Genomic DNA, 57,671 nt, shown 5'->3' with positions numbered 1-57,671 from the left:
CAACCTTGACTCTTCCATATCTTCCACTCGGACACCACAAACCACGCCTTTGATTAAAGTCCTTGAAGGATTAAGCATAGGTGCTTCAGCAAAGAAGGTTTCATAGTCTGTCTGTTTTTCCAACTCAGCATCTAGCTCTTCCTGACTATATCCTGTTAGCCAACAAATGATTTCATCCACTTCTGCTTTAGTGCGTCCCTTTTTTTCTGCCTTAGCAACCAAAAGAGGATAGACTTTTGCTACACTCATTGTATATATATTATGTTTAGTCATAAAAAATCCTCGCTTATATAATTTTCTTTATTATATCACAAAAATAATTCATTTAAATGAAAATTATGCTTATTTTTTATGTGAATCCTATAAAATGTTCTACTTCCTATAAATTCCCTACTACCATTATAGGAGTATCCTCTCACCACTTTTATAACATTTGTAGGTGATAAATTATTTGATGCTTATATAAAATTAACGACTTTGCACAATATCCACATTTAGTATACTATGGTATAATTTACTTGTTGATTATTTGCAATAGTAACACATTATTGTAAAAATAGGAGGGTAAATTAATGAGAATTCAACTGAAAAAAACTTCACTTAAGCCCGTAGAAATTTCATCTCAGTTTCACGTAAAGAAATTACTTTTAGAAGGTATAGAACTAGAAGAAAGCCTAAAGTACTACTTATCAAAATTTATAGTAGGAATATTAGACCCAGATACTGTAGGTCAAAAACCAGATAAATTTATTAGTAATCTTCAAAAGGGGATTTTGGGTGATTTTTCTAATAGATATATCATCACTGCACATGATAATGATGAAACTATTGGTATTTTAATAGGACTACCTCAAAAAGAGCAACTACTACATATTTACTCATTACATATTTCACCAGAATATCGTTATAAAGGTGTTGGCTCTACTCTATTATCTAAATGTATAAATGATATGTGTACAAGCAATGTAACAGACCTTATTATAGATGTTCACATGGATAATACACCTGCCTATAATTTATATAAAAAGTTCAATTTTATTGAAATTACAGATAACAAGTAAAGCTAGGTGGGATTGTTCCACCTAGCTCTCAGTTAACTCATCTAAATATATATTTGTTTTCTGCAAGTTTTTTAATTATTAAGCAAAATACTGTTTTAATTCATCTAAACTCTTTATATCAAAAATCTCCGTTGCAATAACTTCTATAGTTTCCTCTGGGAGACCTTTAATTCTATTTTTGTACTCTTCAGGCACGGATTTGAATTTTTTAATTAACTGTTTAATTAACATCTCAGCTTTTCCTTCTAATTTTCCTTCTTCTTTACCGTCTTCCCTTAACATTCTACCAATTTCAGTCAACTTAAACACCTCCATAAACTTTTTCTTACTTTCCTTATCTCCAAATTTTTCAAAGAGCGCGTAGAGTAAGGACATGCATTTTAACTTTTCATTACTTTCCGGTATCTTACTTGCAAGTTCAATACTTTCTAAAGCTCTTTCTGACTTACTCATTTTTGTTTTCATTAATGGTATAAAAGTTAAATTTAAAATATCTTCATCTGTTAAATGTTCTTTATTATTAATTTTATTCCTCAAGTATTCAATCTTTTCATCGCCATCTAAATTTTTCATATAAAATGCTTCAATTGAATACTTTATAGTTCCGATATCTATCTCAGTTTGCACTTCTTCAATATCTGCTGAGTATATTACCATAGTTCTCACTCTTTTATTCTCTCTGTAATATAGTGAGGCATCATAATACAAAAACCTCTTCAAATCATCCTTTTTATCTGTGGTTTGAAATTCAAAATGCAGCAGTTCACCATTTTCAGTGTGGAATAAATAATCAATACTATTATTCTTAATATCGATGGTTTTTATTTCTGTTTCTGCGGATGCAACAACTTTGGTACTAATTCCAAAGAATTTAACTGCATTATCCTTAAAAAATTCCATAGCCTTTTTCATAACTGTGTCTTCAATTTTATTATAATCCATATGTAAACTCCTTTCTAGTATAGTATTTATATTATTGACATAATAGGAGTTTTATAAACATATGTTCGTATTAATTTTAAAACTATATATCTTTCTATATAAGTTTTAGCAATATTTATCCATTACTTAATAAATTTAAATCAACTTAGGTATGGTGAAAAAAATCAATTATCTTACTCGCCTATTTTGCGTAATGTTACCTCCACAGAACCCGTTAATAGCCAAACCATAAGTAAAACCTGCGTCCTTGGTTTGTGCAAAATATATTTGTATTCATGTATCTACTGTGTTTCTGGTTATAATAAGCTAAACATGATAAAATTACAATATACTAATGATATTATTAAAATTACAGTGGATATGGGGTAAAGGGTATGGATAATATAGCTAGCAAGATATTTGCTCAGGAGATTTTAGAGAATAAACCTTTAATTGTAGAGCCAAAGGGTATTGAAAATAACTCTTACTTAGTTAATAACAAGCTCATTGTAAACTCTGAAAGCGGCAATCTATTAAATGAGCTTAAAAAATGTCTTAGAGAATGTGAAAGGTTTTATTTTTGTGTGGCTTTTATAATTTTAGTGGCCTTCAGCTACTTCTAGATACTTTTAAGGATTTAGAGGATGCTGGAGTTAAGGGGAAAATTATTACCTCTACCTATTTAAATTTTACGGAGCCTAAAGCTTTGGAGAAAATTAACACCTTTGATAATATTGATTTAAAAATTTTTGTGGCTTCAAAGGAAAGTGGGCTTCATACTAAGGCTTATATTTTTGAAAATAAGGATGAGTATAAAATCATCATTGGTTCTTCTAATATTACTCAAAAGGCTCTTAAGAGTAATGTGGAATGGAATGTTAAGGTTATTTCTAAGAAGGATAATGAGTTTACCCATGATGTGCTAAAAGAGTATGAGAGCCTCTGGAATTGCACTGATATTGTTGATGACACCTTTTTAGAAACTTATAAAAACTTTATTAAAGAAATTAAAGCTATTGACTCAAGAAAAACAGTGGAGTTTGATAATTTTAAAATTATAAAGCCCAATGCTATGCAGGTTCGGGCAACAGAAAACTTACATAGACTGAGATTACATGGAGAAAATAAGGCCTTAGTTATTGCAGCAACAGGTACTGGTAAAACCTATATGTCTGCCTTTGATGTGATTAATTATAAGCCTGAAAAGATGCTTTTTGTGGTTCATAGAGAAGAGATTTTAAAAAGTGCTGCTAATACCTTTGAAAGACTTAGCAAGAATAAAACAAAAACTATTGGACTTTTAACAGGTACTAAAAAAGAAAAGGGAGCAGATTATCTCTTTGCTTCAACTATGTCCCTATGCAATAGCTTAGAAGAATTTGATCCTCATGAGTTTGAGTATTTAATCATAGACGAAGCTCACCATGCTTCAAGTCCAACCTATAAGAAAATATTAGATTATTTTAAGCCAAAGTTTCTCCTTGGAATGACTGCTACTCCTGAGAGAAGTGATAGTGATGATGTATTTGGAATCTTTGATAATAACGTGGCTTTAGAGGTTAGACTTCATGAGGCACTAGATTTAAACTTAGTAATCCCTTTTCACTACTTTGGAATCACCGATGTGGAAGGGGTAGATCTTAGCGGAGTTAGCCTTGATAATATTACTGAAATTACTAAGAGACTGAAGGTTAATGAAAGAGTGGATTTTATCATTGATAAGATGAATTTTTATGGTCACGATGGAGATTCCCTAAAATGTGTAGGCTTTTGCGCTAGTATTGAACATGCAGAATTTATGGCTGTGGAGTTTAATAAAAGAGGAATAAACAGTGTATGTCTAACTGGAGATGATAAACCAGGAGAAAGACAAAAATACATAGATAAGCTTCAGGATGATGGAGATGACTTAAAGGTAATCTTCACTGTGGATATATTTAACGAAGGGGTGGATATTCCCTCTATAAATACAGTTTTAATGCTAAGACCCACTGATTCCCCTATTGTTTTTATACAACAATTAGGTAGAGGACTAAGAAAGCATCAGGATAAAAGCTTTTTAACGGTTTTGGACTTTATAGGAAATCACAATAAGGCTTTCTTAATTGCCATCGCCTTAAATGGATCTAGATTCTACGACAAGGATAGTTTAAAGGTTGCAGTTGCCACTGAGTTTGCCAGTGTTCCTGGGTGCACTCATATCCAAATGGATAGAATCTCCCAAGAAAGAATACTTCAGCAGCTTAATAATGAAAACTTTAACTCTATGAAGTATTTAAAAGAGGAATATCAGGAATTTAAGAGGATGCGTAATGGCAAAGTTCCCTATTCCTTAATGGATTATATTAAATATGAAGGAGCTCCTGATCCTAATAAATTCATTAAAAGAGAAAAAACTTACTTAGGATTTCTAGCTAAAATGGAAAAGGATGAAGAATTAGAAGGTTTACTTTATACAAGTGATTTCTTTAAGCTATTAAAGGAACTTTCTAGTAAGCTTCCTTTAAAAAGAGTCTATGAATTTGCCATAATTAAATATTGCTTAAATCATCACAATCTTTCACTAGAACAAGGCAGAAATGAAATCTTAAAGTACATTTCAACTGTGACGGATGAGGACATTTTGCACAGCTTTAGATTCTTAAATGGAGAGTTTTATGATTCCTCTCAGCTTAAAAGCAATATTAAATCCTTTAATCTTATAGATGGTATTTTACATACTACAGAGGAATTTAAGACTATAATTTCAGTGGATAAGTTTAGGTTTTACATTGAGGATGTACTTAATTATGGCATAGTAAGGTATGAAAAAGAATTTGGCACTGACTACCATGGTATGCCCTTCTTTAAACTTTACGAACAATATCAAATGGTGGATGCGGCTCTACTTTCTAATTATACTAAAATTCATAGTTCCTTCAGAGGTAGCGGTCTTATAACCAATGGTAATAATTATTTCCTTTATATTGACCTTCATAAAGAAGAAGATATAAAGGAAAGCATCAATTATCAAGATAAGTTCCTCAGCAGAAGAGTTTTTCAGTGGCAAACACCAAACAATACCTCCCAAGGTTCTGAAAGAGGTAAAAATATCATCTTTAATAGGGATAGAAACATTAATCTTCATCTTTTCATAAGAAAGTATAAAGAAATCGATGGAAGTGTGGAACCTTATATTTATATCGGTAAAGGTGATACCTTTGAATTTAGTGGTGAAAAACCAATTACTGTGCACCTAAAACTAGAACATGAAATTCCTCAAAGCTTATATAATGAATTTGTAAAAAAGGTATAGTATGATTTTCAAAAGCTCCCTTTATGGTGCACAGTGTTATTGATTAAACTGTATACCACAAAGGGAGCTCTGTATTACTGTAGCTATAGCTTTTTTATAGCATTTCCTTAACTAAAAGCTCAACAGCTGGCACATCTGCTGGAGCCCAGCTAAGGGATTTTAAGTTTTCCTTCTTAAGCCATATAAGCTTATCATGCTCCGATGCTACAGGCTCACCTTCTACAATACGGCACTTAACCGTAATTAAATTAACAATAAAGTTATCGTACTCATGAGTATTATCATGAAAAACTTCTTTAAATTCAATGTGACAGCCTAGTTCTTCTCTAATTTCTCTAACTATAGTGTCACTAACTTCCTCGCCCTGCTCAACCTTGCCACCTGGAAATTCCCACTGGTTTGGGATAGACATTTTTGTGGACCTTAAAGCACATAAAACCTCTGAGTTTTTATTTTCAATAATTGCACCTACAACTTTAACTAGTTTTTTCATTTGAAACACCTCGGCAATAGTTTAACATATTGGGTGGGAGTTTTGAATATCTTCAATTGTAAATTGTATTACGATTATTAAAGTACTTAATTAAAAAACTCAGAAACTCTAATTATTTCTCCTGAAGGAGTAATTGTTGCTTCTGCAATGCTCCTTTTACTCTTTGCTAAATATTCCTTAACTAAGTGGTACCCGATGGTGTACCCTGCATTAGCTGATAAGCCTACTGGATTATATCCTTGTTTTTTAGCAACTTCATCCCCAAACATATAAGCTGATACTTCTGCAAAGCCTTTAGTTTTTCTGCCCTCTTTAATTACTTCCCTTGAGTATTCCATTTCTTCTTCATCAAAATTTTCAACCCAAGGACCTATGAATTCTCTTCCATAGATTTCTTCTGCAAAGCATTCAGCTAAACCTTCTATTACCAAATATTCTTCTACTGTCACATCCCCATGATTGAATGGTTCAAAAGTAAAACGAACATTATGATTAAACTCATGAGCTAAGGCTGATTTTAACCTATTTTTATTAAATTCATTAGGAACAACCATTAGCATAATATATCCAGGTATTCCCCCAAACCCTGAATATCCTTTATTTGTTTCCATCTCTCTACTGTCTTCATCCCCTAAAAGAATGCTTAAGTTAATTTCTTCTAGTGGGATAGAATAACCTATGTTCTCAAATTCTCGAACTCCCTTTTTTATTACTTCTTCATATTCTTCAAAGATTCTAGTTTCAATAAGTTTTGATAAATTATCGCTGACTTGCTGAATTGATTTTCTTGGTGTCCAAATTCCTAACATCTCTGATGCCATAACAACATCGTATCCATTAGGTGTTGCTGCCTTTAAGGGCACATTTAAATAATCCCACATTGTTTTTAATGGCTGCATCAATTCATATCTGAAAGAATTCTCACTACCTTTTCCATGTAAACACTTCTCATAGAACTCTAAGCTATTAATTAAGTTGACTCTTAACTTCTCCATACTATCGCCTCCCTATATAACAGCTTAATTCTTTACGTAGCGTCAATGTCAAGGATTTTTTTGCTTTCAATAATAAATGCTGAAGCTGATTCATTAACGACATCCAGAAACTTACTTATATTTTGAGATAAAAGAAGTTTGAAGATAACAAAAACCATGCAGTATCACCCACATGGTTTCACATTTTAATTCACTACTTCTTTCGCTAATTCTTTAACTCTTTCTAGGCTTAATTCTGTTGTTTCTGCCACGATCTCAATATTAAAACCTTTACGAAGTAAATTTCTAGCTATATTTTCTTTTTCTTTCTGAGCTCCCATTTTTTCAACCTCTGGGTCATAAAAACTTTTAAACATAGTTTCAACCTCCTTACTTAATCCTTTATAGTAATTATAGTTATCTATAAAATAATCATTTAAATTCTGTACTATTGCTAGCATTTCATTATAATCTTCTAATGTAATTTTATCATATTTATAGGCTTCACTGATAGCTTGAAGAGTATTTTTTATTGTTATTAATATGTGTTCATTAATTTTATCTACCTTAAGCTTCTTCTAGTGTTCTGGTTGTTTACTATCCATTAGTCTTTCCATAAATCTTCTATAATTGAAAAGCTCAACAGCTGGAACATCTGCCTAAGCCCAGCTTGAAGACTTTTACTATTCTCACTTACTTGTTTGCGTATTTCATCCCTAAGAATATCGCAAGCTTTTTTCATTTTATTCCACTGTATAAGTACTTCATAATTATGGTATAATTGTAAAGTACAATTCAATAGTTAATCGTGGGCTACTGGTATCACTTGCCTCTTTTTGAAGGGAGGTGATACTTATGAGTAATGATGTTTTAACGTTACTATTTACTGGTGGATTATTTTTATTGGCGCTATTAACATTTATAGTGTTACTTATGGATAAAATATCAAAAAAATAGTAGCCCCGACTCGCAATTGGAAGCTACTATTTTTATAAACTAAAAATTTAGTGATACCAGTTGCCTAAGCAACTAGAATTGTATATTAGTAGAGTGTTGACGCACTCTACTTTTTTTATTATTTGTATTTCTTACTTATATTATATCAAATTTTAATAAAAAATAAACCTATATAATTTTAATATTTATTATGTCCGCTACAACAAGATAAATGAACCCTAAGTATAACATAAAAAACCTCCATTATTTCTTTCTCCAACGTTTTAAATTTGGCATATAGCTCATCATGTTAATTCTTGCAGTTTCTGCATCTGGACAATCTTCACTTATTCTAAAAGGGATACAGCTTTCAATCATTTCTTCTAAAGTTTCATCTTTTATAAAGTTGCCATTAGAAAAACAATAACAGCAATAGTCTGCACTTCTTGATCCATCTGAATTTTTTCCTAGGTCTTTCTCATCCTCTAAAGGCATACCACAGCTTTGACATATTTTTTGTTCCATAATCTATCTCTCCTTACTATAAATTACTACTTCTGCTTTATCTTACCATTCTAAAGTTGACACCAGTCTGTCAACTTTAAAGATAATTTTCATAAGCTTCTTTAAATTTATTAGCAATTTCAACTTTTAAGGATTCAGGAGAAATAACTTTAGCATGATTTCCAAAGGACATAATCATTCCATAAAGCCACTGATCTTTGGGGTAATTTAATGATACAGTGAAACTTCCATCATCATTACATGTAATTTCATGTTCTTCAAAAGAATCAAATACTTGATATGCCCTACACTTATCTATTTTCATAGAAAATGAAATTTTATTTTCTGGATCATCTGTATATTTATCAAGGTCTTCTTTATCTGCCATTTTAAACTCTTTCTTTTCAAAAGACTCATCCAGGCATTGAACTCTTTTCATTCTTGTCAATTTAAATACCCTAATTCCTTGTTTTTCTTCACAGTACCCTCTTAAATACCATGCATATCCTTTAAACCAAAGCTGTATTGGCTCTACTCTACGAGTTGAAAACTCCCCATGTCTACCATAGTAATCAAATTTTAATACACGGTTTTTTACAGTTGCAAATTTAATTGTTTGAAATAACTCTTGACGCTGATTACTCCAATCAGAAAAATCTATTGAAACCCAATTTGGATTTTTTATTTGGAATTGCCCCGATAATTTAACTAACAAATCATTAATTTCGCTTTTCTCTACCTCTTGTACACTTTGAAGGGCTGTTAAAATCTCAAGTTGTTCCTCTTTAGATACAATACTTTTTTCAAAGACAAACTTATCAAGAATTGCAATTCCTCCATACTTTCCTTTTTTAGCATATATAGGAATTCCCGTCATACTTAACATTTCCACATCACGATAAATAGTTCGTACAGATACTTCAAAGTGTTCTGCTAGCTCACTAGCTTTTATACATCTTTTTTCCGATAGTAAATACACTATTTCAAATAATCGCTTCAATAAATCTCCCCCAAAACAGTAATTTTTTTTAAAATCTCCCTCATTAATAGCCCTCATATTTAGGTTCCATTTTTCACATTATGATTCATATTATAACATTTTAAAAACGCAAGCTTTATTTAACAATAAAGTTTTAAGTGAAAAGTTTTAATAAGATTCTGTAAGATTTAAGTCTGCCATCTTTTTTAAGTGACAGTTACTTAGCATAGGTAAGTTGCTTTAGTGTAACAAACGTACTCTATTCATAAAGCTACCTTTGCTTTACCAAATCGGATTTGTTTAGTTCAAGTCTGCTTTCAAAGTTTCTAAGTAAAATTAACTTTTTCATTATTTAAAGCTGACAAAAACCATGTGGCATTTGCCCACATGGCTTCATATTTAAATTTATTAATTCTTTAACTCTTTCTAGACTTTATAGTACTCTTTTGATACTTTAGTTGTCGCCCCGTTAATAATGAGAGAATCATTATACTATATCCTAATTATTTAATTAGAAATACTGATGTCTCCAGAACTTGTATTGGCAGTAATTTTCTTATAAGGACCATTCCCAATCTTGGCAGCTGCTTCATGATGATTTTTATCCTTGTAATTCAAATCCAGGTTAGAATTTATATCACCAGAACTACATTTTCCTTTAAATTCTAAGCTCATGCCCTTTTGTATTGTAAGCTTAACGTCTCCAGAAGTAGCAGTTACTTCTGAATACTCTTCAATGTCCTTGTATTGTAGTTTTATATCCCCTGAAGATGTGTCTACCTTACCTGATCCAGTTAGTGAGTTAATCTTAATATCTCCAGAAGTAGCTTTTATTTTGTAATCAGAAGTTGTTAAAGTTTCTATATTAATGTCTCCAGAGCTAGTTACCATATTAATACCTTTAGCATCTAAATTATACTTTGTTGCAATATCTCCAGAGCTAGCAGAAACATTTGCATTGCTTAATATCATATCAGAATCAAGTTTAATATCTCCTGAAGATGTTTCAATATCTAAATCTGAATTATAATTTTTAGGAAGGTATATTTCAATTACCTCTTTAAAGTATCCAAAGCTCCAAGTATTAGATAAGTTTCCAAACTTTCTTTTTTCTATTGTAATTTGGTTATTCCCTTGTATTACTTGGAATTTTTCATCATCTTTTAAAGTCTTAGTTGATTTTTGAATTATTCTCATATTCTCTTCATCTGTAGCCTTAACTACTATATCACTACTTGAGAAATTGATGACTATTTTATTTACGCCCTTTATCTGTAAACTTTCCTCTTTTTGAACTGCAATATTAGAGTCTATTATACGATTAGTGAAGTGGAAACCCCCACTGATTCCATTTGAATTAGTAATACCAAGGATTAAAATTGCTGTTAATCCCAGTGCAACAAGGCTCCACATTGCGATTCTTATAATTTTTAAATTTCTATTCATTCTTTTTGCTTCCTTAATTGAAAAACTAATGTAATAACCCTCTCAATTGCAGCACCAATTATAAATAAAATCCAAGAAAATGACCATATGCGCAATGTAAAGCTTAAAAGGAAATATAGAGTTATTATAACTAGCCACATTATTGATTTTATTGAATTTACTACTTCTTTTTCTGTATTATTAGCGGACTTCCATTCCTTAAATTCCTCAACAATTGTATCATCAGCTTTAATATATTTAGGACGAGAAACTGCATTATATATTATTAGACAAGTTGCCAAAGCATCTATTGTTAACATTATGCATATTGCTATGTCACCACTTACTCTAAATACGCTAGTAAGCAATATTAAAATAACAACACTCATAATATACATGCCTATAGAAATCGATAATATAAATGCTCTTTTTTCACGATCTTGTCTCATCTGCTCTGGGTTAAATTCATAACTATCCTTTAGACTTATTATTAATTCATCGATATCCCCTATACCTGCTAAGGCAATATTAAAAGCCTCTTCTTCACTTTTCCCACTAGCTACCAAGTCATTATATCTATCCATAAGATTTGCTAGTAGCTCTTCTTTAAGCTCCCTTGCCCTACTTGTTTGTGGTGCATTTTCAAATAATTCGTTCAACTTAACACGAAACTTTTCAATCATTTTTATTACCCCCATAAATTAATGTATCAATTAATTTTTTTGCATCTTCCCAATCTGTTTTATATTGCTCCAATGCAGCTCTTCCAAGTGACGTTATTGCATAATATCGTCTTCTCGCTCCTGTGGTTTGATCTCCCCAATATGAATTAATTAAAGTAGCTTCCTCTAGTCTCCTAAAGGCTGAATAAAGAGTTGCTTCTTTAAGCTCGTATTTATTGTCTGTCTTTTGTTGAATTGATTTATTTATCTCATACCCATAACTATCCTTTTCTGCCAAGTAGGATAAAATAATGGTTTCTGTATGTCCTCTTATGATATCTGAGGTTATTGACATACTGTTCCCCCTCTCTGCCGTGTTATTTTCCATTTTTTACTTATACATATATTATATTCTTACATACCTCGCCTGTCAATGTATGTTTTATTTTTATGTATATATTTTATAAAAAATCCCTATAGCTTTACTATAAAATAATAGCTAACCTTTATATTAATAATGAAGGTTAATTATTAGTAAAAATAAAAAGCCAAATCTTATTTTTAAGATTTAGCTTTTTAAAAAATCCCCCATTCATTTTCTTTTCAAAGAATCCATTTCTTGCACTCACCATGCGAAAACTACTAAGTATTTGTTTATACAAAACTAAGTAATTGATAATTGTCTTTACAAAATCATAATTCAAGTTTATAAAAGACTTCATCCTCTGCTTCAAAACCAGTAATAACTTGCTTAAAACCAAAATGTGAATATAAGTTTAGATTTGTCTTACTCTCAGGATGGAAACTAATCCATATATCTTTATGCTGTCCCTGATTTTTAATTATTTTTATTAATTCACTTAAAGCTAATTTCCCATACCCATTCCCCTGATATCTTTCATCAATCATCAGACGCATAATCCACATAGTTCCATCATATGTGGGATCATCATCATGTAATGTACCATACATAGAAAACCCTATCATATTATCGCCTATATAAATCCCTAAGGCAGTCCAATGGGGATTAAACTTCCACTCTGCAATTGATTTAAGATTTGAGTGTGGGAGATATTTTTCTTGTTCCCTAGAAACTTTCAATTCAATGCACTCTTCCCAATTTTCTATAGTAATTTCTTTAAAATATATCCTCATTAATAGCCCCCTTAGTTAAGTTCCACTTTTTACATTATAATTCATATTATAACATTAATAATATAAAAGCTTTATTGGACAATGTAGTTTTAATCGAAAAGTTTTAAAAGATGACAAAAGGCATATAGTATTGCCCCCATGAGTTAATAATTTCAATTCATCTATCTTTTCATAGAGATAAGGATATTTGCTTTGTGTTAAGAACTCTACAGAAATGTTTTTTAACTACCCCACCTAGTCTGTTTAAGCTATAATAGAATATAAATTGGGGAATTTAGCATTTTATTTTGTAGTTACTGCAATTAATAAATATGCTATGGATTTATAGGGGGAATTTTTATGATAACTTCAAGGAATTATGAGCAGGGAGATTATGAAAAGATAATCCACTTTTTAAGGGATTTGTACAAACTAAATAATAATAGATATTGGATAATGCCGCAGTTTTGGGATGACAATGAGAATTATGATCCTAAAGAAACTGAGATATGGCATAACAGAATTAAAATTTGGGAGGATTCTGGTAAAATAGTTGCTGTAGGTAGTACAGCTTATGATTTTGGCGAGTACTTAGATGTTCATCCCGATTACTATGAGCTAACAAATGAAATGATAGACTGGTCAGAATCACTGGACTGGGGAGAAAATGAGTTAGTAACTGGCCCTAATGGAGAAAATATGGTGTATATTTGGTCAACAGAGGCTAATAAATATAGAAATGAAGTTTTAGAAGCAAGAGGCTATAAGAAGCCACCAGTGCCTATTTTTGTTAATGAGCAATCTTTAGAGGGTGAAATTGAAAAACCTGAAGTGCCAGAGGATTATACTGTTCATTCTATGAGTGAGGATATTGAATTAATAAAACGCTATGAATTAGGCTATAAAATATTCAATTCTGTTGAAAGCTATGAGCCAAATATTCCAGAGTATTTTTATGCACGACTAAATGCACCTATGTATAGAAAGGATTTGGATATTGTTACAAAGTATAAGGATGGTACTTTAGCCTCCTGCTGTATTCTATGGTTCGATGAAGAGACTCTGACAGGGGTACTTGAACCTGTGGGCACACATCCTGACCATAGAAAAAAAGGCCTTGGAAAGGTTGTAATCCTTGAGGCTTTGAATAGACTTAAGGCTCTTGGTGGAAAAGCTGCCTATGTAATATGTCATGGTGAAGATCGAATGGCTTTCTACAGTTCTACTGGCTTTAAGTGTTATGATAAAGGCGGTTTTTGGAGGAGAGCTCTTTAATTTCACTAGATAGCTTAAGGTCTTTCAGATTATTTTTACTTAAATAAAAACTAAGCCTCTATTTATAGGGAACCAGAGTTAAAACTTAACTTATACATGAGTCCTATACTGGTTCCCTTAAGGGTTTATCATAATGAATAAGTTAAAACTCCATCAAGGAACCCTATAGTTGTAAGTTATACTAAACTAAATAGAGGCTTCTTTAAATTTCTTATAATTATTTTTCTAAAAGATCTGCATGTGGCCATGCTTTTTGTCCTTTTTCAAGAATGAATAATCTATCTTCTTTTATTCCTTTTGTTTTTAAATAATCATAAGTTCTTTCAGCTCCACCTGCTCCACCTGGACAAACTATAACTATAGGTGCAGTTCCTTCAAGTTTTGGAAGTGCAGCATCAAGCTTTTTCTTCTCATCATCAGTCTTCACTGGATAAGCATAAGTTGGAATAACACCTTTTATGTGATGCTCCTTATACTCATTTTCTACTTGAATATCTAAAAGAATCATATCCTTTTTCTTTTCAATGCTTTCCTTCACTTGATCAGCTGTATAGTATTTAAATTTAGCTTCAGTTGTTTGAGTTTGTTGAGCTGTGGAAGCCTGTTGAGTTCCTGCTGCTTGTGTTGCTCCTGTATCCTTTTTTGCTGAGCAGCCTACAGCTAAACCTGCTACTAGAACCGCTGTCATTACTAAGCTTACTATTTTTTTCATACTTATTTCCTCCTATTTTGGATATATAAACCAAATATCAAATGCCATAATTATATTAACATAGCTTGGCTATAATTCCTTATGGAAGTTTCCAATAAACACGTTTATATCCATTACATTTATCAATAGTTAAAATTTCTTACACATATAAAGTTAAACTATAATAATTAAGGCTTTAATGATGGAAATTGGTTTTATTCATTATTAATAACCTTAAGAGAAAATTCTTTAAAGAGATTTTCAAATAAGCCTTTTATTTGTGAATCTACTTGAAATTCTCTGCAAAACCTATGAAATATTAATTTTATATCCCCCTCAAAGTTATTACTATAACTTAAATTCGTAATACCTAATGAATTAAGCCCTTCTTTAATTTCATCTAAAAGCCCATATGCACTGTGAGTTTTATTTGATAGGTATTTTATAGTTCCTCGATGAAGTAATCTTAATACCTTATACCATTCTGGTCTATTCGGCATATAGTTAGATTCTACCTGTTTTCTTATTACATTTTTATTATCTATAATAAAGTTTTCATCATATCTTAAAAGAACTATACTATTTTCTAAATCTTGTTGTGAAATTGTTTCTCTTATCTCAAGATCTACTGAAGTGCTATCCTCATAAGCTAAGATTAATATACCTTTAGGATTTTCAGTAAAGTTTGTCATTACAGGATTACCATAAAGTGAAATAATCTCATCAACTTTAGAACCATCAAGGTTACCTAAAATTATTAAGTCAATATCAGAAAATTTTGTTGCTGTACCTTTTGCTAATGACCCTTTCAAAATCATAGAGAATTTATTACTTTTACAAAATTCATAAACACATTCAATATAATTTTTATAGTTTACTGATGGATAATCTATTTCAAAATTAAACATAATACTCTCCTTTATAATTTATAAACTTCTTTTAAAGAATACACACTTGAGCTTGGCTTGTTATGAGATTATCTGTTTTTACCTCTTAAATGGTTTTTTTATTTCCTCATTTAGTAATTCAAAGTAAGCATTCACTTTACGGAAGGCAGTCCCCATGATTTCACTTTTTCTATAATCTCTTAGTTTTTCCTAATCATATCCTCTATGAATATATTTACTGTGTCCCATCATCTGTAGCTTCAAATGGTGTTTTATATTATATTACTCTCAATGCGCTTCATAACTCCATTTTCCATAAGGTCATACATTAATGAAACTAAATCTTCTGCAGGTAATATTTTATCTTCCCTGAACCAATAGCTCATTATGCCTATCATGGCTGAAAGAACAAACTCTAGGATAAAATCAAATTCTATAGGGTCTATGTTGTATTTTCCAAGGAAGGCTTCTTTAATCACAGGCTTTGTTGAGTTTTTCAATTTGCTTGCAAATGCTGGGTCTCCATTATCCCCAAGGAGGATGGAATAGTACTTACTGTTTTCCTCGTAGAGAGCCATAAACATATCAAGAGGCATTCCCGCCTTTTCATTTGCAATAGAAATTGGAGGCAGTTCGTCAATTGCTGGTATAAGAGCTTCTTCAAGCTTCTCCAATACATCATAAACATCTGTAAAATATTCGTAGAAAGTTCCCCTGTTATAGCCTGCCTTTTGTGTTACTTCCTTTACAGTTATTTTCTCAATTCTTTTTTCGCAGTATAAGGCCCAAAATGCATCAACTAAGTTCTGCCTGGTCTGTGCAGTTACCTCTGGTTGTTTTCTCATTTTTACACTCCTGTTCTATATTCTTCACCTATAATAAAATCCGACATTAGGCATAGGATTGTTGGTTGATAGGTTGGTAAAACCAAATTATACTTTAAACATACAACAAGTTGTCGGATAATACAAGGAGGATTAATATATGATTACAATACTATGTTCAGGTTCAAGAGGAGATTTTCAGCCCTACATTGCTCTTGCTCAAGAGCTAAAGAAATTAGGAAAAGCTGTGCGAATCACTGGCATGAGGGAATTTGAAACCTTTGTTAAAAGTTACGGTATAGATTTTTACCCGATACAAGTAGATTTTAAATCCCTTAATGTGGATGAAAACATGCTTAAGGAAGCCCAGTCCGCTGATAATCCATTAAAGATGCTTTTAACTTTCAACAAAATGAAAAAATATGGATTAAGTATAGCCAATGAATTCTATGCTGCTTGTGAAGGAAGCGAATTAGTTATTTATCATCCTGGCTGTACCATTGGTTATTTTGCTGCTGAAAGACTTGGTATACCAGCTATTTTAGCTTCTCCTTTTCCAATGCACAAAACTAAGGAACAGACCTCTGTAATTCAGTATGGAAGAGTAAAATCCACCCCATTAAGAAATATAATCAGCTATGAAATGCTTCAAGGCATGTTGTGGCTAGCATCAAATAATTCAGTAAAGTACCTTTGGAAGAAAGAGTTCGGTGGACTTCCAAAAAACTTTGGTAAACCTTATGAGCGTCACAAAGATAAAAAACATCCTGCGGTAATATCCTGCAGTAACTTTGTTTTCAAAAGACCAAAGGATTGGAATGAGAATATACACCAATATGGATACTGGTTTGTAAAGGAGCCAACTGTATATGTCCCTTCAAAGGAACTATGTGACTTTTTAAACTCTGGTGAGAAGCCTGTTTATATTGGGTTTGGAAGCGTATTTCATAAAGATCAGAAGGAAACCTTATCTAAGCTGATTATTGATGCTCTTGCAAAAGCTAATAAACGTGGAATAATCTGTGGAATGGGTAAACTTGATAATCTACCAAGTAATATAATAGCTATTGATAGCATACCTCATAGCTGGCTTTTTAATAGAGTAGCTGCAGTATGCCATCATGGTGGAGCAGGTACTACTTCAGCTGGATTTGCAGCTGGTGTTCCAAGTGTTATTATACCTTTTGCCAATGACCAACATGCTTGGGCTCATAGAGCTTATGACCTTAAAGTTGGCTCAAAGCCAATTACTATAAAGAAACTAACATCAGATAACCTTGCAGAAGCAATTGAATATGCACTTCAGGATAAAATTATTGAAAATGCAAAGAAGCTAGCAGCAGACATAGCTACTGAAAATGGAGCTAGAGATTGTGCAAAGGTTATTGTAGAGAGTCTAAGGAGGTAATTCTATGAAAGAACTTCATAAATGGCAAAAACCCTTCTTTACAATGTATATAGGTCAAGGATTTTCTCTACTAACCTCCAGTGCCGTTCAGTTTTCAATAATCTGGTGGATTACTGTTCAAACAGGTTCTGCCATGGCTCTTACAGTTGCAAGTATAGTTGGACTCTTGCCTCAAGCAGTAATTGGTCCCTTTGCTGGAGTTTTCATAGATAGATATAACCGTAAAACTATATTGATAATTGCCGATAGTGCCGTTGCAGTATCCAGCATAGTATTAGGTCTATCCTTCTTTTTTACTACCCCTTCCTTGACCTTTATTTACTTTATTTTATTTGTTAGAGCCTTAGGGGAAACCTTCCACAAGCCAGCAATGCAAGCGGCTATTCCTCAAATTGTTCCTGCAAATCAGCTTACTAAAGTTGGAGGTGTTGGGCAAATGATTCAGTCTGCCTGCTCTATGGTTGGTCCTATGTTAGGCGCCTTTTTAATGAGCATAACCTCTCTTCAGTATGCAATGTTTGTAGATGTACTTGGAGCTGCATTGGCTGTACTCACACTTTCTTCAGTTAAAATTGTTAAGCATAATGTAATTTCATCCAAATTAACTATTATGGCTGATATGAAGGAAGGTTTAAGCTCTATAAAATCAAATAAAGCCCTCGTGAAGGTATCCATTCCAATCCTTCTATCAACTATTGTCTTTGTACCTATGGGTACACTGTTACCCTTAATGGTAAAGGAATATTTTCATGGCACAGCTTGGCACAACGGAGTTGTTCAAACCCTTTTTTCTAGTGGAATGCTTATAGCTGCTATGCTAATAAGTATCACTGGAGGGATGAAAAAGCAGTTTCTCATGATTTCGGTGGGTATATTTACCTTAGGAGTTTGTGCCTTAGTTGGAGGGATTCTTCCTTCTAGTGCCTTCTTTATGTTCTGTATAGTTGTTTTCATAATGGGCACAACTGGAATGCTGTCTAATATTCCTTTCACTGCTTTTATACAAAAGACAATCCCTGAGAAAAACTTAGGCAAAGTTATTTCCCTTGTAACCAGTGTAATGAGCTTTGCAGCTCCTGTGGGAATGCTTATAGCTGGACCATTATCTAGTCTGATAGGTATCAGCAATTGGATGAAATCAGCGGGGGTGTTGATGCTTGTAGTTGGAGGACTTTGTTATATTCTTACAAGAAAGTATGATGAAATAACTTACGAAGAGGTGATTTTAAGTGAATAAAATCTTTAAAGGACTTTTGCTTATGTTAATGCTCCTACTATCCCCTTTGGCAGCTTTAGCTGTGTTAGGTGTAGCTTATATTACAGTTAGAATGACTAGCGGTTTAGAATTTCTAGCAGCTGTGAGCTCCTTCAAAGCAATAATTTATACTCTTAAGCCTTACTTTGCGTACTTAACCATAATTCCAGCAGCCTTATTTACAATTGTCCAACTTAAGAAAAAAACTAAATTCCATACTTTGAAAAAATAAAATAAGCTTATACTTTGCTTATATAAGATTTCTATGGAGCTTGCAATTTCATGTTTCTATAGTATTGTTTTTGTTAAAATAAAAAACCACTTAATATTTGGACTTTTAATTCCAGGAAGTGATTTCATTTAATAAGATAGACAAGCTCAATTTTCATAAGCATATGTTATAAGTTGTTCAAAACATCAACAAGCTTTTACGTTTAAGGATATATGGAATACTTAGGTTGTTTATCTATATAGCTAGTGAAACTTAATACAGTTTTACTAGCTACTTTCCAAGTGCTTTGTTTATCTAGTTAGGCATGATTTTATCTACTTAAGCCCTAGTTCCATTCCAGCTAAAATTAATAAATCCACCACATCTCTGCAGCAGATTTTTTAAAAATAGCTTCAACTATTTAAATTTAATTTTAAATTTATTACTTTATAAATTCAGACTTTAGAATTGCATACTGATACGTATCTTTCCATATAGGATTACCTTCTTCATCCTTAAAGAAATAAACATTTTCAAGCTGCATTGCCTCTCTTCTCATGCCTAATCTTTCAAGTAACTTCCATGAATTAGGGTTCTTAGGATCACAATGTGCAACTATTCTTCTTACTCCAAGGGTAGTAAATGCATATTTCATTAGCTCAAGGGCACTTTCTGTGGCATAGCCTTTTCCCCAGTATTTATCATTAAAAACATAGCCAATTTCCCAAGTTCCAAAATCCCCTTCTGAAAAGTATAGATTTCCTATAAGTTTTCCATCTTTTAAGCATACTGCAAAAAACCTCTCGTCACTTTCTCGTATTTTAGCTTCTTCATAAGCTTCGTCTTTCGTAAGCGGTTTATATGGCTCAAATTCCAGCACTTTTGGATTTGAAAAGTACTCATATAAATCTTCCCCATCATTTTCAGAAAATCTGCGTATTATTAAACGGTCTGTGTATAATTCTTTCATAATTAAAATCTCCCCCATAAATAATTCCCTATGCTATTCTTAAAATATAAATACAAATGTAAATAAATTGATTATATATAATATAACACTTTTGTTAAATACTGTATACAATGATTCTATTCTCTTATCACTTATGATTTGGTATTTTCACTTATAAAAATGCTCTAACCATAGACTTCCTATATACAATAGAAGTAAGCTATTCTTAAATTTATGTTTCCTTTATATTTTTGTAAAATATAGCTAGTAAAACTTAATGCAATTTTACTAGCCACTTTTGTATTATATTATTTGCCTAATTAGGCATCTTTTTAACTATCTAAGAATCAATCCTTCCCTTCTACTCCAAGTTAACTTCTTAAAAAATTACTAATAAGTTCATTAACCATCTCTGGATTATCTTGATTTGAGTTATGACCTGCATTACTAATAAAATGGAGAGTGCAGTTGCTATCGCTTTTTTCCCAAGGCTCAGCCACCTTTTTTATATTACCTGTTTTTTCATCTACCCCACAGAGCAACAATACAGGTTTTTTGAACTTATATTGTGGGTCATAATGAAGACAAGTTGTTGCTTCCATTATAACATCAATGAAGGTTTTTTTATCCATTCTATTAAAGCATTGCTTAACATATTCCCTTACCTCCTCTTTGTTAGCACAAGCATTAGCACTTTGCTTTATTAGGACCTTCCAAGGGTAACAGTTAAATAAAAGCCTACTGCTTTTCAATAAACACTTTTCCATAAATGTTAGTTTTCCAGTATTTTTTGTACAATCAATTAATATTAATTTCTCCACTCGTTCAGGATAAATATAATCTATCTCTTGGGCTAAATTTCCTCCAATAGATTGTCCAATAAGAATTGCTTTATTTATGCTATAAATTTCATATATTTTTTTACAGTCGCTAATCATATCTTTAAAGGAAAACTTTGCTTCTGGATCTAATTTAGACAAGCCATGTCCACGATTGTCCCATGCAATTATATTATAGGTGTCATCAAAAATCTTATATTGCTCTTCAAACATTTCATGGTCAACACCAGCTCCATGAAAAAATATAACCCATTTATCTTCTGTTCCTTTTCTATACCAATAATGAATTTCACAATTCAAATTATGAAATGTTAAATGTTCCATTCTCTTGTCCATTTTATTATCTCCTTTCCAATAAATTTAAAAAGCATTCTTTATAATAATGCTTTTTCAAGGATTCCATCATAACTTCAAACTCTCTAACCCCCTGAAGAATCTTTTCAGTATTTAAATCTTCTCTTCCTCTCATGACACCTTCAGCCATAGAAAGTACTAACTTAAGCAAAATTGCTACATCACCAGGATTTTTAAATTTATTATAATCAACAACCTTCAAGAATTCCTCTTCTCCTATACTCATTATCATTCTTTTCTTGTGATCTAATTTACTTTTGATTCCTTCATTAGTTTCATAGTAGGCTCTCGTGATAAATTTATATAAATATGGATACTCAGCTATGACTTTCATTCTTCCTTGGATTCTCATATTAATTAAGTCAAAAAAGTCATATACTTTTTTCCCATTTAGTTGTACCTTATATCCGTTTAAAAATTCTATAGAAGTGTCAAATAAGAATAAATAATATTCCTCCTTATTTCTAAAGTAATAAAACAGCAAGGATTTAGATATTCCAGCTTCGTTAGAAATCGCAAGCATAGACGCTTTATTATAGGGGGATACTGCAAATACTTTGTATCCAGCATTAATTAAATTCTTTTGTTTTTCTAATGGCAACTGAAAATAAGATTGATTCATTATATTCTCCTTTATTGACCAAAACAGTCAGTAGATTATATTTTTATTATAAATCCACTGACCGTTTTTTAGAAGATACTTACAGCTCCTCATCTATGAACTCTAAATAAATCATTATTATATTTAAAGCTTTTCAAATACTTCTCCAAATTACTTCCTTTTAAACAAGAATTTCTCTATATCTCGATTTATTTTTTGCAGTAATACTTATAATAAACTATAATATCCTTAAGCTTATAGATTTTTACAAAGGAAGTGAATCTATGTCAAAGATAATTATTATAGAAGATACTGAAACCATAAGGGAAGAACTAAAAGTCTTTTTAACAAGATGCGGCTATGAGGTTCTTGCTCCCTCAAGCTTTGAAAACATTGTTGATTACATACTAAAAGAAGCACCAGATTTATTACTTTTAGATATAAACCTTCCTATTTTTGATGGTTATCACATATGCAGAGAAGTAAGAAAAACTTCAGATATGCCTATTATTGTGGTAACAAGCAGAGACAGTGAGATGGATGAACTTATGAGTATGAATTTAGGTGCTGATGATTTTATTACAAAACCATATAATACTCAAATTCTTTTAGCAAGGATTGCTTCTATTTTGAGAAGAGCTCAAGGCTCTGCTCCTCAAGACACCATGTATTATTATGATTTAAAACTTAATTTATCAAATAGTTCAATTACTTACAAGGATAGTACTGTGGAACTAACAAAAAATGAGCTTAAAATACTTTCTTGTTTGATTAAAAATAAAGGTAAAATAGTGTCTAGAGATGATCTAATGGATTTTATGTGGAACTCGGATATTTTTGTAGATGATAATAATTTATCTGTTAATGTTACAAGATTAAGAAAGAAACTAGAGGAAGTTGGAATGAAGGAAACCGTAGAAACCAGACGTGGACTTGGGTATATCCTGCCATGAGTTTAAAAGATTATTTAAAAGACAGATTTTTATTTCTGTTAATCAACTTTATATTATTCATTATCATAAGTGCCATAATGGTTCTTATTAACATTGGAGCCAATATGATTGTCCTAGTTTTCTCTATATGGTTTTTCCCCCTTTTTTCTTTTATTATTGTAGAATATGTTAAGTCGAAAAGATTCTATAATGAGATAACTAGTGTTATGGATAATCTAGACAAAAAATATCTTCTTTCTGAAATTATTGAGGAACCAGATTTTATTGAAGGCAAGGCTGTGTATGATGTATTAAAGGAAGCTAACAAAAGTATGCATGAACATGTAAAGAAATATAGGGATATGCAAAATGAATATAGAGAGTATATTGAAACCTGGGTTCATGAGATAAAGACACCAATTTCCTCCACAAGACTAATCATAGAAAATAATGAGGATACGGTTACTAAGAGTATTGATTATGAGATTAGGAAAATTGAAGATTATATTGAACAAGTGCTGTATTACTCAAGAAGTAACAATGTAAGCAAAGATTATATTATAAGAGAGCTATCCTTAACTACTGTTGTAAGAAATACTATCAAGAAGAATTCTAGAGATTTTATAAACAAAAGAATTTCAGTGGACATTGAAGCCGTGGAAGGCACTGTATTCAGTGATGGAAAATGGCTTGAGTTCATCTTAAATCAAATCATAGGAAATTCTATTAAATATAGTAGGGAAAAAGAAGGCATGGTCCGTGTTTATGCAACTAAAAATGAAAACAATATAGTCCTTACTATAGAAGACAATGGTATAGGTATAGTAAATAAGGATGTTAATAGAGTTTTTGAAAAGGGCTTTACTGGAGATAATGGAAGAAAGCTTGGTAAGTCTACTGGCATAGGGCTTTACCTATGCAAAAAGCTTTGTGATCAACTTGGTCTTGGTCTTAGCTTAACATCAAAGATTGATGAAGGTACAAAGGTTAGTATTATCTTCCCCCTAGGTAAGGTTAATTTAATGAGTTAATTGTGTGTTAATAATGGATTCATAGCTATTGTGAATTGTGGTAGCTGAGAATCCATTATTTTATTTTCCCATATTTAATATACAAACAAACCTGATGAAAAGCTGAGACATTTTATCTCTAAACCATTAATAATACTTAATTTCATTTTATACTTTGGTTTGCTATATGAATAAAAACTAAAGTTAAGACTTAACTTATTTGTAAATCTACCTTGGTTTACTTAAGACTTTTGTAACCAAGTGATTTAAAATTTTACTAATGGAGCCCCCTTTCTTTCAAATCTTTCAAAAATGTAACCTTAATGAAATATAAACTAATATGTATCCAGGTGAAGTCCTAGTAAAATAATAACCGTAGAGAAAATAAAAATTAAAGTTTGGAGGAAATTTTCATGAAAAAATTGTTAATACCTGTGTTAATTATAGTTTTAATAATAGGTGGAGGGGGCGCTGCTTACAAGTATTTCAATGGCCCTAAGATTGTAGAAATTGCAATGACAAAAAGTGTAGATGACAAAGGAAAGCCTACTGCACCCACTAGTACTTTCACCTCTAAGGATACAGTTTATCTTTCTGCAAAGGGTAAAAAGCTGGCTATTAAAAAGGCAACAGTGGTATGGTACAAAGGTGAAGTATTAACACAGAATAGATTTAAAACAGAAGAAAATATAGAAATAAGTAAAGCTGGATATTTTAATGCTAAACTATCAGTTCCAGAAGGTCTTGAAGAAGGTGAATATGGAGTTACTATATATAACGGTAGTAATGATATCATCGAAAAAATGGTGAAATTTCAGGTGAAAAATTAAATAACGAACAAAGTCATTTTGTGAAGCTGCAATGGAGTCAAATTTACACTAAACAAAATCCCTTCGTTAAAACAAAGATATCTTTCACCAAAGGGATTTTCTTATGCAAAGCAACTGCAAGGCTGGTCAACAGTCCCTTGTAGTATATGGAAGACTTAAAACTTCCAATATATTATTGAAATATCAGTAAGTTACTCAGATGAATAACCCCCTTTTAGGGAGAAGAATTATGGAGGAAAAGCAATGGAGAATATATTAAGGGTTGAAAAAATCGAAAAATACTATGGTAATAAAGCTAACATAACAAAAGCTATAGATAATATAAGCTTTAATGTGGATAAGGGAGAATTTGTGGGAATAATGGGACCTTCGGGTAGCGGTAAAACCACTCTATTAAATTGTATTTCAACTATAGATACTGTTACTACTGGTAACATCATCATAAATAATAAGGATATTACTACACTTAAATCTAAAGCTTTAGAAGAGTTTCGACGTGATGAGTTAGGATTTATCTTTCAGGATTTTAATCTTTTAGATACTCTTACTGCCTATGAAAATATAGCTTTAGCCCTCACAATACAAAAGAGAACAGCTAGTGAAATAGATGAACTTATTAAGAAAGTGGCAGAAAAGCTAGAGATTTTAGATGTGCTAACTAAATACCCTTTTCAAATGTCTGGAGGTCAAAAACAAAGAGTGGCTTCTGCTAGAGCCTTAGTTACTGAGCCTTCACTGATACTGGCTGATGAGCCTACTGGAGCCTTGGACTCTAAGTCCTCAAGACTTCTTTTGGACTCCTTTGAAAAGTTAAACAAGGATTTTCAAGCTACCATACTAATGGTTACCCACGACGCTTTTACAGCAAGCTATGCTCATAGAATTTTATTTATTAAGGATGGTAAGATTTTTAATGAACTAGTTCGTGGAAAGGATACAAGAAAAGAGTTCTTTAACAAAATAATTGAAGTTGTAACTTTACTTGGAGGAGATGCTAGCGATGTTTTCTAAAATAGCAATGAACAATGTAAAAAGAAGCTTCAAGGATTATTCTATATATTTTCTTACTCTAACCTTTGCAGTATGTATATTTTATAGCTTTAATTCCATTGAAGCACAAAAATCTCTACTGGATATAAGTAAGAGCACTGCAGATTATATGATAACAATAAACAAACTTATGGCTGGAGCCTCTGTATTTGTATCCTTTATTCTAGGTGGACTTATAGTTTACGCCAACAATTTTCTTATAAAAAAACGCAAAAAAGAATTAGGTATCTATATGACTTTAGGTATGTCAAAGGGTAAAATTTCTAGAATCTTAATTTTTGAAACTTTTCTTATTGGCTTATTATCTCTAGTTGCTGGAATTCTTCTTGGCATTATTGTATCCCAAGGTTTATCTGTTGTCACAGCTAAGCTTTTAGCCGTAAAAATGACTAGTTATAAGTTTATTATATCAATTAGTGCAATAGTTAAATCAGCACTATACTTTGGAATAATATTTATTCTAGTAATGATATTTAATCAAGTTATTATTTCTAAATATAAGCTTATAGACATGCTAAACGCAGCAAAGAAAAATGAAGTAATAAAGGTTACTAACCCTGTTATTTCAATAGTTATATTTCTTTTCTCCCTGGCATCCCTTATAACTGCTTACACTTTTGTAATAAAGGTTGGCTTAGAGCCTGAGGATCCTCTTTTTATTATTTCAATCCTTTTAGGGGTTTTGGGAACTCTATTATGCTTTTTTAGTCTCTCTAACTTTTTAATCCAAGTTATACAAAAGAATAAAAAACTATATCTTAAAAATTTAAATATCTTTGTGCTAAGACAAATTAATAATAAAATAACTACTAACTTTTTATCCATGACCACCATATGTCTTATGCTGTTTTTAACTATCACCCTTTTATTTACTATGTTTGGCTATAAGGGCATCTTTGACAAATCATTAAAGGGAAATACTTCTTTCCACGCCTCTGGAGCTCTTTATCCTAGTAAAGATGAAGAAAAAACAAAGGATGTTAAAAAGGCTCTTGGTGAAATAAATTTTCAGCTTGATGCTACTGAAAAGTATTCCTTTTTTACTGAATATAAACTTCCTATTTATTTAAGTGAATTGCTAAGTAAGTATTTAAATGAAAAGGAACTTAAGGAACTAAAGGATTCTTACTCAGACCACCCTATATCAGCAATAAAACTCTCAGAATATAACTCAATAACACAGCTTTTAGGCAAGTCTCCTGTGGATTTAAAAGATAATGAGATTTTAGTTGTATCCAACTATGAAGATACCAATAAAATATTTAGTAAGTTTATAAAAAATGAAAAGTCTGTAGTGTTAGAGAATAAAACTTACACTATAAAAAATAGCACTCCAATAAAAGAGAATATAGTTAGCACAAGAACTAATTTACAATTCCTTTATTTTATAATCCCAGATAACTTTCAGGGAGATTTGAAGGCAGAAGCCTCTAGATTTAATGTAATGTTTGATAACAGTAACTATGCAAAATCAGAAGAAAAGTTTTCGAATCTATTCACAACTGTTTTAGATACTGGAAACTATAATGGGCAGCCTATACTGTTATTCGGAAATACACTTGAACTGCTACATTCCATGGTGTATGGCTCCTCAGCAATGGTTGTATTTCTAGGTATATATTTAGGAATAGTATTTTTGATATCCAGTGCTGCTGTGTTGGCATTACAGCAATTATCTGAGGCAAGTGACAGCTTGGATAGATATAATTCCCTTAGAAAAATAGGTGTTACTGAAAAAATGATAAATAAATCAATACTAGTACAGAACTTAATTTATTTTATGGTACCTTTAACTTTAGCCATGATACATTCAATAGTTGGCATAAGTGTAACTAACAAACTGTTTGGAGCCTACAACAAAAGCTTGATAGGAAGTTCTTCTCTTATGATAGGTTTAGGTCTTATTGTAATATATGGCGGGTACTTTTATGCAACTTATGTTGGCTTTAAAAATACAGTTAAGAACAAAAATTAATGTATTATAGAGAACCCAAGTTAACATTTAATTTACACATAAATCCTCCCCGATTTAATTAAGAATTTATTGAGGCTGTGGCGCTAAAAAATTAGTGCCACAGCCTTTTTTTCCTAATACTGAACAAATTAGAATTTCATTATGGAATCCTATAGCTTGCTTAAATCTATACAATTCTAAAAAGCCCTAACCAAGATATATTCATGGTTAGGGCTAAACTATTAAATGAACTACCTAGATGTGCAGCTACTTTATATAGTATATTGATATTTTTTTAAATATTCCTCAACGAAAGTTTTATTCTTATGCCACCAATGCATTTCATAGGTTTCTACACTTTTAAAACCTAGTTTCTTTGCTAAATTTTTAGAGTTTTCATTTCCATTGTCACAATCCCATACTGGCTCAATATTGTTGCTTACACAGTATTTTATAAACTCTTCGCAGGTAGCTAGTGCAAAACCTTGTTGTCTATATTCACTCTTTGTTACTATATCAATTTCTGCATAGCCTTGTCTTACATAATATGTGTTACATACGCTAACAAAGTCACCATCTTTTAATATACAAAAGCCAAATCCATTGGAGAGGAAATTATCCTCAGTTTCCCATAAGTCAATGTATGATGAATCCATTTCCTTTGCATACTTTTGGAACAAAACACCATCCATTTTTCTTAGTTCAAAGCCTTCTGGTAATCTTTCACTCCATTTGGAAATTGTAGATAAATTCTCATAATCCCAGCTAAATACTTGTCTACTCAACTTAGCTGCATTATCCCCAAGGATATCATCTAATTTAACAACCCATTCCTTTGAGGAACTGTAGATGTCAAAATAATTACCATGGTTTTCTTTATGGAGTAAAAAAACCTTCAAAAATTCATTGAACCCAATATTGCTTGTACATCCTGCAACTAAATATTTTCCGCTTTTACAAGTTAATAAACAACACTTTGGCTCCAATGGATTATCTACAAAAATTCTTCCTGATTGCTTTCCTTCAGCCACTGCATATGCAAATGTATAGTGTACTTTTTCTTCATTCAATAACTGCACAATGTTATTAAATTCACCTTTTTTCAATTCTCTCATAAGATCTATCCCCTTTTACCTTATATCAATCTATTTCATGTGGATGCTTATCCATTCCTTTGCAAGGACACTCATTTGAACCTGATTTATAAATTGTCCTTTTCTTAAACTTTCAGCTCTACAAATACCCTCTTGAGAAAAACCAACTTTCTTATATAAGTTTATAGCTTTTATATTTGTTTCAAGAACTCTTAGCCATATCCGATTTATTCCATATTCTAAAAATCCTACTTCTAATATTTTATTAATCGCATCATAACCATAACCTTTGCTTCTCATTGATGATTCAATAGCAATACTAAGTTCTCCACGCCTGTTTTTCCATGAAATATTAAATAACTCTACAATACCAATAAACTTATTGTTCTCGTCTACTATGGCATAGGATATATTGTTTTTCCCCTTGTAATCACTAAGTGATGGATGTTCAATTACACCTAACATTTCTTTTGCTTCATCATCTTGTAACATTCTAATTATCTCATCTAAATGCTCTTCTTCCAATTTCTTTAATTGTACGCTGGTTGACTTTTTCTTAATAACACTGGGAGTTTTGATAATTATAGGATTCAAATAATCATTATTATCAACAATAATATCACTTAGTTCCTTAGGGTTATGTTGTTCCATATATAATTTTTGAATAGGTATATATTTTCTGTTATACTTTTCAATGACAGCTTCACCAAGTAAACTGAAATCCCTCTTTGATGCTCTTTTTAGTACTTCATCAAAGGAAATATCTATAAATATCCTCATATGAAAATATTCATTAAGGGGCTGTCTATATAGTAGTACTCCTTCAAATAGCACTATAGTATCTTCATCTACAACATACTTTTTATCATTGACAAACTCATCCCTTTCAAGATTTAATAGCAGGAGTTCTGTATCTAATTTGTTTTCACTAACTATAGGCTTCATGATTTCATTTTCAATTTTAGCAAGATCAAATGCATTATTGAGATAAGAAATAATAGGATCCTTCTCCTTATTTCTTATGTTTGATGGATTATGAAAATCATCTATAGAAATAACTTGGCTTTTAAATCCAACCTTAAAAAGGTATCTAGCAAGTTCCTTTGTAAATGTTGATTTTCCAGCTGTATCCACACCATTAATGCCTACTATCATCGGTTTATTGCTTTGTTTTTTATTAATAATTTGCACTGCAATTTCTTTGTAAATCCCATTAATCTTACTAATAATCTTAGGTATATCTGCTGGGTTATCTGCAATAAAATCTGATTTCTTAAAGTCATCTCCACCATAACCATATGATACACCTACAGATAAGCATCTAGCTGCATCTGCTGCTTCAAAGTCTATTGAAGTATCTCCAACTATAATGGCACTACAGATTGCATTTTCATCTAGTATTTGCTTTATAATTTGAAATTTTTCTAAGCCTTCTACTCTTGGCTTTTTAATTTGAAAATATTCCTCTATATTAAAATGAGATAATATTTTATTCATATATTCACTACTGCCATTAGTACAAATTCCTACGGTATATCCTTCATTTTGAAGATCACTTAACATTTTTTTAACGCCTTCATATAACTGTGCTGATTTATTAATTAGCTTGTCTTCATTAACCTTAATTTCTGCTCTAATATCTTGAACTTCTTCTTTACTCAAACTTTCCCCAAACAATTCTCTGCATATGGCAGATGATGGTTTACCTATAAGTTTAAGAAGTCTTTCGTTATCAAATGGTTCAATTCCTTTTGATATACAAAAATGATTAATGGCATCTATAAATACTGTATTAGCTTTAAATAAAGTTCCATCTAAATCAAAAATAATAGTTGTATAACTATACATTCTTTTCCCCCAATGAAAGTTAAGGTAGTGTAAAATTCTTTACAAATACCTAAAACTAATAATTTTAATTAAAAGGAGATAAATTATTTTAAGTCAATTTACCTGCTCCATTTTATCTATTTATTTTATTCCTAAAGAAGTGTAAAAGAGGTTTGTACCACTCTTACTAAGATGCTATTAATTTTATAAAGCTTTTTAGTAATGAACTGCATTAACTCAAAGGTGTCCTTTGAATTATACTTTATTTCAATAGAAATCATAGATACTATCCCCCCATAAGTAGTGTTTTACATTTCTATCATTGAATATACTGGTATTGCTGTAAATATATACATATATTTAATGATAACAATAAAAAATACCCTTTACAATATATAAAGAGTATCTTTAACTTATTTTACAATTTATAGCATAATTAATTAACATAAAATAGCTGCAGTAATTCTAATATTTTAATCAGATTAACTTAAATCTAGCTTTAAAGGTATATCCAATGCTTGTTTTTACTCCTTAAGAAATACTCTCAAGCGCTTATATAAAGCAGCTTATTAATACCGTGAAGCCTCTCTCTATGGGTCACCACTTACTTTCAACATTATTTTCTTTTGGTCACTAATAATTCTTCTTATGCTTTTATCTGAAAGGTAATATTCTTCGCTAAGTTCCATAACCTTAGCTCCCTTACTATATTTATCATATATTTCTATGTTTCTTCTTTTTAAGGCTTCTCTTGAGCCACTCCGTTCGCCCCATCTCTTTTGTTCTTCTTCTCTTCTAGGTATATATAAATATTCCCCATCCACGTATTCTTGAATTACTTTAATTATATCTTTAGGTAAAATATTATGTGCATTAATATATTTCATATCTTTACTCCTTCGAAAAATTTATTTTTTCTTGAAGCAAAGACCAAAAAAACTGTTACAAAGCTATGTTTGCAACAGTTTCCCTTAATATACGAAGAAACAAATATATGAAAAGTCTTTATCAACTAACATGATGCTGAAAATCTGTACACTAAATAAAGCTCTTTAATATACATGAAAAAAGAACTTACTGTACCATAGAATTCAACATCAGCCATTTTAATAAAGTCCCCTCCAAGCAAAGCATAGCCGATTTAGTTCTTATGGCCTTCACAAGGAGTATATCTTAATCCCGATTCATTTTTACAAATCATAATTATTTATACCTTTCAAAAATACTTATTTCTAATTATGTTTAAATATAACAATTACATTATACAAGGTTTTCCCAGTAATATCAATTTAATAATTATAAAACTCCTCTTCTCAAAAGACTTTGGAAGAAGTTTTAATTTCAACAAAGTGGTAAGTATCCTACTTTAGTTTATTTCTAAGCAACTCCTCTCACAAAATTGCTACATATTCACCTGTACCGCCTTTAAATATACTTTATTTCCAGTAAGTCCCAGCCACCTAAATCCCTTATACCCTTATATATTCCCTATTCCCTTAAATCTCTATAAGACAAGTTACATAATATTTTGCTCTTAAACATTACAGAACCATTAATTAGATTGAAGAGCTTCTCTTAGCTCTGTTATGATTTTATTGTGGTTAGTCTTTGAAGTTTATCATTCCTAGTTCCCTATGAGGGTAAAAAACAAATAAATAAGTTATGGCTCAACAACAATATTCTTATTGAATGGTTTTATAATTATTCTAGCTATCTAATGTTCAAGTATGAATAATACCATATATAGACTTTAGATTATATGAATAATTTTAACTAAAGCATCTGAAAACCTGCTGCACTAAGCATGTATTATTGACCGTATCAAAAAGATGCCTTGGACAAGCCTAATGTTTTGTTTGGAAATTTTTAAGAAAAGAGGTGTTGCTTCTATGGAGGCTTTTATAAAAAAACATGAGTATAATTATATAAAAAAATGTTTATCGGACTTAAGTGATGCTTTTATAGGGTGTGTAGATATTAATGTTATTGAAGCAATTAAAGGATATATACAGGATAAGATGCTAAGTATTTTTACTGATTTATCAGTGGAAGAAAAAGAGCTACTAGATATTAGCAAAATAAATAAACCCTATCACATTGATAAATATTTAGATGAGTTAAATGAATATGTATATGGGATGCCAGTTATTACAAATGCTCAAATTGGTAGATTGTTTAAGAAGGAAAAGAAATATAAGTTGCCAAGCCAAGAGCTGCAGAACTTAAAGAATGTATATTTAGGTTGGATTGATGAGTCCATTAGAAAATTATTTATAGCTTACAATATGGATGGAAAGCTTGTAGGTATGGCTTGTAGAATTGCAAATCAAACCTCAAATAATGCTCATAGATGTATCCTTTGTAATCATGAAGGTGGACCCAGTGAAGTAGGTTTTGTTTCTCCTATTTGTAAAACAGCTAATACCTCAGAAGGGGCTTATCGTTCCATAGGCTTTGATATTTGCTTAAATAGCAAGAAGTGTAATGAACAGCTTGTATCTATCGAGAACCTTGAGAAACTTTTAAAAGATGTTAATAACATAAGATAATAATTTAGTATTAAAATATTTTGCTATATGTACTGGAAGTGAAAATTAATGCTTTAATTATATATGGAAGCTGCTGCTGATTTATAATCAAATTGACCCTTTCAAAAGAAATCTATTTTGGTTGGTATTCTACTATAATTGCCTTAACTCAATTAAGATTTTGTTATAGGGAACCAGAGTTTAAACTTATCTTATACATGAGTCCTACACTGGTTCCCTTAAGGGTTTATGAGGATGAATAAGTTAAAATTCCATCATGGAACCCTATATGGTAGAAAAATGAATATCCATCTTAGAACACTGTAATTAAGTCATAAATAAATGAGGAGTTATCTCCATTTGTCTATGGCTTTGATACATTTTAGAACCTATACTTATTATGAATCAGTATTCTTGCTTATTAGATGTAGATAAATTTTTCAATATCTCTTTCAATAAGACTTAAAGAACTTCTCCAAAATTCTATTGACTGAACATCAATATTCATTGTTCTTGCTAGGGTTTCAACAGTATTTACGCTTGTTTTACCTAGAAACTTATCATATTCATGAGCAAACCCTTGACCTCTTTTTATATATTCTGCATATAAGCCTTTTGAAAATAAAATTCCAAAGGAGTATGGAAAGTTGAGAAATTCATTATCAACCATGAAATATCCCGGCTTATTCATCCACATGTAAGGATGAATAGTTTCAATTTCAATACTATCACCATAGGCTTCTTTCATACAATGAATCATTAATTCATTTAATTCCTCAAGAGGCAGCGGTGCTGATTTTCTTCTGTTGAATAGCTCTCTTTCAAACAAATACCTTCCGTAAAAATCTACAATATAGTATGCAGCATCTGAAATACTTCTTTCAAGAATTGTTAGAGTTTCACTGCCAGGCAATATTTTTGCTAGTTCATTATTTAATATGGTTTCACAGAAAATTGAAGCTGTTTCTGCAATAGGAATTGGATAATCAGTATTTACCATAGTTTCTTCATAAAGTTTAGAGCTATGATACCCATGGCCAATTTCATGAGCTAATATGCTTACATCCACATAGTTGCCACTGAAATTAGTGCTTATCCTACTTTCTTTTATTGGGAAAATATCTACTGATAAACCAAAATTACCTTTTCCTTTACTTGGCTCAGCATGAATCCACTTATCTTCAAAAGCCTTTTTTGAAAAACTACCAAGGTTTTCGCTAAAGGTGTTTAAGCTGGATACAATTAAATCCTTAGCTTCCTTGTAAGTTACTTTTCTGGTGCTTTTAGATACTGGTGCATATATTTCATAAAAAGGAAGCTTGGAGTCATATCCTAAGATTTCAGCCTTTTTTAAGAAATACTTATGGAACACTGGCAAGGCTTCTTGTATTGCCTTCATCATAGTGTTTAAAGTTTCAATATCCATTCTTGAATTTATTAAAACCTTTTCTAAGGGTGAGTTGTACCCCCTTAATTCACAAATAGCTAAAGCTTCCCCACTAATTGCATTTATACATTTTGCACAAACTTGTGATAAATCTTTACATAAATCAGCTTCTTTATAATAAGCTATTTTCCTTAAGTGTCCATCACTTTCATACAGCATATTTCTAAGCTCAGCTATTGTTGCAGCTTCTACTTTTCCATTAATGGTAACACTCTCTTCAGTGGTACCTATTAACTCCATATAAAGTCTTTCCCAAGCTTTAGATCCAGTATTTTTCATCCTAGAAATAATAGTTTCTTCTTTATCACTTAGCAAATACTTTGACTTTACCATAAGTTCCTTAAGGTAAAATTCATGTTCTGAAAGATATTCAGAAGCACTTATTATCCCATGTAAATCTTTAACATTCTTAAGCCACCAACTAAATTTTATAAATGTATTAGTAAGTTCTGAATTCATATTCTCTAAATAGTCTAATGTATTCATAGCTTTCACGTTCTCACAGTCAACATTTAAAACCAAGTATGCATAGGAATATAATCTTGAATATATCTTTTTATACTCATTAATAGTTTTTAAAAACTCTTCAATTTTTAAAACACAGCTTTTATCCTTTTCCCAACTATGAATATCTAATCCTTTTAGAGAGTCTATATACTCTTTAATCAATTCCATATGATTTTTAAAATCCTCAGAATCAAATGAAGTATAAATTTTATCTAAGTTCCACGTTAAATCCATTAACTAACATCTCCTTATATATAACTTTCAATTTAAACTTTTCATTGATTCTTTCTTACATATTTACAACACTCCTAATAATATAATATGAGACTTAATTAATGGATTCATTTTTGTTATTTGTTTAATTTTACCATATCATTCTGATTTACTCAAATTATGTTCCAACGTAGATGCTTTGATTACTCTTAAAAAATCTACTTTAGTCAAGTGTTCTTTATTTATAATTCTTTTTATGGTAGCTGGCATAAAGCATTTCTTATAAATCATATCTTACAAACGGATATGTCTACTTATAACTTACTATCGTAGCATTTTTCCACTACACAGAAGTTTAATAAAATAAAGAAAGGCTTAAAGATTTTTTCTTTAAGCCTCAATAATACTTTCTATTAAATTAATATGACTATACTTCTCTAAAATTTGTATTATTTATAAAATAAACCATATTATCAGTCCATTCATCATCTTCGAGAATAAATCCTTGCCTTATACACTCAAACTTCATTCCTGCTGCTTCCGCTGTCTTCTGAGAAGCTATGTTATCTAAGTTTATATGAGCCTCTAATCGATGGAAGCCAAGTTCCTTAAAAGCTATATCATTCATAACCTTTACCATTTCACTTCCATATTCCTTCCCCCAATGCTGGTTAAGCAGCCAATATCCAACCTCTGCCCATTGAAAGCCTCCTCGTTTAATAGTTTTTACGATAACTCCACCCACATAACTACCATCATCCTTTTTGAAAACCCTAAACTCATAGCACCTATCATTTTTTGCATATTGTTCTAGCTTATCTGCAGTTTCTTTACAAAAATCTTCTGTAAAAATATCCGTTAGCTCAGTTTCCTCTTCGTGTCTATTTTGTCTTGGTGCTTGGCCTTTTAGGCCCTTCAGAATAGTTTCAAAATCAGTGTGCCTCATTGGCCTTACCACAAGTCTTTCAGATTCTCTTCTAATACTCATAAAATCCATTTCTTTACCCCCAAATTAACTTTTTTATCCCCTTTAAATTTCACTTTATAATCTCGTCATAGATCATATTATCTACTTCATTTAAACTTAATTCTATCTATATTATTTTAAATTGCACCTTTATAAATTATATCATTAAATATTTAAAGTTATATAATCATAAAGCATACTGTATTGTTTATGATATGGTTCACCGCACCAGAGATACCGTAGACTATTATAACAATTTCTGACTTGAAAACTTTTTAACATTTCTATTGACTCTTACCTTACAGGATACCTTACCATAACAATGTAAACAAAATATGTGCACATAAAAATATTATTGTTTTTATTTAGGTAGTTTGAATTTTAAAAGGAGGCAAAGGAATGTCAAGTATATTAAATAATAAATTAATTAGAGTATCATTATTATCTGGTTTATTTTCTCAACTTGGGATATGGATAAGAAATTTTTCAATACTACTCTTTGTAATGGATAAAACTCATGGAAATACAACTGCTATAACATTAATATCACTTTCAGAATATGTTCCTATTTTTATCTTTTCTATTCTTGGAGGAACATTGTCAGATAGATGGCAGCCAAAAAAAACTTTACTTTGGTGCGAGTTCCTAAGCGCTGGATCAGTATTTTTAATTTTTATAACTATTTGCTTTGGTTCCTGGAAAGCAGTTTTCTTTACAACTTTCTTCTCCGCTATTTTATCGCAATTTTCTCAGCCTTCTGGCATGAAGCTCTTTAAATGCTTTGTACCAGAAGAACAAATTCAAAAGACAATGTCTGCAGTTCAGACTATGTACTCTTTCTTTACTGTGCTTGGCCCTATAATTGGTACAATTATTTATCAAAACTATGGTATCAATGCATCTATTGCAATTGTATGTATTAGTTTTCTATTCTCTGCCGGAGTTCTTACCTTTATTCCAAAGGATATACTCATAGAAAAAAGTGATATGCCTGCTTCTGTTTTAAAAGATATGCTCAGCGGTATTCGTTATATGTTTTCTAGAAAAATTTTAAAGCTTTCAGGAATTTGCCTATTAATATTAGGACTCGCTGTAGGACTTATTTCACCACTTACAATATTCCTTGTTACGGAAAAACTTAGACTTCCAAAGGAGGCAGTTCAATGGTTAACAACAGTGTATGGTATTGGTGAAATTTTAGGTGGAATGTTTATATTTGCATTGGCATCAAAAGTATCTTATAAGAAACTGCTGCTTGTTGGACTATTATGTAATGCTAGTGGTATATTGATATTAGGTTTATCCTTTAATTTGTATCTTACATTATCTGCACAATTTCTTATTTCATTAACTCAACCATGTATTTTTATAGGAAATAATGTAATGATAATACAAAACACTGAAGCTGAGTTTATAGGCAGGATCAACGGGATAACAACACCGCTGATGACAGGTTCTATGGTAATTGCAATGAGTTTTACTACCATATTGGTAAAAATAACTTCACTTTCAACAGTATATATTACAGCTTCACTTTTATTTTCTGTTGGATTTATGGTTTCTACACTATTGCCAAACCTAAAGCCTGATAATGAGTCTGATGATAAAGCATTTGTTTAGACAAAAACTTTAATCAATAATTTAATTGAGGTGGTATACGATGTTATATAGCGTAAAAGAAGTAGAGAAGTTAACAGGGATAACTGTAAAAGCCCTTCATCACTATCATAAAATAGGACTTTTATTACCTTGTGAAATTAGTGATGCAGGTTACAGGTTTTATGGTGAACATGAACTTGAAAAGCTACAGCAAATCCTATTTTACCGTGAGCTTGATTTTTCTCTTAAGGATATTAAGAAAGCAATGGACAATGAGCCAAACCGTTTTGAGTGCCTGACAGAACAGAAGGAACTATTATTAGCTAGAAAGAAGAGAATAGCTAGATTATTAACAACTATAGAAAACTCAATAAATACAACAAAGAAAGGTGAGATTATGGATAAATCAGCTATGTTTAAAGGATTAAATAAAGAAGAATGGGAAAATGCTCTTTCAAAACAAAAGAAGTACATTGAGGATAAATATGATTATGATATTTTGAAGACTGAAGATATAGATGTTGAAGATTTAAATAAAAAAGCAGAAGAAGCCCAACAATTTCTTAAATCTATTTCAGAGTCTCTCACAAGTGGCATAAAAATTACAGATGAGGGATTGCAAAATCTATTGAAAAATCATATTACTTTCTTGAATGATAATGGTATAAGTTTAGATGCTGAATCATTTGCTCAGCAAGCCAAGTTTTTCTTGGAAGATGATTTTCATAGAAATATGCTTGAAGCTCAGCAAGTTGGGCTATGCTATTATCTCTATGCTGCAGCAGAAGCTTATGCTTCATTAAAATAGTTGCCTCATTCACAATTGACTAATTACTATATTTAATTAAATAGCACTATTATTTGTATATGTAGCTTGAATCATGATAGGGTGCTCCAAGCACCCTACATTTATTGTCTTCCAATGAAAGTCTACGTCATTTATGGTACGGTTCAGGGTATCACAAACTAAATATTCTCCTTCTATGCTAATAGGAAAAGAAATTCATCCAAAGAGTTTCTTTTCCTATTGCTACCTGACCTCATTAATATTCATTGCTAGTTTCGTAGCACCATTAGACTACTTTAGCTATTAGCTGAAGTAGTAAGAGCTTGTTTTCTTTATTAATCTTTATTTCCCAAGTATAACCTTGTAAGATTCATCTGATAATCCACTGGAGTTTAAGAATCTACAAAAATCTTTAAAGCTATAAATAACTTCTCTAACAACCTCATCAGTTACAGCATTGCTATCTTCCCACCACCAATTTCTTATTACTAAGGGTGCCTCACCCCTATGGATTTCTGGCTCAAACCTTGCTATTATTCTATCTCCATATAATACAGGAAGCACATAATATCCATACTTTCTTTTAGCAACAGGAACATAAACTTCCCAGGTATATTCAAAATCAAAGATATTCTTAACTAACTTTCTGTCCCAAAGAAGATTATCAAGGGGAGCTAAGAAGGATACCTTTTCAACAAAATTCTCTTCCAATCCTACAAGCAGATGTGAATCTTCTGATCTTATATAAAAATTCTCATTAACTCCTTCAACTTCAACCCTAAGGAGCTCTCCTTCAGAACACAACTCTTGTAGTATCTCACTTCTTAATTTCTTTTCTGAAACAAAATGACCTAGCCAACCGCCACCATTTCTATCCCAATACACTCCAATACTACCTATCCTTCTTTTGAAGTACCATTTATAAAAGCTTCTATCACAGTCAAATGGATCTTTCATATGCAAAATTTCTCTTGGAAGTGTATTTTCAATTAGGTCATAAACCCTTTGAACATTTTTCCTTTCCTTAACTCCTAAAACCCCAATATTAAACATATAATCCATAGCTGCACTAGAAAATTTCCCATGTCCCCATGTACCACTTTTAGTTCCTCCTAAGTCTATTTTAGAAGGTAAACAAGCGCCATTGTCTCCTATGTATTTTCTTATGGTGTCAACATAGGTAATTGCTTCTCTTGAGTTCCGACATCTGAGCACTTCTTCTATTTCTGACTTCCTCCTGGCTCTTACTCTTTCAAAATAAGGCCAATCTTCAACAGAATAGATAGACATCATCTTGTCCCATCCATCTATTAATTCTCTATCCTCATACATAAGTTCTTCTAGCATCTTTGGTTTATAGTTTTCTATTCTAGATTGTAGTATAAGATCTATATTTCTTCCTACTACATTTAATGGGTCATATTGTAAACACCCAACTCTTTTAACAAACTCTTTAATCCCTTCATATCCTTTAAATACCTTTGGGTTTTGTAATCCTTGATAAATAATTAAAAACTTTCTCAACTGTTCTTTTGATAAATATATTTTTTCCATAAAACCCTCTCCAACAGAAGTTATAACTAATTTTTTCTCTTAAAATAATAATCATCCTATTTCATTATACTTTTTTCTTTGATTTGATTCAGTTCTACTTCTGGCAATTCATCCTTTTTAAGCTCAACAATGAAAGGTATATCATTTTTTCTTCTAGGATTTAAGGTAACGCCTGCATAGCCTCCCTTCTCACCATTAATTTTTCTTTACCAACCTCAGAACTATCTTAATTATAGCCTATTACAACTTCATATTTACTGTATAGAATGTGCTAAAGATACTATCTATATAATTATATTTTCCTCAAGTGACTAGTATCGATTTTTACTAATCCACCTCTATTTTCGTTATTTTTAGCAGCAATAAAATTAGTATACGCAATTGGGAAACTTCCTCTAAAAGCTGCAGTAAAGCTTAATAACACTAATGTTGATGCTATGATAATTGCTTATCGAAAATGTATCAACTTTTTCTGAGAAACTGAATAATATCGTCATATTCCTTACCTCTAGCGGTTGGTGTTGCCTGAATTACATATATTTCTTTCTCATTGGGCACCACAGTAATATTTTGACCTCCATATCCTCTGCACCCATAAAAATCCTTCCCTAGCCACCACAGATATCCATAGTTAGGATTACATTTTGATGGAGAGATTGCTTCATTAATATACTTACTAGAAACAATTTGTTTATCCTCATATACACCACCCTGAAGAAAAAGCTGACCTAAACTTAGCATTTCACGGGCTGTCAAATTTGAAGGTCTTTCCTTATCCCCGCCATTTCCTTCTCCTGCTTCTGCACAGCTATAAGCAATACCACAGCTACTTCTCCACCATAAGCCACTTTTTATATTTAAGGGTTTATACAGGTTGTCATTTATAAATGAGAAAATATCTCCCCCCACTACCTTCTCCAACACCGCAGTGAGCAAAATCACATCAAATTCGCTGTAATTAAACTTTGAACCTGGAACCTGCACCATATCCGTTTCTGAAATATGTTCTACCCAATTTGGACTCTTACGAAGAACAGTAAGCTGTGGGCAATGATAATGTACACCACCTACCCAATAGATACCAGAGGTCATGGTTAAAAGGTTTCTTAGGGTAATGCCCCTATGGTAAGGATGGATTCCTTGATTAAAGTCCTCTAGATACCTGCACAAAGGTTCATCCAAACCTTTTATAAGACCTTTATCAAGACAAATTCCTGTTACTATAGAAAGAATACTTTTTGACACAGAGCGGATCACGTTTCTGCTGTCCTTTGTATAACCATTATAATACCGTTCCACAATTACCTTGCCATCTTTCCATAAGAGCACAGAATTTACTAGTTTGTATTGTTTAGTTTTAATATATTCATCTAATTCCATATCTTTATTCATGGTAAGTACCTTCCTATCAATGAGGAACTATTTTCCTTCAGCTCCTTTGGTGTGCCTGTAGCAATAATTTCTCCGCCTTCTCTTCCTCCACCTTTTCCTAATTCTATTATATAGTCACAGTTTGCAAGCATATGTACATCATGCTCTGTAATAATAACAGAATTACCACATTCAACTATCTCATTTAAAAGTGTGAGCAGCCTTTCAGTATCGTGTAAGGATAGCCCCGTTGTAGGTTCATCAAGAATATAAAGAGATCCTTTACTTTTCTTTTTCGAAGTCTTCCTACCTAGCGAAAGTTCCTTTGCCAGCTTTATTCTTTGGCTTTCCCCTCCTGAAATGGTAGGTATAGATTGTCCAAGAGTAATATAACCCATGCCCACCTCCTTTAAAATCCCTAGAACGTTGCATATTCCTTCATCCTTATCCTTAAAAAACTCCTCTGCTTCATCAACACTCATATTTAAAACATCGCAAATATTCTTACCCTCTAGTAAAATAGCTCTGGCTTTATCTATATACCCAGTGCCTTCACAATCGTCACAAACAAGGTCCATGAAACTTCCGTAGCCCACATAATGATGAACTATGCCTTCTCCCTTACATCTAGGACAGCCTCCCTCTGAATTCCTTGTGAACATGGAAACTGTACACCCATTTTCCTTTGCTGACTCTGTTGCAGCGAAAAGACTTCGAATTTTGTCCATAATGCCAATATAAGTTGCAGGACAAGAGGTCTTGTTTCTCCCTATTGGCTTTTGGTCTATTATAAAACAAGCCTTGAGATGCTCCGTTCCTGTAATTATAGTATCAGTTACCTCTTCAACCTCATACTCTTCATCCTCTAGAACACAGTTGTTTTTCAAAAGTTCCTTTAGCCTTGGAACTAAAGTATCTGATATTAAGCTTGATTTTCCACTTCCAGATACCCCAGCAATTCCTACCATTACACCTAAAGGGATGTCCACAGCTACGTTTTTCAAGTTGTGTAAGTTAGCATTTTCAATTCGCAACACCTTTTTATCCTCTAGGCTTCGGTATTTTTCTTTAATGTAAAACCCAGCCTCCTTGGTTAAATAAGGAGCAGTTCTTGATTCCTTACACTGCAGAAAATCCTCATAGGTTCCTTGAAAAATCCTTCTTCCCCCATTTATCCCTGCACCTGGTCCCATATCAACAATATAATCAGCATTCCTCATAAAGCCTTCATCATGCTCTACAGCAACAACGGTATTGCCATCTTCCACTAACTTCCTTAGAAGCTTAAATAGACTCTCCTTTTCTACCTCATGAAGTCCTATGGTAGGTTCATCAAATACAAAGATAATGGAATCCATAGCTGCCCTAATATAGGAAGCCAAGAAGACCCTTTGTAGTTCCCCTCCTGACAGTGTAGGAATCTTTCTTGCAAGGGAAAGATGACCAAGTCCAACTTCTGAGAGCCCCTGTAAACTCTTTAGGATTTTATCCACCAAAGGATTCTTTCCTCCTCCATAGGTGTTTAAGAAATTGTATATATCTCCAATGTACATCTCCTCTATTTCCCTTATGGTTTTACCCCCGATCCTTGTATGAAGAGCTGCAGTTCCTAACCCAACACCCTGACATTTAGGGCAAGTCTTCATACCTACGTAACTAAGTTTAGTAATCCAATTTTCTCTTCCACGACCCTTATGATATTTATAACTTTCCATGAGCCATGGAACTACTCCCATAAATCCAGTTGCCCCAGCAAAGCCTCCACCATCTCCGTACTTAAAGAGACGAAATTCCTCCTCGCTTAAGGACCTTAAAGTTCTTTTTCTATTTACACCATAGATTTTGTCAAATCTCATGTAGAAATGATTATAGTGAGTTTGGTTTCCACCAAAGAGATTTTCAATTGTCATATCCATATCCTGAAATATGGAATCCTCATCTACCGAAAAAACAGCTCCTGCTCCACGACATCTAGTGCACATGCCTTTAGGTGAACCTTTTTGAAAGTTCGCAATCTGAAGAGGGGTTCCATCATCATACTGTTTATCAATTTCTCCATAATGAGCAAAAAGAGCCGCTAGCATGGCATCAAGATTAATCCTGGTTGCCACTGTGCTCCTTGGATTACTTTGACGAATAATCCTCTGTTCCACTGCAACAGTTGGTGATAACCCTGTAATACTATCAAAACTCTCTTTCTTATCCACAATAAACTGTGAACCTGAAAAAGTCAGATATCTCTTTTTCCCTTCTTCGTACAAAGTGTCAAAAGCAAGGCTTGACTTTCCACTTCCCGACACCCCAGTAATCACTGTAAGTTTATTTTTAGGAATCCTTACATCCACACCACACAAATTATTAATCCTTGCATTGTTTATTTCAATAAAATCCTTCACTGTAACAATTACCCCTTCACCCTGAAATACTATCAATTCTAATAGATAAATAAATTCTCGATTGAACATAGAAACCTCTTATCCAATGACCAATCCTATCCAAATACATGCATTATTTATCATATTTATCCAGTTTATTATAACATATAATATAGGCATAATATTCTTGCTATTGAATTTTATGTAAATAAAATAACCCTAACTAAGAACTATTCTTGGCTAAGGTTATTTATTTTATTTGACAATTTTAGTTTCCTATATTACAAAACCACTTAATTTTTGAAACTTTACTTTGTAACTTCTCCATAAATCATATCCACTACTTCATTTAAACTTAATTCCTTATGAATATACACCTCAGGAATGATGCCCAATAAATCTTTTTCCTTCCACCAGTCCCTCATTTCTTTTTCTCCAAATTCATGGGCATTAGGTTTTTCTTTGTGACGATTTAAAGTTTCTTCAAAAGGTATATCAAAATAATATGCAAAAATTCTATTTCCAAATTCCTCATGTAAATTTTCAAAGAGTTTACTATACCACTGAGAATTTAAAATACCCTCTAAAATTATAATCTTGGAGTGGTTCTTCCCATATTGTACAAGTTCCTTTAATAACTCACCTGCTTCTGTATCTGGTCCATCTTTCACATATAACATTTCTCTTCTTATAGCATCTTGTGAAATTAGCATTGTGCCTTGTCCAAATTTCTTTTGCAAGGCCTTACCCGTTGTAGTTTTACCACTGCCTGAATTACCTCTTAGGATTATTAGCTTTGATGCTTTATCCATCTATTAACCTCTCCCCCATGATTAAGACCCTTTTCCCTTTAGTCCAAATCTGTAATAATGTTTTTAAGTGATCCTTTTATGTCTTTTGTATATACTCCCCCGTGATAACATATAATTCTATCTATATCATAATTTAAGAACTTTTCAACTGATTTCAAAGCTTCCTTAATATCTAGGGTGTACTTAGGTAATGCAATTGATAATTCTCCATTTTCTAAAACTAATGCATCACCAACAATCATAGATTTGCTTTCTTTATGATAAAGAGATATATGTCCAGGCATATGACCTGGAGTGGCTACAACTTCAATTCCTCCAGCAATATCTAAAATATCCCCATGGTTTAAAGCCACATCTACTTTACAATTTTCTACTGATTCAAGAGTTTTATGAAAAATCTCTGCTTGTGGCTTTTCATCATCAGGCAATGATTCATACAAATTTTCAGCCTGCTGTAATCTTAAGGATTTTTTCTTTCCTTCAATGTATGGAACCTCTTCTTTTGCTGCCATGACTTTTATATGGGGATACTTTCTCTTAAATTCTCCTAATGCTCCCATATGATCAAAATCATTATGAGTTATAATTATCTTTGTTAGATTGCTTATATCTATATTATTTTTAATTGCACACTCTTCTATTAATGATAAAAAGTTTGGATACCCACAATCAATCAAAACCATTTCCTTGTCATCTGTTAGCAACACAGGATATATGGCATCCTTATTTCCATTAAAATCAAAGTTCAAATCTAATACATATAACTTATTCATATCGGTACCTCCATTATTGGTAATCTCCTATTCCTAGATAAATTATAACACTAAATATCTAGTGTTATATAATCATAAATCATTCTGTGTTATTTATGATATGGGGCACCATATGGCTGGAACTGCCGTTTTTCTATTCCTGCTAGTAACTGGATAACTTAACTTCATAGCACCATATTTATAGTTTGCATCCCTTGCATTGCTCCAAACATATTGTATTTCTATTTTTGCCATTTTCTGATCCATGGGTATATCCCACAACTTTAAAATGCTGAGCAAGGCCATTAGCTAAATTGTCATAGTCTTCATACTTTGCTCTAAGGCAGGTTGAAAGATGAACTACTTCAACACCATTATTAATTAATTTTTCAATTTTACGTTGTAAGTCTCCCCCTACATGGGTAAATGCTATTAGCTCCACCTCATTATCATAACTTTTAAAGGCATCAATTTTTTTATTAAAGGCGTTTAAACATCCTTTTCCAATACATATATCCATGGTATCTTCATTTACTAAAATTGCAACTTTCATATCTGTCTTCCCTTCGTGATAAAATTAAGTTTACAAACTTTTATGTTATTATACAAGCCTATATTACTTGAAACTTCCATTGATTGTTTATTATACCTTTTAATTATCACTTAAGCCGTAACTTATATCACAGATACCCTACTAGTTTAATTTACAATTAAAAAGAATCCCTTCTATTTAACCATATCAAAAAATACAGACTAATTTTAGCTCACTTCTTTAAACTGACAGTTACTTTACTTACATGCTCTTATAAGGACTTGTCATATTTCTCCAAAATTTCTTTCACAGTTATACCATATAATTTCATCGAAGTACCTACCTTTTGTATAGATAGTCCTATGAAAAAGTAGCGCCATATAAACTATAACTTATATGGCGCTACTTTTTATTCTTCTTATAATAGAGTTATTACTCTATCAAATATATTCTTATTCTCGTTTATTTTTAGCTCATTTCCAACTACACAGCAATAATTTTCTTCCATACCCTTCTTAATCATATCTGTGAATGCTTTAACATCCTCCAGAGTTGAGGACAATAATTCATCTCTTTCCCTTTGTATATCTTCACTAGTTATACCGCAAATATAGTTTCTAACTGCTAAACTTCCTTTGCCAGCTGCATTCAATGGCTGATCCAAGTCTCCTATTGCTCCTATTATGAAGCTTTCCATATTGCTTAAAGAATAATCTATTTCTTTAAGGAATTCAGCTGCTTCATCATAGGTCTTTATAGTTTCAACAAGGCTAGGATCACGATATGAATAAACGCCCATATTTCCTAGATCATCTAGCTCCATATAGCAACCATAAGCTCCACCCTGTAAACGTACCCTTGTATAGAGATATTCGCTATCCAAAATATTTTGGAGTACTCTCATTTTACCTGAGTATTTATAGCCAAGTTTCTTATAATTAAAGGCCTTGGCTACATACTGAACATTACTTCCAGTAATTATCGCTTCCACAGCTCTAGATGGTTCAAGGCAAATCTCCACAGCTTCAAGTTTTTCATCTCCCAAATTATTTAGGATAATATGAAGCTTTTCCTTTACCATATCTAAATTGGCTTCATCCCCAGTGTATGATATCATTAAGTTATTTTTATTAAAGATAGCTTTAAATACCCTTAATAAAGCCTTTTCTACTTCAGTATGCTTATTATCAAAGTTCTTTTCAATGTCACATATAAATTCGTAGTACCTTGCACCGCTTAATATATCCTCATATTTGCTTGCCTTTGAATACTGCGCTGCAGCCCTGGTCATAGCCACCTTGTTTCCGGAATTAACCATGGTCCTCTTGCCCTTTGCTTTAATGTCTTGAATTACCTCTTTAATTCTCTTTACTTTATCAAATTTTGTTTTAGTTGTTATTTCATTAATTAATTCAAATAGAGAATCAATATTTTGAGGGAGCACCTTTCCTTTAACAATAAGCTTAGCATGATATTTATCACTATTCTTAGCCTCTGTATAAACCTCAGTTTCAAAGTTTATTCCACCAGTTTTTCTAAAAATTTCAGTATTAAGCTCTAAATAAGTTTTATCCTCAGTATCAACTTCACCTAGGATATCTCTAAGTAACCCTAGGTATGGAATATATTTTTCTTCAATGACATTTGCATCGAATAATAGACTGATGTATGCAACCCCATTACTGCTTACATTATGGGATAAAAGCTTTACTCCATCCATGTTCTCCACTGCCTGTGGAATTTTCTCTATTTCTTTGGAAATCTCACTTAAAGACAATTTAGGAAGGGTAGCAATTTGCTCAGGAGTGTTTTCCTTCATCTGTATTTCCTTTAGCTTTGCATTTCTCTCCTTTAAAACCTTAATCTCATCCTCTGATAAGGTTTCTTTATATTTTTGTAGCTTGTGTTCTAATGCCTTTGCCTTACTTTCAGCTAAACCTTTTTTAGGTTTTAAAACAACTAAGGAACTATGGTTATTATTAAGAATACACCTCTTTATAAGCTCTTCAAAATAATTTCCTTCTACTTTAGCCTTGATTTGGTTTAATTTTTCTTCATAGGCCAAATGTATTGTTGGGTGTGCCCCATAGAGCCAGCTGTCCATTACAACTAAGCTGTATCTCATACCCTTGTTGGATCGTCTCCACAACTCAGCTTCTCTAAGGTCAAACTCAATAGAGTTAATAGCCGCTTCAACAAGGTTTTTATCAATACCATTCTTCGCAAGTGAGCCTAGTGTATCAAAAAACACTCTCTTAAATTCTTCCTTTTTATCTTCATTTGTATTATTCACAGCCACTGTGAAAACAGTGTTCTTAATGCTATCTATTCTCAAATCAGCCATACCCTCACCAATTCCAGCCTCTAGTAATGCCTTTTTAAGGGGTGATGCTGAAGATTCAATAAGCATATTATTTAATATATTCATTGCCAAATAAGTTTCGGGATCCGTTGTCTCTCCGGTTACAAAACTTAGTGCCATAAAGGTTTTGTTTTCTTCATCCTCGTCTTCACTAATAGAATACTCAGCTACTTTTTCAACCATCTGGGCAAAGGGTTTCACCTCTTCAATATGTGAAGGAATCTCAATTCTATCATAATTTATTAAGTATTCTTCGTTAATTAGCCTTAGACATTCATTCAGATCCTGATCCCCATACAAATAAATATAGCTATTTATTGGATGATAGTACTTTTTGTGAAAATCCTCAAAGGCCTCCTGTGTTAAGTCTGGTATTGCGTCAGGGTTTCCCCCACTATTAACTGCATAGGTAGTGTTTGGAAACAAGGATGCTAATACATTGGTTTCTAGGCCAGACTCCGGTGAGGATAATGCTCCTTGCATCTCACTATAAACTATTCCTTTGTAAATTAACTTTCCAGTTTCCTCATCAAATTCATATCTCCATCCCTCTTGACGAAGCAATTCATGATTTTCATATATATTTGGATAGAACACTGCATCTAAATATACTTCCATCAGATTAAAAAAGTCCTTTTGATTTCTACTTGAGATAGGATAACAGGTCTTGTCAGGAAAAGTCATTGCATTTATGAAAGTTTTCAATGAACTTTTAGCCATATCTGTAAACACATCTTTGGTTTTAAATTTCTTTGAACCACAAAGAACCGCATGCTCAATTATATGTGGTACTCCTGTATCGTCCTGGGGCGTTGTCCTAAAAGAAATTGAAAACACCTTATTGTCATCCTTGTTTTCTAAATGTAAGAGGCGTGCTCCACTTTTAACATGCTCAAAAATTCTAGCTACTGAGTCTATTTCCTTTATCTTAGCTTCTTCCATAAGTTTAAAGCCATGATATGTATCCATTAATCTAAACAACCCAACCACTCCCTTGTTAAATATATTATGCAATTTCTAAGGATACCACTAAACTTATATCCCATAACGAGCGTCCGTTTTATATCCAAAATTTATCATTATATGTATATGTTAGAATGATTGTAATCTTATGTCAATAAGTAATTTACAATGAGGCTATGCTGAAGGATGAATTCAAAATCATCTTTCAACTTAGACCCTTTTATTTTCTTCCCTTTACAAGATAAGGATTCTCAATGTAAGTAACATTTTCTAGGATGTGTGAATATATTAATTTATGGTGCTCCGGCATTTAATTAGTATGTATTTGAGAGGTGACTGAAATGATGAAGCTTGCTTTGATAGGCTGTGGAAAATGGGGAAAAAATTATCTGAAAACCGTAAATGCAATAGAGGGTTGTGAATTGAAGTGGGCCTGTGACCTAGACTATGAAAAGCTAAGTCAGGCAGCTGCTGATTACCCTCAGACCAGGTTCACTAAAAATAAAACAGATATATTCAATGACAGTGAGGTGCAGGGGGTTATTATAGCCACAACACCTGAAAGTCATTACATATTGGCCAAGGAAGCAATAAGCAAAGGCAAAGCTGTTCTAGTAGAAAAGCCCGTGACAATTAACAGGAAAGATAGTGATGATTTAATTCAATTGGCTACTGCTAAAAATACCGTATTGATGGCAGGCCATACACTGATTTACCATCCTGCTGTGAAAAAGATTAAGGAGCTTCTAGAAGAAAAAGATATTGCTGATGATTTATGTTACTTGAATATGACGAGAACCAGTTCCATGTCTCAAGCTCCAAAAGTAGATGTTCTTCATGATCTGGCAATTCATGATATTTATCTTTCCCGCCACCTCATCGGGATGGACCCTATTTGGGTAATTGCCCATGGTGAAAGATATATTGAAAGTCCTTACAACAATGTTATCAATATACTGATGGGTTTTCCCAATGGTAAAATAACGTCTATATTTGCTAGCTTTATTCATAGGGAAAAAACCAGAAAAATGACCCTGGTTGGTTCAAAAACAAAATTAGTATTTGACGATACGCAGACTGCCTATAGAAAAATCCAAATCTTCCATACCGGAGAGCAAGAGCATTTTTTGGCAGTGGAAGACAATTCACAGCCTCTGACACAGGAGTGTCTTCATTTTATGGAATGCATTAGAGTAAACAAGGAACCTATTAGCGGCAGAGAAAATATAGAATTTGTGGCAAAAATAATTGATTGCATTTTTGACTCTCTCGAAAAAGGAGGAGAAAAAATCATCATCACCTGATGAAGACCATAAGAATTATAATGAAGAAAGTGTGGTGAAATTATGGTAATTGTAAAGAACTATTCAAAAGAACTTGAGAATCAGTGGGAAGAATTTGTGGGTTCCTCAGTTAATGGTACTTTTATGCAGGAGAGAAAATTTCTTGGTTATCATCCTTCAGGCAGGTTTTCTGATCATTCTCTGATATTTATGGAGGATAAAAAAATCATTGCCCTTCTTCCTGCTGCCCTAGTGCAACAAGAGGATAAATCCATGCTAATTTCTCACCCAGGCGCTTCCCATGGAGGCCTCATAATAAAGTCCAGTCTAAGCACTAAAAAATCCTTAGAGTTAGTAAGTGCCCTTGTGGAGTATTGTGTCATGAACGGTTTTGACTATATACGACTAAAACCTGTTCCTAGGGTTTACCATAGAGAGTTTTCGGACCAACTTGACTTTGCTTTAAGGTTTTCTGGGTTTAGGCTTGATTATACAGAGCTAGCCACAGTACTTGAACTAAAAAAAGGTGAAGAACCTTTTGCAAAGCGGGTAATGAGTGATACAGCCTTTCGAAACTATCAGAAGGCATTGAAAAGTGGGTTATCAGTGGTGGAGGATGGCAATATAAATGATTTTTGGCCAATCTTAGAAAATAAACTTAAATATAATCATAATGCAAAGCCCGCACATACACTTGATGAAATTAAACATCTAAAAACTCTTTATCCAAACAGGATAAAACTCTTTGCAGCATATGAAGGAGTAACTCCTGTAGCGGGGGTTTTGGCATTTTTACTTAACGATAGAGTTATAAACTGTTTTTATATTGCTCACCACGATGGTTTCCAGCACCTTCGTCCCTTAAACCTTATATTTGGTCATATGATGGAATGGGGACTAAAAAATGGTTTTTCATATTTAGATTGGGGCATTTCCACTGAGGCTAAAGGAAGTAGAGTGAATACAGGTCTGTTCCGTTTCAAAGAAGGCTATGGAGGCCATGGAGTATTGCGTGAATGCTATTTGTATGAAGTAAACAATATGAAATAATTTAAAGGAGTAAGGCAATGAAATTAGCAGGTCATCAACCAAATTATATTCCCTGGCCAGGGTATTTTGCTAAAATGGCGCAGTGTGATATTTTTTTTATTTTAGATACTGCTCAGTTTCAAACAGGCAGTTCCTTGGATAATAGGAATCTTATCAAAACATCCCAAGGGACTCAGCTGCTAACTGTTCCGGTGAAACGAAAAGGCATGGGCTTGCAACGGTTTAACGAAGTTACTGTAATACCGGGTTGGAAAAGTAATCATCTTATGGCCCTGAAAGTAAACTACGCAAAGGCACCTTATTTCAAAGAAGTTTTCCCCATGATGGAGCAGGTATTGCAAGATACCGGATATCTTATAGATACAAACATAGGTTTTATAAAGCTAGTACATGACCTACTGGGACTTAAAACAAAGCTTGTGTTTTTATCAGATTTACCTCAGTTTTCTCAGCTTCGAAAAAATGAACTGATAGTTGCAATCTGTAGCCACTTTTCTGCTGACAGTTACCTATCCGGTACTGGAGGAAGAGCATATAATCAACCAGAGATTTTTGAAAAACAAGGTATTAAATTGGAGTATTTGGAGTATGAGCCTATAGCATATCCCCAGCTTTGGGCGGATTTTATACCCAATTTATCTATAGTTGATATGTTATTTAATTGTGGGCCAAAGGGCTCACGTAAGCTTTTGTTGAAAGAGGTGTAATTATGAAAAGAATACTGTTTTTTGCACATAGTTCTAAATATACTCTTGGGCTGCCACAAGGCTTTAGTGAATTGAACTGCCCTGTTTTTATCCTGAGAGATTTAAGTAGAAGATCTATAGAAGAGGCAGTTGATCGCTTTAGGCCTGATATTATGATAACAATGGGATGGGCTTACCGCAGGTATAGCCGTGAACATATAGAAGCGCTAGTGAAAAGAGCTGCTAAATATAAGGTGAAACATGTCTATTGGGCAACTGAAGATCCAAGATGGACCGAAAAGTGTTCCTTTAGGTGTATTGAAACCTTTAAACCTAATGCAATTATGACCATACATCCTGGTAGCGTAAATAAATACAGGGAGCTTGGACTTCCTGCAGGACATCTGGATTTTGGTTGCAATCCACAGTTCAATAAGAATGAACCTCCGAGTAGTAAATATGATTATGATGTAGTTTTGATCGGTAATGGAGGAAGAGAGTGGAAGTCATACCGTAAGAATAGCGTTCAGATATTACTTAAACCTTTAGTGGAAAGAGGATATAACATTGCTATTTGGGGTAAGCGATGGGACCGCTTTAATGAGGAGCTAATGGGTTTTAAGATTCCAAGCCATATGCTTAAAGGTGAACTACCTTATGAGGAAACAAATAAAGTATATAATTCAGCTAGAATTATATTAGGTTTGCAAAATGACCAGGACATGTTAACATCTCGGACTTTTGAAGTTCTGGGTTCAGGTGGTTTTTTGCTTACGGTACCAACACAATCTGTCACCAAGCTGTTTACAAATAATGTTCACCTGTCCTGCGCCTCTTCTCCAGAAGATACAGTTAACCTGGTAAATTATTTTCTTAAAAATACTGCAGCACGGCAAGAAATAGCGCGCAATGGTCAGAGGGAGGTTTATTTAAGACATAGTTATAAGGAACGGGCCAGACAAATTCTTGATTTCTGCAGTTTAGTTGAAAGGAATTGAAATTGAAATGGATAATCAAAAAACTATTAAACAAAGGGTTTCTGTAATGGGTACTAGCATTGCTGGAGAAACTGATGCAAAGGTAACTTTTTCTCCAGCCCCGCCAAGTACTGGTATAATATTCATCCGTAAGGACCTGCCAGGCTGCCCTAAAATAAAATGCTCATTTGAAAAAGCAAAGGTTGAATACAGATGGACTTCTCTTGTTGATGGTGATGTTCGCATTGAACACACGGAGCATGCCTTGGCAGCCATATCAGGATTAGGACTAGACAACGTATTTATAGAGCTGGAACAGGCCAGCCTGCCCGTAACAGAGGATTACAGCAGTAAAGAGTTTAAAAGAGCACTGACAGGATGTGGGATAGTTAAGCAAAATGCCAAGAAGGAAATCGTAAAAATACTTAAGCCCATTGTTGTATATCAACGTGAAAGTTTAGCGGATATGGAATATGAAAAATTCCTGATAGCTCTTCCCTACCATGGATTTAAACTAACCTATGTCCTTGACTATCCCAATGTGCCTGAGTTTTCTCAAGTAGCTGAAATGGACATAACTCCTGAAATCTTTGCTAAAGAGCTGGCAGATGCCCGTTCTTATATAATTGAGTCAGAGGTTGAAGAAGTTGTAAACCTAACTGGGAAAGTCAGCTCAAATGTATTGGTGGTAAAGTCTGGTGATGAGTACAGGTCCTGGCAATGGCCAAATGAACCGGCTCGACACAAAGCCCTTGACCTTCTCGGAGACCTTATGTTACTTGGGAAAAAGTTACAGGGACATGTGATAGGCTTCAGGTCCGGTCACAGATTAAATCTAGAACTGTGTAAAAAAATTTATGAGGAGTGTAATGATGATCGCTTTAGCTAAACCTATGCTTGGTATAGAGGAAAAAACACTTGTGAATGAAGTTCTATCCAGTGGAATGCTAGCCCATGGAGAATATGTGAGAATGTTTGAACGTGACTTTGCCCTATTCCAGGGCAGCGAGCATTGCGTCGCCACCTCTTCAGGCACCTCAGCCCTTCATGTGGCACTGCTATCTTTATGTATTAAACCAGGGGACAAAGTTATAACCACACCTTTCTCATTTATTGCAACTTCAAATGCCATACTTTATGCGCAAGCTATTCCTGTGTTTTGTGACATTAATCTGCAGGATTACAACCTTTCGCCTAAAGAGCTGAAAGAAACTATAAAAAAACATCCCGATGCAAAAGCAATCCTAGTAGTTCATCTTTATGGTTATCCTGCACACATGGAAGAGATAATGGCAATAGCTAATGAATACAAGGTGCCAGTGATAGAAGATTGTGCACAAGCTCACGGTGCATCCATCAATGGAAAGAAAGTGGGAACCTTTGGTCACTGTGGGGTTTTTAGCTTTTATCCTACAAAAAACATGACCTGTGGAGAAGGGGGCATGGTTGTGACCTCAGACAAAGAGCTAGCTGATAAGGCTAGAAGTTTTATAAACCATGGACAGACATCCAAATATAGGCATGATGTACTTGGCTACAATTATAGGATGACTAATATCCATGCAGCAATCGGCATAGAACAACTGCGCAAGCTGCCTTACTTCAATGAAAGGCGCAAAGCTATTGCAGAGAGATATTTAAGGGAGATAACCAACCCCGCTTTTATTAAACCTGTATGCTTATCGGGTTTTGACCATGTATATCACCAATATACCCTTGGGGTCAACAATCGCAGTGCTTTCATAGAATTCCTGGAAAAACAGGGTATTGGCTATGGTATCCATTATCCCACAGCTATCCCTGACCAGCCACTGTATCAGCAGGGAGAAATCCTGGGATCTTTCACAAATGCCAGAATAGCTGCTGAGAGAGTAGTTTCAATACCTGTTCACCCAGGATTAACAGAACAGGAGGTTGATTACATTGTCAGCAGCTTGCAAAAATATGAATGAAATTAATGGTACTCTCAGTGTATTGGTTACAGGTGCAGGTTCCGTATATGGGCATGGTATTATTAGGTCGCTGAAAGAATCGGTGCTTCCTGTTGAAACAATAGCAATTGACACTAACCCATACTCCCTAGGTTTATTTTTTGCGGACAAAAGCTTTATTGCTCCACGGGTAGCAGATGAAGAAACCTATTATATGTTTATTAAAAATCTTTGTATAAATCATCAGATTAAAGCCATATTTATTGGCTCTACAGCTGAGCTTCCCTTTTATTCAAGAAATAGAGAATCTCTTGAAAAGTCTACAGGAGCCAAGGTGTTTGTAAATTCTCCTGCAGTGATAGAGCTTTGCACCGATAAGTGGCTCACCATGTGCCATTTATCACGCTGTGGTTTCCAAACTCCTGCAACTATCAGATATCCTGAGGATGCTGGTACGCTCTCCTCATTTATTGAAAGTACTGGATTTCCTTTGATAGTGAAACCCCGTTTTGGACGTGGCTCAATAGGTGTTGTTCTAGTTAAGGATAAGGAGCAGCTCCTTGAAAATATAGAGGGTAAGAAAGGCCTAATTATACAGGAATACCTTACAGATGAGGATCAGGAATTCACAGTAGGGATTTGCATAAATCAAAAGGGAGAGGTGATTTCCAAAATCGCTTTAAGACGGTATTTGCTGGAAGGAGTTTCTATTGCAGCAGTTTCTGATGACTATCACCACATTGCAGATTATTGTGCCAGGGTTGCAAGTACACTGAGAGCCTATGGGGCTATAAATATCCAATTGCGCCTTAAAGATTCCATGCCAGTAATTTTCGAGATAAATCCTAGATTCAGCAGTTCTACATCCATGCGGTTACTATTTGGAATAAATGAGCCGGAAAGCTTAATACGCTCAGAAGTGCTTTGCCAGGAGGTAACACCCGGCAGCCCAACAACTGGCCTTGTATTGAGGCAATACATTGATTATTACTTCCCACTAAATAAGCTTAACTCCCTTTCCACAGACGTGCTTCACAGGATATGAATATTTACGTGAAAATTATTGAACCCACTACTAATTATTGGTAGTGGGTTTTTATTTATATAGTCGTCGATAGTGCAAAAGATGTTCTTCTTGATGAGCTACATATGCTTCACTGCTTACATTCTGCTAGGAAAGCTTGGCCTCAAAGCATACAACACTTGAGCTGCAGACAATGCTTAAGTGCAACATGATATGTTTTTTTAAGAACTTGAAAGTACAGTAGAAGATTTAACAAAGGGCTATCTTAATGCTAACAGTGGAGAGAAACCTTGTACAAATAAACTGAAAAAAATGATAAAAGAAGATATTGTTCAGTAAATGATCAACTAAGGGCAATAGCTCTTTTTTTAATGCTATTTTCTAGAATCTTATTTCTACATTAATTGTTGACATATCCATATGGTGTTTACTATACCTAAATTATACCATATAAAAATTACAAAATATAGACTTATGTCTTCATATAATTTCCATTATAATGTAACTATTGGAATATAAAGGAGGTATACATGAATTTTAAATTATTCAAAAATAGAAATTTTACACTCTTTCTTTTGGGACAGTCTACATCTTCTCTTGGTACTAATGTTTTACATTTTGCCACTGCTTTATACATTTTTCAAATAACTGGCTCAGCAGGTAAATTCGCTTCAATTATTGCATTAGGTATGATACCAAACTTAATTTTAGGTCCTATAGCAGGTACTATTACTGATAGAGTTAACAGAAAAAATTTAATAATATTTGGTGACTTAATTAGAGGTATATTTGAAATTTTATTGTTCATCTTTTCACTATCGGTAAATTTAAACATTGAAATTATGTATGTTATGGTTATATTTCTTTCAGCTTGTGAAGTATTTTTTGAACCTGCATTTACAACCATTCTTCCTTCCATAGTTACAAAAACCGAATTACCAGATGCTATAGCTGTTAAACGTACTATTGGAAGAATAACCAGTATTTTGGCTCCACTACTAGGTGCATTTCTACTTAAACTAGTAGGCTTCCAAGTAATGTTATTACTGGATGGACTAACTTTCTTAATCTCTTCATTCTCGGAAATATTCATGGTAATACCTTTAAATAAAACCTTTAATAAAAGTTCTTCTTTTTTAAAAGATACCTTTGAGGGATTTAAAGTTTTATTTGTTAATAAAAAAATTATTTCATTAGTAAGCAATAATATTATAACAAATGTATTCTTACTTCCATTTATAATTATTGGATTTCCTTATATTATTATTGAAATATTAGGCGGTACTCAGTTAATTTATGGTACAGTTCAAAGTTCTGCAGCATTTGGTTCTATTCTTTCTATATTTGCTGTATTTAAGGCAAAAAAAGATACGATATTAACAACTGTATTAAAATTGGTCTTACAGTTCTACTTTCATCGTGCATTTTTTTAATTCCATTAATAAGTAAATTTTTTATTAGCTTATTAAATAATCATTTTATTTTTATAACTCATATTCCGAATAACTTAATTTTCCAATTAAGCAATTAATTTTCTGTATATTTTTCAGTTCAATTTGTCTATGATTTTTATATA

54 protein-coding genes and 1 pseudogene (1 of these 55 running past the window's edge) are annotated in these 57,671 nt (G+C 32.6%); 24 read left to right on the top strand and 31 right to left on the bottom strand.

Going from position 1 to position 57,671, the window contains the following annotated elements; all coding sequences use genetic code 11:
* Nucleotides 1–273: pseudogene (locus J2Z44_RS16035) on the bottom strand (DUF2200 family protein); its annotated part reaches 3 nt to the left of the window's first position; the annotation flags it as partial.
* 299 nt (nt 274–572) lie between these two features.
* Between J2Z44_RS16035 and J2Z44_RS16030 the strand changes: the two are divergent.
* Nucleotides 573–1,061: a GNAT family N-acetyltransferase gene (locus J2Z44_RS16030; protein WP_021281696.1), complete on the top strand. Its 489-nt coding sequence runs from the start codon at nt 573–575 to the stop codon at nt 1,059–1,061.
* A gap of 78 nt (nt 1,062–1,139) precedes the next feature.
* Here the strand turns inward: J2Z44_RS16030 and J2Z44_RS16025 are convergent, their stop codons facing one another.
* On the bottom strand, nt 1,140–2,003 hold the full coding sequence (locus J2Z44_RS16025) for a DUF4351 domain-containing protein (protein ID WP_209649805.1): 864 nt from the start codon (nt 2,001–2,003) through the stop codon (nt 1,140–1,142).
* A 374-nt stretch (nt 2,004–2,377) separates the two neighbouring features.
* Here J2Z44_RS16025 and J2Z44_RS21990 point away from each other — a divergent pair, with 374 nt between their 5' ends.
* Nucleotides 2,378–2,605: a hypothetical protein gene (locus J2Z44_RS21990; protein ID WP_021281694.1), complete on the top strand. Its 228-nt coding sequence runs from the start codon at nt 2,378–2,380 to the stop codon at nt 2,603–2,605.
* Nucleotides 2,563–5,277 (top strand): DUF3427 domain-containing protein, encoded by a 2,715-nt coding sequence (locus J2Z44_RS16020; protein WP_021281693.1) that lies wholly within the window; start codon nt 2,563–2,565, stop codon nt 5,275–5,277. The genes J2Z44_RS21990 and J2Z44_RS16020 overlap by 43 nt, the downstream gene beginning before the upstream one ends.
* Before the next feature lie 94 nt (nt 5,278–5,371).
* On the opposite strand, the gene J2Z44_RS16015 is transcribed toward J2Z44_RS16020, so the two are convergent.
* The 4 genes from J2Z44_RS16015 to J2Z44_RS16000 form a co-directional block, all read right to left on the bottom strand.
* Entirely contained in the window at nt 5,372–5,770 is a 399-nt protein-coding gene (locus J2Z44_RS16015) for a (deoxy)nucleoside triphosphate pyrophosphohydrolase (protein WP_021281692.1), read from the bottom strand.
* 86 nt (nt 5,771–5,856) lie between these two features.
* Nucleotides 5,857–6,765, bottom strand: coding sequence for a DUF2268 domain-containing putative Zn-dependent protease (locus tag J2Z44_RS16010; RefSeq protein ID WP_021281691.1), 909 nt, complete (start codon nt 6,763–6,765; stop codon nt 5,857–5,859).
* A 185-nt stretch (nt 6,766–6,950) separates the two neighbouring features.
* Nucleotides 6,951–7,121: a hypothetical protein gene (locus J2Z44_RS16005; protein ID WP_162830934.1), complete on the bottom strand. Its 171-nt coding sequence runs from the start codon at nt 7,119–7,121 to the stop codon at nt 6,951–6,953.
* A 227-nt stretch (nt 7,122–7,348) separates the two neighbouring features.
* The gene (locus J2Z44_RS16000) at nt 7,349–7,486 is read right to left on the bottom strand and encodes a hypothetical protein (RefSeq protein WP_161624438.1); all 138 of its coding nucleotides are present in this window, start codon (nt 7,484–7,486) and stop codon (nt 7,349–7,351) included.
* 113 nt (nt 7,487–7,599) lie between these two features.
* Between J2Z44_RS16000 and J2Z44_RS15995 the strand changes: the two genes are divergently transcribed.
* Nucleotides 7,600–7,701 (top strand): putative holin-like toxin, encoded by a 102-nt coding sequence (locus tag J2Z44_RS15995; protein ID WP_017416661.1) that lies wholly within the window; start codon nt 7,600–7,602, stop codon nt 7,699–7,701.
* A gap of 243 nt (nt 7,702–7,944) precedes the next feature.
* On the opposite strand, the gene J2Z44_RS15990 is transcribed toward J2Z44_RS15995, so the two are convergent.
* The 6 genes from J2Z44_RS15990 to J2Z44_RS15965 form a co-directional block, all read right to left on the bottom strand.
* Nucleotides 7,945–8,205, bottom strand: coding sequence for a zinc ribbon domain-containing protein (locus J2Z44_RS15990; protein ID WP_021281687.1), 261 nt, complete (start codon nt 8,203–8,205; stop codon nt 7,945–7,947).
* Between the two features lie 76 nt (nt 8,206–8,281).
* On the bottom strand, nt 8,282–9,184 hold the full coding sequence (locus J2Z44_RS15985) for a helix-turn-helix transcriptional regulator (protein ID WP_031270935.1): 903 nt from the start codon (nt 9,182–9,184) through the stop codon (nt 8,282–8,284).
* A gap of 486 nt (nt 9,185–9,670) precedes the next feature.
* Nucleotides 9,671–10,609: a DUF4097 family beta strand repeat-containing protein gene (locus J2Z44_RS15980; protein WP_021281685.1), complete on the bottom strand. Its 939-nt coding sequence runs from the start codon at nt 10,607–10,609 to the stop codon at nt 9,671–9,673.
* Complete coding sequence (locus tag J2Z44_RS15975) at nt 10,606–11,271, bottom strand: permease prefix domain 1-containing protein (RefSeq protein ID WP_021281684.1); 666 nt, start codon at nt 11,269–11,271, stop codon at nt 10,606–10,608. Before J2Z44_RS15975 ends, J2Z44_RS15980 begins: the two co-directional genes overlap by 4 nt.
* On the bottom strand, nt 11,264–11,605 hold the full coding sequence (locus J2Z44_RS15970) for a PadR family transcriptional regulator (RefSeq protein ID WP_021281683.1): 342 nt from the start codon (nt 11,603–11,605) through the stop codon (nt 11,264–11,266). Before J2Z44_RS15970 ends, J2Z44_RS15975 begins: the two co-directional genes overlap by 8 nt.
* A 338-nt stretch (nt 11,606–11,943) precedes the next feature.
* Nucleotides 11,944–12,405, bottom strand: coding sequence for a GNAT family N-acetyltransferase (locus J2Z44_RS15965; RefSeq protein ID WP_021281682.1), 462 nt, complete (start codon nt 12,403–12,405; stop codon nt 11,944–11,946).
* Between the two features lie 339 nt (nt 12,406–12,744).
* On the opposite strand from J2Z44_RS15965, the gene J2Z44_RS15960 reads away from it, so the two are divergent.
* Nucleotides 12,745–13,659 (top strand): GNAT family N-acetyltransferase, encoded by a 915-nt coding sequence (locus J2Z44_RS15960; RefSeq protein WP_021281681.1) that lies wholly within the window; start codon nt 12,745–12,747, stop codon nt 13,657–13,659.
* A gap of 217 nt (nt 13,660–13,876) precedes the next feature.
* On the opposite strand, the gene J2Z44_RS15955 is transcribed toward J2Z44_RS15960, so the two are convergent.
* The 3 genes from J2Z44_RS15955 to J2Z44_RS15945 form a co-directional block, all read right to left on the bottom strand.
* Nucleotides 13,877–14,371, bottom strand: coding sequence for a rhodanese-like domain-containing protein (locus J2Z44_RS15955; RefSeq protein ID WP_021281680.1), 495 nt, complete (start codon nt 14,369–14,371; stop codon nt 13,877–13,879).
* Nucleotides 14,372–14,565: 194 nt separating this feature from the next.
* Nucleotides 14,566–15,258 (bottom strand): nucleotidyltransferase domain-containing protein, encoded by a 693-nt coding sequence (locus J2Z44_RS15950; RefSeq protein ID WP_021281679.1) that lies wholly within the window; start codon nt 15,256–15,258, stop codon nt 14,566–14,568.
* Between the two features lie 251 nt (nt 15,259–15,509).
* Nucleotides 15,510–16,082 carry a TetR/AcrR family transcriptional regulator gene (locus J2Z44_RS15945; protein ID WP_021281678.1) on the bottom strand — a complete coding sequence of 191 codons (573 nt, stop codon included), beginning with the start codon at nt 16,080–16,082 and terminating at the stop codon, nt 15,510–15,512.
* 139 nt (nt 16,083–16,221) lie between these two features.
* Between J2Z44_RS15945 and J2Z44_RS15940 the strand changes: the two genes are divergently transcribed.
* From J2Z44_RS15940 to J2Z44_RS15930, 3 genes are read left to right on the top strand one after another with little or no spacing between them, the layout of a single operon-like run.
* Nucleotides 16,222–17,469 carry a glycosyltransferase gene (locus J2Z44_RS15940; protein WP_021281677.1) on the top strand — a complete coding sequence of 416 codons (1,248 nt, stop codon included), beginning with the start codon at nt 16,222–16,224 and terminating at the stop codon, nt 17,467–17,469.
* A 4-nt stretch (nt 17,470–17,473) separates the two neighbouring features.
* Nucleotides 17,474–18,706, top strand: a complete 1,233-nt coding sequence (locus J2Z44_RS15935; RefSeq protein ID WP_021281676.1) for an MFS transporter — start codon at nt 17,474–17,476, stop codon at nt 18,704–18,706.
* Entirely contained in the window at nt 18,699–18,956 is a 258-nt protein-coding gene (locus J2Z44_RS15930) for a hypothetical protein (protein ID WP_021281675.1), read from the top strand. Before J2Z44_RS15935 ends, J2Z44_RS15930 begins: the two co-directional genes overlap by 8 nt.
* A gap of 421 nt (nt 18,957–19,377) precedes the next feature.
* Here the strand turns inward: J2Z44_RS15930 and J2Z44_RS15925 are convergent, their stop codons facing one another.
* The 3 genes from J2Z44_RS15925 to J2Z44_RS15915 all read right to left on the bottom strand — a co-directional run bounded on the left by J2Z44_RS15925 (nt 19,378) and on the right by J2Z44_RS15915 (nt 21,699).
* A complete protein-coding gene (locus J2Z44_RS15925; protein ID WP_021281674.1) occupies nt 19,378–19,905 on the bottom strand; it encodes a GNAT family N-acetyltransferase in 528 nt (175 codons plus the stop codon).
* A gap of 350 nt (nt 19,906–20,255) precedes the next feature.
* Nucleotides 20,256–21,059 carry an alpha/beta fold hydrolase gene (locus tag J2Z44_RS15920; protein ID WP_021281673.1) on the bottom strand — a complete coding sequence of 268 codons (804 nt, stop codon included), beginning with the start codon at nt 21,057–21,059 and terminating at the stop codon, nt 20,256–20,258.
* 4 nt (nt 21,060–21,063) lie between these two features.
* Nucleotides 21,064–21,699: a TetR/AcrR family transcriptional regulator gene (locus J2Z44_RS15915; protein ID WP_021281672.1), complete on the bottom strand. Its 636-nt coding sequence runs from the start codon at nt 21,697–21,699 to the stop codon at nt 21,064–21,066.
* Between the two features lie 263 nt (nt 21,700–21,962).
* Between J2Z44_RS15915 and J2Z44_RS15910 the strand changes: the two genes are divergently transcribed.
* The 5 genes from J2Z44_RS15910 (at nt 21,963) to J2Z44_RS15890 (ending at nt 27,475) form a co-directional block, all read left to right on the top strand.
* A complete protein-coding gene (locus tag J2Z44_RS15910; RefSeq protein ID WP_021281671.1) occupies nt 21,963–22,631 on the top strand; it encodes a response regulator transcription factor in 669 nt (222 codons plus the stop codon).
* Nucleotides 22,628–23,641, top strand: coding sequence for a sensor histidine kinase (locus tag J2Z44_RS15905; RefSeq protein WP_021281670.1), 1,014 nt, complete (start codon nt 22,628–22,630; stop codon nt 23,639–23,641). The genes J2Z44_RS15910 and J2Z44_RS15905 overlap by 4 nt, the downstream gene beginning before the upstream one ends.
* A 392-nt stretch (nt 23,642–24,033) precedes the next feature.
* The gene (locus J2Z44_RS15900; RefSeq protein ID WP_021281669.1) at nt 24,034–24,450 is read left to right on the top strand and encodes a hypothetical protein; all 417 of its coding nucleotides are present in this window, start codon (nt 24,034–24,036) and stop codon (nt 24,448–24,450) included.
* Nucleotides 24,451–24,693: 243 nt separating this feature from the next.
* Nucleotides 24,694–25,461, top strand: a complete 768-nt coding sequence (locus J2Z44_RS15895) for an ABC transporter ATP-binding protein (protein WP_209649803.1) — start codon at nt 24,694–24,696, stop codon at nt 25,459–25,461.
* On the top strand, nt 25,451–27,475 hold the full coding sequence (locus tag J2Z44_RS15890) for an ABC transporter permease (RefSeq protein ID WP_209649802.1): 2,025 nt from the start codon (nt 25,451–25,453) through the stop codon (nt 27,473–27,475). The genes J2Z44_RS15895 and J2Z44_RS15890 overlap by 11 nt, the downstream gene beginning before the upstream one ends.
* 251 nt (nt 27,476–27,726) lie before the next feature.
* On the opposite strand, the gene J2Z44_RS15885 is transcribed toward J2Z44_RS15890, so the two are convergent.
* From J2Z44_RS15885 to J2Z44_RS15875, 4 genes are all read right to left on the bottom strand, one after another.
* Nucleotides 27,727–28,569 carry a GNAT family N-acetyltransferase gene (locus tag J2Z44_RS15885; protein ID WP_209649800.1) on the bottom strand — a complete coding sequence of 281 codons (843 nt, stop codon included), beginning with the start codon at nt 28,567–28,569 and terminating at the stop codon, nt 27,727–27,729.
* A gap of 30 nt (nt 28,570–28,599) precedes the next feature.
* A complete protein-coding gene (locus J2Z44_RS15880; RefSeq protein WP_021281665.1) occupies nt 28,600–30,396 on the bottom strand; it encodes a GNAT family N-acetyltransferase in 1,797 nt (598 codons plus the stop codon).
* Nucleotides 30,397–30,527: 131 nt separating this feature from the next.
* Complete coding sequence (locus tag J2Z44_RS21875; RefSeq protein WP_021281664.1) at nt 30,528–30,656, bottom strand: hypothetical protein; 129 nt, start codon at nt 30,654–30,656, stop codon at nt 30,528–30,530.
* Nucleotides 30,657–30,965: 309 nt separating this feature from the next.
* Nucleotides 30,966–31,262 (bottom strand): CD3324 family protein, encoded by a 297-nt coding sequence (locus J2Z44_RS15875; protein ID WP_021281663.1) that lies wholly within the window; start codon nt 31,260–31,262, stop codon nt 30,966–30,968.
* Nucleotides 31,263–32,264: 1,002 nt separating this feature from the next.
* Here J2Z44_RS15875 and J2Z44_RS15870 point away from each other — a divergent pair.
* Nucleotides 32,265–32,924: a FusB/FusC family EF-G-binding protein gene (locus tag J2Z44_RS15870; RefSeq protein WP_021281661.1), complete on the top strand. Its 660-nt coding sequence runs from the start codon at nt 32,265–32,267 to the stop codon at nt 32,922–32,924.
* A 400-nt stretch (nt 32,925–33,324) separates the two neighbouring features.
* Here the strand turns inward: J2Z44_RS15870 and J2Z44_RS15865 are convergent, their stop codons facing one another.
* Nucleotides 33,325–35,091 (bottom strand): M3 family oligoendopeptidase, encoded by a 1,767-nt coding sequence (locus tag J2Z44_RS15865; protein ID WP_021282595.1) that lies wholly within the window; start codon nt 35,089–35,091, stop codon nt 33,325–33,327.
* A gap of 406 nt (nt 35,092–35,497) precedes the next feature.
* Nucleotides 35,498–36,067: a GNAT family N-acetyltransferase gene (locus J2Z44_RS15860; protein WP_021282594.1), complete on the bottom strand. Its 570-nt coding sequence runs from the start codon at nt 36,065–36,067 to the stop codon at nt 35,498–35,500.
* Between the two features lie 369 nt (nt 36,068–36,436).
* Here J2Z44_RS15860 and J2Z44_RS15855 point away from each other — a divergent pair, with 369 nt between their 5' ends.
* Complete coding sequence (locus tag J2Z44_RS15855) at nt 36,437–37,657, top strand: MFS transporter (protein WP_021282593.1); 1,221 nt, start codon at nt 36,437–36,439, stop codon at nt 37,655–37,657.
* A 40-nt stretch (nt 37,658–37,697) separates the two neighbouring features.
* Nucleotides 37,698–38,444 carry a MerR family transcriptional regulator gene (locus tag J2Z44_RS15850; protein WP_021282592.1) on the top strand — a complete coding sequence of 249 codons (747 nt, stop codon included), beginning with the start codon at nt 37,698–37,700 and terminating at the stop codon, nt 38,442–38,444.
* Between the two features lie 321 nt (nt 38,445–38,765).
* Here the strand turns inward: J2Z44_RS15850 and J2Z44_RS15845 are convergent, their stop codons facing one another.
* From J2Z44_RS15845 to J2Z44_RS15815, 7 genes are all read right to left on the bottom strand, one after another.
* Nucleotides 38,766–39,977 (bottom strand): winged helix-turn-helix domain-containing protein, encoded by a 1,212-nt coding sequence (locus tag J2Z44_RS15845; RefSeq protein ID WP_209649798.1) that lies wholly within the window; start codon nt 39,975–39,977, stop codon nt 38,766–38,768.
* A gap of 462 nt (nt 39,978–40,439) precedes the next feature.
* A complete protein-coding gene (locus J2Z44_RS15840; RefSeq protein ID WP_021282589.1) occupies nt 40,440–41,369 on the bottom strand; it encodes a serine hydrolase domain-containing protein in 930 nt (309 codons plus the stop codon).
* Complete coding sequence (locus J2Z44_RS15835) at nt 41,366–43,813, bottom strand: excinuclease ABC subunit UvrA (protein WP_021282588.1); 2,448 nt, start codon at nt 43,811–43,813, stop codon at nt 41,366–41,368. The genes J2Z44_RS15840 and J2Z44_RS15835 overlap by 4 nt, the downstream gene beginning before the upstream one ends.
* A 218-nt stretch (nt 43,814–44,031) precedes the next feature.
* On the bottom strand, nt 44,032–44,535 hold the full coding sequence (locus J2Z44_RS15830) for a kinase (RefSeq protein WP_021282587.1): 504 nt from the start codon (nt 44,533–44,535) through the stop codon (nt 44,032–44,034).
* A gap of 38 nt (nt 44,536–44,573) precedes the next feature.
* Nucleotides 44,574–45,308: an MBL fold metallo-hydrolase gene (locus J2Z44_RS15825; RefSeq protein ID WP_021282586.1), complete on the bottom strand. Its 735-nt coding sequence runs from the start codon at nt 45,306–45,308 to the stop codon at nt 44,574–44,576.
* A 178-nt stretch (nt 45,309–45,486) separates the two neighbouring features.
* Nucleotides 45,487–45,840, bottom strand: coding sequence for a CGGC domain-containing protein (locus J2Z44_RS15820; protein WP_021282585.1), 354 nt, complete (start codon nt 45,838–45,840; stop codon nt 45,487–45,489).
* A 397-nt stretch (nt 45,841–46,237) separates the two neighbouring features.
* Nucleotides 46,238–49,162, bottom strand: a complete 2,925-nt coding sequence (locus J2Z44_RS15815) for an insulinase family protein (RefSeq protein ID WP_209649796.1) — start codon at nt 49,160–49,162, stop codon at nt 46,238–46,240.
* Nucleotides 49,163–49,485: 323 nt separating this feature from the next.
* Here J2Z44_RS15815 and J2Z44_RS15810 point away from each other — a divergent pair, with 323 nt between their 5' ends.
* The 8 genes from J2Z44_RS15810 to J2Z44_RS15775 all read left to right on the top strand — a co-directional run bounded on the left by J2Z44_RS15810 (nt 49,486) and on the right by J2Z44_RS15775 (nt 57,528).
* Complete coding sequence (locus J2Z44_RS15810) at nt 49,486–50,448, top strand: Gfo/Idh/MocA family protein (RefSeq protein WP_021282582.1); 963 nt, start codon at nt 49,486–49,488, stop codon at nt 50,446–50,448.
* Nucleotides 50,449–50,490: 42 nt separating this feature from the next.
* On the top strand, nt 50,491–51,477 hold the full coding sequence (locus J2Z44_RS15805) for a GNAT family N-acetyltransferase (RefSeq protein ID WP_021282581.1): 987 nt from the start codon (nt 50,491–50,493) through the stop codon (nt 51,475–51,477).
* A gap of 17 nt (nt 51,478–51,494) precedes the next feature.
* Nucleotides 51,495–52,184, top strand: a complete 690-nt coding sequence (locus J2Z44_RS15800; protein ID WP_021282580.1) for a WbqC family protein — start codon at nt 51,495–51,497, stop codon at nt 52,182–52,184.
* A gap of 2 nt (nt 52,185–52,186) precedes the next feature.
* A complete protein-coding gene (locus J2Z44_RS15795) occupies nt 52,187–53,161 on the top strand; it encodes a CgeB family protein (protein ID WP_021282579.1) in 975 nt (324 codons plus the stop codon).
* The gene (locus tag J2Z44_RS15790; RefSeq protein WP_209649794.1) at nt 53,148–54,029 is read left to right on the top strand and encodes a UDP-3-O-acyl-N-acetylglucosamine deacetylase; all 882 of its coding nucleotides are present in this window, start codon (nt 53,148–53,150) and stop codon (nt 54,027–54,029) included. Before J2Z44_RS15795 ends, J2Z44_RS15790 begins: the two co-directional genes overlap by 14 nt.
* On the top strand, nt 54,013–55,092 hold the full coding sequence (locus tag J2Z44_RS15785) for a DegT/DnrJ/EryC1/StrS family aminotransferase (RefSeq protein WP_021283045.1): 1,080 nt from the start codon (nt 54,013–54,015) through the stop codon (nt 55,090–55,092). The genes J2Z44_RS15790 and J2Z44_RS15785 overlap by 17 nt, the downstream gene beginning before the upstream one ends.
* On the top strand, nt 55,064–56,116 hold the full coding sequence (locus tag J2Z44_RS15780; RefSeq protein WP_021283046.1) for an ATP-grasp domain-containing protein: 1,053 nt from the start codon (nt 55,064–55,066) through the stop codon (nt 56,114–56,116). Before J2Z44_RS15785 ends, J2Z44_RS15780 begins: the two co-directional genes overlap by 29 nt.
* Nucleotides 56,117–56,625: 509 nt before the next feature.
* Nucleotides 56,626–57,528 (top strand): MFS transporter, encoded by a 903-nt coding sequence (locus tag J2Z44_RS15775; RefSeq protein ID WP_021283047.1) that lies wholly within the window; start codon nt 56,626–56,628, stop codon nt 57,526–57,528.
* Nucleotides 57,529–57,671: the final 143 nt, after the last annotated feature.

Origin of the sequence: Clostridium punense, from assembly GCF_017874425.1 — a bacterium.
Lineage (GTDB): Bacteria > Bacillota > Clostridia > Clostridiales > Clostridiaceae > Clostridium_J > Clostridium_J punense.
Note: the sequence above shows the minus strand (reverse complement) of the source record. Positions and strands in the feature narration are given on the sequence as shown.

Bases quoted from the DNA above. Each gene is read 5' to 3' on its own strand.
- J2Z44_RS15980 (WP_021281685.1), bottom strand. From the start codon at position 10,609: ATGAATAGAAATTTAAAAATTATAAGAATCGCAATGTGGAGCCTTGTT.
- J2Z44_RS15880 (WP_021281665.1), bottom strand. From the start codon at position 30,396: ATGTATAGTTATACAACTATTATTTTTGATTTAGATGGAACTTTATTT.
- J2Z44_RS15955 (WP_021281680.1), bottom strand. From the start codon at position 14,371: ATGAAAAAAATAGTAAGCTTAGTAATGACAGCGGTTCTAGTAGCAGGT.
- J2Z44_RS16015 (WP_021281692.1), bottom strand. From the start codon at position 5,770: ATGAAAAAACTAGTTAAAGTTGTAGGTGCAATTATTGAAAATAAAAAC.
- J2Z44_RS15960 (WP_021281681.1), top strand. From the start codon at position 12,745: ATGATAACTTCAAGGAATTATGAGCAGGGAGATTATGAAAAGATAATC.
- J2Z44_RS15800 (WP_021282580.1), top strand. From the start codon at position 51,495: ATGAAATTAGCAGGTCATCAACCAAATTATATTCCCTGGCCAGGGTAT.
- J2Z44_RS15825 (WP_021282586.1), bottom strand. From the start codon at position 45,308: ATGAATAAGTTATATGTATTAGATTTGAACTTTGATTTTAATGGAAAT.
- J2Z44_RS16025 (WP_209649805.1), bottom strand. From the start codon at position 2,003: ATGGATTATAATAAAATTGAAGACACAGTTATGAAAAAGGCTATGGAA.
- J2Z44_RS15810 (WP_021282582.1), top strand. From the start codon at position 49,486: ATGATGAAGCTTGCTTTGATAGGCTGTGGAAAATGGGGAAAAAATTAT.
- J2Z44_RS15875 (WP_021281663.1), bottom strand. From the start codon at position 31,262: ATGAAATATATTAATGCACATAATATTTTACCTAAAGATATAATTAAA.
- J2Z44_RS15990 (WP_021281687.1), bottom strand. From the start codon at position 8,205: ATGGAACAAAAAATATGTCAAAGCTGTGGTATGCCTTTAGAGGATGAG.
- J2Z44_RS15920 (WP_021281673.1), bottom strand. From the start codon at position 21,059: ATGGACAAGAGAATGGAACATTTAACATTTCATAATTTGAATTGTGAA.
- J2Z44_RS15965 (WP_021281682.1), bottom strand. From the start codon at position 12,405: ATGAGGATATATTTTAAAGAAATTACTATAGAAAATTGGGAAGAGTGC.
- J2Z44_RS15845 (WP_209649798.1), bottom strand. From the start codon at position 39,977: ATGGAAAAAATATATTTATCAAAAGAACAGTTGAGAAAGTTTTTAATT.
- J2Z44_RS15940 (WP_021281677.1), top strand. From the start codon at position 16,222: ATGATTACAATACTATGTTCAGGTTCAAGAGGAGATTTTCAGCCCTAC.
- J2Z44_RS16005 (WP_162830934.1), bottom strand. From the start codon at position 7,121: ATGTTTAAAAGTTTTTATGACCCAGAGGTTGAAAAAATGGGAGCTCAG.
- J2Z44_RS21990 (WP_021281694.1), top strand. From the start codon at position 2,378: ATGGATAATATAGCTAGCAAGATATTTGCTCAGGAGATTTTAGAGAAT.
- J2Z44_RS15935 (WP_021281676.1), top strand. From the start codon at position 17,474: ATGAAAGAACTTCATAAATGGCAAAAACCCTTCTTTACAATGTATATA.
- J2Z44_RS15900 (WP_021281669.1), top strand. From the start codon at position 24,034: ATGAAAAAATTGTTAATACCTGTGTTAATTATAGTTTTAATAATAGGT.
- J2Z44_RS15820 (WP_021282585.1), bottom strand. From the start codon at position 45,840: ATGAAAGTTGCAATTTTAGTAAATGAAGATACCATGGATATATGTATT.
- J2Z44_RS15870 (WP_021281661.1), top strand. From the start codon at position 32,265: ATGGAGGCTTTTATAAAAAAACATGAGTATAATTATATAAAAAAATGT.
- J2Z44_RS15805 (WP_021282581.1), top strand. From the start codon at position 50,491: ATGGTAATTGTAAAGAACTATTCAAAAGAACTTGAGAATCAGTGGGAA.
- J2Z44_RS15950 (WP_021281679.1), bottom strand. From the start codon at position 15,258: ATGTTTAATTTTGAAATAGATTATCCATCAGTAAACTATAAAAATTAT.
- J2Z44_RS15795 (WP_021282579.1), top strand. From the start codon at position 52,187: ATGAAAAGAATACTGTTTTTTGCACATAGTTCTAAATATACTCTTGGG.
- J2Z44_RS15850 (WP_021282592.1), top strand. From the start codon at position 37,698: ATGTTATATAGCGTAAAAGAAGTAGAGAAGTTAACAGGGATAACTGTA.
- J2Z44_RS15835 (WP_021282588.1), bottom strand. From the start codon at position 43,813: ATGTTCAATCGAGAATTTATTTATCTATTAGAATTGATAGTATTTCAG.
- J2Z44_RS15830 (WP_021282587.1), bottom strand. From the start codon at position 44,535: ATGGATAAAGCATCAAAGCTAATAATCCTAAGAGGTAATTCAGGCAGT.
- J2Z44_RS15895 (WP_209649803.1), top strand. From the start codon at position 24,694: ATGGAGAATATATTAAGGGTTGAAAAAATCGAAAAATACTATGGTAAT.
- J2Z44_RS16000 (WP_161624438.1), bottom strand. From the start codon at position 7,486: ATGAAAAAAGCTTGCGATATTCTTAGGGATGAAATACGCAAACAAGTA.
- J2Z44_RS16010 (WP_021281691.1), bottom strand. From the start codon at position 6,765: ATGGAGAAGTTAAGAGTCAACTTAATTAATAGCTTAGAGTTCTATGAG.
- J2Z44_RS15915 (WP_021281672.1), bottom strand. From the start codon at position 21,699: ATGAATCAATCTTATTTTCAGTTGCCATTAGAAAAACAAAAGAATTTA.
- J2Z44_RS15775 (WP_021283047.1), top strand. From the start codon at position 56,626: ATGAATTTTAAATTATTCAAAAATAGAAATTTTACACTCTTTCTTTTG.
- J2Z44_RS15910 (WP_021281671.1), top strand. From the start codon at position 21,963: ATGTCAAAGATAATTATTATAGAAGATACTGAAACCATAAGGGAAGAA.
- J2Z44_RS15905 (WP_021281670.1), top strand. From the start codon at position 22,628: ATGAGTTTAAAAGATTATTTAAAAGACAGATTTTTATTTCTGTTAATC.
- J2Z44_RS15890 (WP_209649802.1), top strand. From the start codon at position 25,451: ATGTTTTCTAAAATAGCAATGAACAATGTAAAAAGAAGCTTCAAGGAT.
- J2Z44_RS15885 (WP_209649800.1), bottom strand. From the start codon at position 28,569: ATGAGAGAATTGAAAAAAGGTGAATTTAATAACATTGTGCAGTTATTG.
- J2Z44_RS15860 (WP_021282594.1), bottom strand. From the start codon at position 36,067: ATGGATTTTATGAGTATTAGAAGAGAATCTGAAAGACTTGTGGTAAGG.
- J2Z44_RS21875 (WP_021281664.1), bottom strand. From the start codon at position 30,656: ATGATTTCTATTGAAATAAAGTATAATTCAAAGGACACCTTTGAGTTA.
- J2Z44_RS15925 (WP_021281674.1), bottom strand. From the start codon at position 19,905: ATGAAAGAATTATACACAGACCGTTTAATAATACGCAGATTTTCTGAA.
- J2Z44_RS15970 (WP_021281683.1), bottom strand. From the start codon at position 11,605: ATGTCAATAACCTCAGATATCATAAGAGGACATACAGAAACCATTATT.
- J2Z44_RS15785 (WP_021283045.1), top strand. From the start codon at position 54,013: ATGATCGCTTTAGCTAAACCTATGCTTGGTATAGAGGAAAAAACACTT.
- J2Z44_RS15995 (WP_017416661.1), top strand. From the start codon at position 7,600: ATGAGTAATGATGTTTTAACGTTACTATTTACTGGTGGATTATTTTTA.
- J2Z44_RS15865 (WP_021282595.1), bottom strand. From the start codon at position 35,091: ATGGATTTAACGTGGAACTTAGATAAAATTTATACTTCATTTGATTCT.
- J2Z44_RS15840 (WP_021282589.1), bottom strand. From the start codon at position 41,369: ATGAATAAAGATATGGAATTAGATGAATATATTAAAACTAAACAATAC.
- J2Z44_RS15855 (WP_021282593.1), top strand. From the start codon at position 36,437: ATGTCAAGTATATTAAATAATAAATTAATTAGAGTATCATTATTATCT.
- J2Z44_RS15975 (WP_021281684.1), bottom strand. From the start codon at position 11,271: ATGATTGAAAAGTTTCGTGTTAAGTTGAACGAATTATTTGAAAATGCA.
- J2Z44_RS15945 (WP_021281678.1), bottom strand. From the start codon at position 16,082: ATGAGAAAACAACCAGAGGTAACTGCACAGACCAGGCAGAACTTAGTT.
- J2Z44_RS16030 (WP_021281696.1), top strand. From the start codon at position 573: ATGAGAATTCAACTGAAAAAAACTTCACTTAAGCCCGTAGAAATTTCA.